Origin of the sequence: Acinetobacter sp. YH12142 (genome assembly GCF_013418435.1) — a bacterium.
In the GTDB taxonomy this organism is placed as follows: domain Bacteria; phylum Pseudomonadota; class Gammaproteobacteria; order Pseudomonadales; family Moraxellaceae; genus Acinetobacter; species Acinetobacter amyesii.
Map to the genome: position 1 here is coordinate 115,343 of NZ_VPCB01000002.1, position 57,671 is coordinate 173,013.

Consider the following 57,671-nt stretch of genomic DNA (forward strand, 5'->3'; position numbering starts at 1 on the left):
AACGATTAATGGACAAGAAATTAAAGGAAAATGTGCTTTAGGGTTCACTCCTCCTCGTCCTAAATAAACAGTTGTCGATAAAAATATCGACCAATTAACAGATCAAAAATAAAGCGGGTAAAACATCAGTTTTTACTCGCTTTTATTTATTGCTTATTTATTAAACTGAGATAAACTCAAAAACACTATAAGGATAAAAATATCAGGAAATTCCATGGATTCGGGATTATTTGCATTTTTTCTACCCATCGCTTTAGCCATTATGATGATGGGTTTGGGGCTTGAACTTTCAGTCAAAGACTTTTTACGCGTTGGACGCTATCCAAAAGTTATTTTCATCGCTTTATTTACTCAGCTTATTCTACTGACCAGTATTGCTTTTTTCCTGTGTAAGTTGCTTGAGTTACCCCCTTTACTCGCGGTCGGGCTCATGTTGCTTGCGGCTTCACCCGGCGGCCCCACTGCTAACCTTTTTAGCTACCTATATAAAGGTGACGTTGCATTAAACATTAGCTTAACGGCCATTAACTCAGTTGTATCGTGCTTTACATTGCCTTTTATCGTCAATCTATCCATTTTGCATTTTGTTGGTGAAAGTACCAGTATTGGTATGCCTATCGATAAGATCACCCATGTATTTCTGATTATTTTGATACCGGTATGTTTCGGTATGTTTATTCGAAACTCCTTTCCAACCATTGCATATCACATCAACAAGCCGATGCGAATGTTGTCTATTTTCTTATTAATTCTTATCTTTACACTCGCAGTTTTGCGTGAACAATCCAACATAATGACGTATTTTGCCAGCGTCGGCATTGCGACCTGTTTACTCTGTTTCAGTGGCTTATTTTTGGGTTACCTAATTCCGTTCCTCGCAGGTGTACCGGAAAAGCAGGCACGTGCGTGTACCTTTGAGATCGGCATTCATAACACTAGTATCGCCCTAACCATCGCACTGAGTGTGCTTGAAAACACCACAGTGGCGATACCTGCCGGTGTTTATTCTATTTTTATGTATTTATTGGCGACCTTATTTGGTTTTATTTTGACGCGCCGTGGCAGTCACCTGATTCAACAAGTGAAAACCTAAACTATTTTTTTCTAACGCAATCACCATAAGGAATTTGGTGAAAAACCATTAAATATGCTCAAGGAGAATAAATACGATGGATTCTGGAATTATTACGGTTCTTTTGCCATTAGCACTGGCCTTTATTATGATCGGGCTTGGGCTAGAACTTACCCCCAAAGATTTCGCACGTGTCACCAAGCACCCTAAAGCCGTGTTGATTGCATTATTTTGCCAGCTCGTGTTGCTTGTCGGTATCGCCTTTCTACTATGTAAACTGTTAGCATTACCACCACTGCTTGCTGTCGGCTTGATGCTACTCGCAGCCTCACCCGGTGGTAGCACAGCTAACTTATTTAGCTATCTATTTAAAGGTGACTTGGCTTTAAATATTACCCTGACCGCCATCAACTCTGTCATTGCAGCATTAACCCTTCCATTGATCGTTAATTTTTCGATCATGCACTTCATGCAAGAAGGTCAACAAATCAGTCTGCAGTTTGGAAAAATCCTCCAAGTTTTCGGCATCATTATCATCCCTGTCGGTATAGGCATGCTGCTTCGTCACTATGCACCTAAACTGACTGAGAAACTGCATAAACCACTCCGTATCTTTGCTGTGGTCTTTCTCATCTTAATTATTATCGGTGCTATTTACTCTGAACGACAAAATATTGCGGCTTATCTAACTCAAGTTGGCTTAGCAACGGTTCTATTCTGCATCTTTAGCTTATGTATCGGTTATTTTGTTCCGCGACTTTTCGGCATCAATAGTGCTCAGGCACGTGCATGTGCATTTGAAATCGGGATTCATAACAGTACGTTGGCCATGACCATCGCCTTAACGGTGATGGCCAGCTCTGCAGTTGCAATGCCTGCGGCAGTATATTCAATCTTTATGTACATCTTTGCCGCTGTATTTGGCTTCCTAATTACACGTTTTGCACCAATCTCGACAACGACAACCGAAACAATTAAAAGTTAAGGCACTGAAAAGTTAAAAGGATGCTACGTGCATCCTTTTATTTTTTGTCAATTTTGATAATCGCTAGCTGCAAGTTGCCGAGTTCCGTTACAATAGCTTTTTATAAAACTCATTTAGGTTATGTCCGTGAAGTGGTTACAAATTCATATTACTGTTGAAAAAGCTCAAGTTGATTACACTGAAACGCTGCTCAGTTCTTTAGGTGCAGTCAGTGTCACGCTAGATGATGCAGAAAATCAGGATTTACTTGAACCACTTCCAGGTGAAACACCACTTTGGAATAAAGTGATCGTAACTGGTATATATGCACAAGAAGATAATGAAGAAATTGATGTTGCAGCATTAGAAACATTTATTAAAGCTCTACTTCCTGAAGCACCAATGCGTAGCGAATTCATTGAAGACCAAGAATGGGAACGCACATGGATGGATGCTTATGAGCCTATTCAAATTGGTGAGAAATATTGGATTGTCCCAGAATGGATGGAAGCGCCAGAAGCAGATGCCGTTAACATCAAACTAGACCCAGGTCTTGCTTTTGGTACTGGTAACCATGCATCTACATTCCTATGCCTACAATGGTTAGGTAAAGTTGATCTTAAGGATAAAATCGTCATCGACTACGGTTGTGGTTCTGGTATTTTAGGTGTTGCCGCTTTACTTTTGGGTGCAAAAAAAGTTTATGCCACTGATATTGACCCACAAGCCGTTTTAGCAACACAACAAAATGCCGAATTAAATGGTGTACTGGAAAATTTGTATGTAGGCCTACCTGAAGAGTTCAACCAAGAACTCGCTGGACAAAAAGCCGATGTGTTTGTTGCTAATATTCTTGCAGGCCCTCTAATGGCCTTGGCTGCAGAATTCTCAACTTTAATTAAATCTGAGGGCGAGTTCGCACTTGCAGGTGTAATTGAAGAGCAAGTTTCTGATGTTTCTAGTGTTTATTCTGAATTTTTTGATATATTAGACGTAGAAAAACGTGACGAAACATGGTGCCGAATTTCGGGTAAACGCCAACAGTATTAAAATTTAAAATGTGTACTTATGAGCGACAAATTAACTAACTGCCCAACTTGTTTTACAACATATAAAGTAACTGTTCCGCAGCTTACTGTCGCTCAGGGCATGGTTTGTTGCCCAAAGTGCTCTACATCTTTTAATGCACTGTCTCATTTGGTGGTAGATAAAGCGTTGTCTTTTTCTACCCCTGAGCAAGAAAATGCACCGCAAAAAAACTCCAATACTATTATTAATGTCAGCGAATTTAATAATACGCTTACACCAGTGACTGTTGAAGAAACACCAACCCACCATTTATTAAAACTATTTGATCAAAAAGTCGAAAACTCTAATATCGATCTAAAAACTTATTTAAATAACTTAAATTATTTCAGCACCGAACCGATCGGCAACCTGCCTGCTGTAAATTGGGCAGAACAGGCTGAAAAGGATAAAAAACGTACACCACTGAATTATTTTATGTGGTTCTGTATTAATGCTTTCTTATTTGGTGCACTTATATTCCAGTTTTTCTGGTTCAATCCTCAATATTTAAAAAATAGTCCAGTGATGGGTGCTGCATTTACTGCGGTCTGTGATGTATTCAATTGTTCACGTCTAGAGGAACATTACAGTTTAATTAGTACCAAAAAAGTCAAAATTCGTAGCATTGGAAATAATGAAACACGTTTTACAGGTGAAATGATCAATTTTCATGACCGTAGCCTTGCCTTACCCAATATGAAAATTTCACTAAAAGAAAATGGTGCTGAAATAGCAAACTATACGCTTTTACCTGAAGAGTATTTGGATAAAAGTCTGCATGGTATCCAACGGATCCCAAAAAGTAGTCCTTTTAAATTCCAATTTAGCCTACCAATTGCACGCAAAAGCTTCGATAATTATTCAATTGAGTTGATTCGCCCCTAATATTGAAAAAAACTATTAAAAAAGTAAAAAAAACATAAAAAAAATGCAGTTTTCTTGCTCACTTTTTCCTAGACAATGGTATGATACGCGCCACGAAAGCTTTGTGCTGCAAACTCCTCGCTAATTTTTCACAACAAATACAATCCCAACCGTGCGCTTTATTACTTATTGCGTATTGAGTAGATTTTTTGTTTGTTTTTTAGGCTGTAACAATTATTAATCTATTGTTACGCTTATTTTTCGAACAATTTTGCGAGTTGTGTCAAGCTACAAGTAATGTACAAGTTTTAGAACTCCGCATTAGGAACTAAAACGGAGTTCATTCAAGTTTATAGACCACTTTTAACAAATCACTTTACCCAAGTGATATTTGATTTTTCGGATTAATTCGCATGAATAGCAAATCTCCTATTTTTACTGCACAATCTGATGTCGCTCTTCGTATTCACGTAGATCGCGCAGTTCGCCATTACTTTGCACAATTGCAAGGCGAGCAACCATCTCAGGTATACGATATGGTGCTGGCGGAAATGGAGAAGCCTCTTCTATCTGTAGTTCTTGAATATACACGTGGTAATCAAACCCGTGCTGCTGAGATTCTCGGCTTAAACCGTGGTACTTTACGTAAAAAGTTGAAAGCTCACGGTTTAATGAGTGAATAAATGATAAAATGCTTGCGGCTTCCGCAGGCATTTTTTTTAACCTGCATTTTGCTAATTTTGTTTTAATCTGTTCCTTGAAAACTGTGACGAAGATCATGACTATTAAACGCGCTTTAATCTCTGTGTCTGACAAGACTGGAATTGTTGAATTTGCACAAGAACTTGCTGCTCTAGGGGTAGAAATTTTATCTACTGGCGGAACATACAAATTGTTGAAAGACAATAATGTTGCCGTAGTTGAAGTTTCAGAGCACACAGGTTTCCCAGAGATGATGGACGGCCGTGTAAAAACGCTACATCCGAAAATTCATGGTGGTATCTTAGCTCGTCGCGGTCTAGACGAAGCTGTGATGGCTGAACACAACATCGATGCAATCGATCTTGTAGTTGTTAACCTTTATCCGTTTGCTGCAACTGTTGCAAAACCAAACTGTTCACTTGCTGATGCGATTGAAAACATCGATATCGGTGGTCCGACTATGGTTCGTGCTGCTGCGAAAAACCATGCTTCTGTTGGTATCGTGGTAAATGCTGCTGACTATGCAACTGTCGTTGCTGAGCTTAAAGCTGAAGGTTCACTTTCACATGCAACTCGTTTTGACCTTGCGGTTAAAGCATTTGAACATACTGCTCAATACGACGGTATGATCGCTTCTTACTTAGGCGCTCGCGTAGGTAAGGAAGAAGGTCAAGCAGATAAATTTGCGCGTACTTTCAATACTCAATTGAACAAAGTTCAAGACTTACGTTACGGTGAAAACCCGCATCAATCTGCTGCTTTCTATGTAGAAGACACAGCGACTGAAGCTTCAGTTTCAACTGCGAAACAGCTTCAAGGTAAAGAACTATCTTATAACAACATCGCAGACACTGACGCAGCACTTGAATGTGTTAAATCATTCGCTAAACCTGCTTGTGTAATCGTTAAACACGCAAACCCATGTGGCGTAGCAGTATCTTTAGACGGCATCCAAGCGGCTTATGACCTTGCTTATGCAACTGACCCTGAATCTGCATTCGGCGGCATCATTGCATTTAACCGCGAATTAGATGTTGCAACTGCGCAAGCCATTGTTGACCGTCAATTTGTTGAAGTGATCATTGCTCCAAGCGTTGCTGAAGGCGTGCTTGAAGTTACTGGCGCGAAGAAAAACGTACGTGTACTCGTATGCGGCGAGCTTCCTGCAATTACTGAACGTAAAGCTCAGTTAGATTACAAACGTGTGAATGGCGGTTTGTTGGTTCAAGACCAAGACTTAGGCATGATCACGAAAGATGACCTTAAAGTTGTGACTAAACGTGCACCAACTGAAGCAGAAATTGATGACTTAATCTTTGCTTGGAAAGTTGCGAAATACGTTAAATCTAACGCGATTGTTTATGCGAAAGGCCGTCAAACGATTGGTGTTGGCGCAGGTCAAATGAGCCGCGTTAACTCTGCTCGTATTGCTGCAATCAAAGCTGAACATGCTGGTTTAGTGGTTGAAGGTGCGGTAATGGCATCTGACGCATTCTTCCCATTCCGTGATGGCATTGATAACGCTGCAAAAGCGGGCATCAAATGCATTATCCAACCGGGTGGTTCTATGCGTGATGAAGAAACGATTGCTGCAGCTGATGAAGCTGGTATTGCAATGGTCTTCACTGGCATGCGTCATTTCCGTCACTAAGTTGGCAACTTGATCATGACAATTAAGCACAGTCTTTTGCTTAATACACTAGATTTCTAATCTTGCATAAAGTCCTCTCCTGCTTTCAGGTTGAGGACTTTATGTCATTTTCGATTCATGGAGTATGAACCGATGAATATTTTAGTTTTGGGTAATGGCGGTCGTGAACATGCATTGGCATGGAAAATCGCACAAGATGACAAAGTTGCAAAAGTATTTGTAGCACCGGGCAATGCGGGTTCTGCAACTGAAAATAAATGCGAAAATGTTGCCTTAAATATTTTAGACAACGCTGCGATCATCGACTTTGCTAAAAACAATGCGGTGGATTTAATCGTGGTTGGCCCTGAAGCACCGCTTGTAAATGGTGTTGTGGATGCTTGCCGTGAAGCGGGTGTAAAAATTTGGGGCCCAACTCAATTTGCTGCACAGCTTGAAGGCTCTAAAGCATTTGCGAAGCACTTCTTAAAACGCCATAACATCCCAACTGCTTTCTATGATGTATTTACAGAAGTAGATGCTGCAAAAGCATTTGTTGAAAAAAATGGTGCGCCGATTGTAATCAAGGCTGACGGTCTTGCTGCGGGTAAAGGCGTAATTGTTGCCATGACCAATCAAGAAGCATTCGATGCAATTGATGACATGCTGGCTGGCAACAAATTTGGCGATGCCGGCTCACGTGTGGTGATCGAAGAATTCCTTGCGGGTGAAGAAGCGTCTTTCATTTGTATGATTGATGGCGACAACATCTTGCCGATGGCGACTTCACAAGATCACAAACGTATCTTTGAAGGTGACCAAGGTCCAAACACTGGCGGTATGGGTGCTTACTCTCCTGCGCCTGTTGTGACTGCTGACGTATTTGAAAAAACCATGAATGAAGTGATGCGTCCTACGGTTGAAGGTATGAAAAAAGACGGTCATGTTTATACGGGTTTCTTATACGCAGGCTTAATGATTGATGAACAAGGTCAACCAAAAGTGATCGAGTTCAACTGTCGTTTTGGCGACCCTGAAACTCAACCAATTATGATGCGTTTAAAATCATCTTTAGTTGATTTGGTTGAAGCTGGTATCGCTGGTAACTTACCTGCGGAAGCTGAATGGGATGAGCGCAAGACTGTAGGTATCGTACTTGCATCTAAAGGCTACCCAGAAACTTCTAGCAATGGTGATGTGATTTCTGGTTTAGACACAGAAATGGCTGATGCAAAAGTATTCCATGCAGGTACAAAAGCGCTTGAGAATGGTGACATTGTGACTGCTGGTGGTCGTGTACTTTGTGTGACTGCGCTAGGCAACACCATTGGCGAAGCGCAAGCGAAAGCTTTAGAGCTGTGCCAAAAAGTAACGTTTGACGGCGTTCAATACCGTAAAGATATTGGTTACCGCGCAATTGCACGTGAAAATGCCTAATCATTCATTTGATTAAGAAAAACCCCGCTAAATGCGGGTTTTTTTTAATTGTCACATTTCTATGCACTAGGTTTGTGTTGAGGGCTTCCTTTCCATTTAAAAGAATTTAAAACTTCTGTCAAAATTGACTGCAAGTGATTCATTGATTCTGGTGAAACATCTACTTCACCATAATGACCATCTGCCATAGTTGATCCATACTTAGAGCCATTTAAACAATTTAATATTAATGCACCTTGTTGAGCATTAATAAAACTATTCTCAACAGGCTTTAAATCCAAAGGCTTATTATATGCCCCCAATCCCCTTGATCTATCTTCGAGATGCTGGGCGGTATTCCTAACACCACGTAAATCAGGAAAATATTCTGACATTTTCAAATACGTAGTTTTCAGCTCCGTTGGAACATCTTTATTATTTGATAAAACTTTAAGAAATTTATCAAAAGTATCCAAAGCATATAAAAATGCTCGTGCATATATAAATGCTAAATTATGATTAAACTCCCTAGGTATACGACCTTGACTCCATTTTTCTCTTTTAAAAATAATTTCCGTTTTTAAATTAATCTCTTCCATATAATCCCAATGATTCTTACCCTCTTGTAAAATCTCAACTTCAATCTCCTTCCTTATTTCACTTCTTCTATTATTTTCTCGAAGCCAATCATCTTTAGAAGTTGATTCTTGGTGAACCATTGAATGAAACAGATTTAAAGCTAAATTTGCCTCAAAAAATTGCGCTTCTAACGAACGAAGCTGACTTTCAATCGCCCAACTCCATTCACGATCTTCATAATCAAGCCAAGTCCCAGGTATAATTATTTCAAAAATATACATCACATCTACTCACGGTCTTTTTATAATAAGAATAAGGAAATTATAGTATTACATATATGATACAACTCCCAACCCCTCGCCTGATCCTACGCCAATGGCAAGACTCCGATACTGCTCCATTCATCCACATGTGTGCAGATGATGACGTCATGCGCTATTTCCCTAACAAACTTGATGCTTCCGAAGCCACTGCATTTATGCAACGCCTACACGATGCAATAGAAATACGCGGTTGGGGTTTATATGCTGTCGAGCTTAAAGCTACAGGAGAATTTATTGGCTTTATCGGCTTACACGCACATCCACCCGAGTTCGAAATAGCTGATGCCCCTGAAATTGGTTGACAACTACTGCCACAATATTGGCATCAAGGTTATGCCACCGAAGGTGCAAAAGCTGTACTTAAACATGCTTTTCGAAACTTAAGATTAGATAAAGTTATTTCCTTTACAGCAAGTTTGAACACTCCATCAGAACATGTCATGCAACGCATTGGTATGCAAAAAGTCCGTGAATTTAATCATCCGCATGTACCAGCGGATCATCCATTAAACCGTCATGTACTCTATGAAATTCAGCGCAGTGATTATTTGCACATCCCCTTTTGCTAATTCAATAATTATTCACGGCAAAACTAAAGTACATTAACTCTGCCAAACAGTGGTTATAGGTGATGTTAAATACTTTAATTTTAGTTACCGCAGGATTTCGTATAAGACAGCAAAATCATTCATGTAATCATATAAAAAACCCCGCTAAGTGCGGGGTTAAGAAAAAATATCAATATCGATCACTAGCAATTAAAACATCTTGATGTGTAAGCTGAAGCAACTCCAACCTGTTTAAGCATGCTTAATCAAAATGTCATACATAATCAACGACATCAGTACATTGCACTTTAAAAAATTGAATCTTGAGGAACAATAAACCTTTCGCCAGAAGTATATTGAACAAACTCGACCTGCTCCCCAATTTGCACAACACACTACCCCGATGTGATTTCAACACGTTCTTTCACATGCACCTCAAACGTCATAGGTTGTTCTGATATCAAAAATACACCAATGGTTTTTTGGCTACCATCTTCAATTTTTAAAACATGGCTCACCCATCTACCGCCATAATGTACCGTAGGCTTTTTTACAATTGAGACGAAATCAAACTGATTTAACATAGCGTGCCGCACATAGCAATTTATTATGATCAATTATTAAGCAGTTTATATTAAACAATATAGTGGATTCAATCTTCATCAGATTTAGATCTAAAATTTTGAAAAACCATGAATCAAAGTTGAACTTCAAATATATCAATAAAGATTTCAACTCAGCTTAGATTGAAGCACTTCGTTATTTTCACATATGAATGTTACAAATTTTGTGTATGACAGGACTTATTTCATTTTTATCATTTTTTCAGCAATACTTTTTAAAATTTGTTATATAGACCTAAACTTATACAAATGACGTACTTAAATAGTTTAATTATAAATAATATATTGTTTTTACTTATTAAATTATTTAATTAAACATATTCCATATACATTTTTGGTGCTAAGCATAACTTTTTAAATCACTATATTGAATAATAAAAAATTGATATGATGCCTAGCGAAATATAGAGATTTGCTTTATTAAATCTTTTGTTTACAGCAGCTTGCAATGGCTATCTTTTCCCATTTGGAAATAGACTCAGATCTAATTGTATAAGTCTGTGTAGCATTTTAAATTATTAAGCATCTATCAGCCTGTCTGATAAAAGACTTAAGTAAATCTCTCCATAATATGATTTGTGAATTTATTAATTTTATAAATTTACTCGGGTGAATATATGAAAAAGCTCCTAGGATTAGTTCTCGGTTTATCTGTGGGCCTTTCAGGCTGTGGTAAACAAGAAGCTCCTGCAACTGACGCCGCACAACAAAAAGACACTGCAGAAGTGCAAACTGTTACCATGGCTTCGACTGGTTCAGATGCTGATATTTGGCGCTATATTGCTACGCTTCCTGAAACTAAAGAAGCTGGCATTAAACTTGAAGTGAAAAACTTTACTGACTATGTGTCTATGAACACTGCTGTAGCGAACAAAGAAATTGATGTTAATGCATTCCAGTCATATGCCTATATGGTTGCGTTTAACGACAACAATAAAGATAAAATTGCACCGCTTTCGACAACTTATTTAGAACCAATGGGTATCTATTCAAGCAAAGTTAAAAAACTTGAAGAGTTTAAAACAGGTGCAACCATTGCGATTCCAAATGATGGCGCAAACGAATCACGTGCATTGTTACTACTTCAATCTGCTGGCTTAATCAAACTTAAAGCTGATTTTGACGATGTAAAAGGTACACCTGCTGACGTCACTGAAAATGCGAAGAAAATCGTAATCAAGCCAATCCAAATGGCGACTGCGGTTCGTGTTAAAGACGAAGTTGATGCGATTGTTTTGGGTAATACCCTTGCAATGGAAGGTGGTTTAAACGTACTGAAAGATGCGGTTTACTATGAGCCAATCGATCAAAGTACAAAAATGAACGTGAATATTCTTGCTGTTGCTGCTGACCGTCAAAATGACCCAGTTCTACAAAAAGTGGGCGCGCTTTACCACACTCCAGCAGTTAAAGCTTACATCGATGAACATTTTGGTGGTACTAAAATTGATGTAAACAAACCAACTAGCTACCTCACTGAAGCAAAATAGTAATATAATTTCTTCAAATAAACAGGCAAAGTTTACTTTGCCTGTTTTTTCATTTTTGAACCCTTTTTTGACGCTATGATCCAATTTAAAAATATCTCCAAGCATTTTGAGCTAAAAGGCCAAACCGTTACAGCACTGGATCAGATTAATCTGGACATTCCAGATGGCTGTATTTTCGGTTTAATTGGCTACAGTGGTGCAGGCAAAAGTACCTTAATCCGTTTAATTAATTTGCTAGAACGTCCGAGTGAAGGGCAAATTATTATTCATGATAAAGACTTTACTGCTTTAAATTCGGCAGAGCTGCGTCAAGAAAGAACCAATATTGGCATGATCTTCCAGCACTTCAATTTACTGCAAACCAAAACAGTTGCAGAAAATATTGAAATGCCGCTTAAACTTTTAGGTGTGTCTAAAGCTGAACGCCAAAAACGTTTAGAAGAGTTGCTCGAATTTATTGACTTAAAACATAAGAAATATGCCTATCCGGATGAGCTCTCTGGTGGTCAAAAACAACGTGTCGGGATTGCCCGTGCGCTTGCCAATCATCCTAAAATTTTACTGTGTGATGAAGCAACATCTGCTCTCGATCCGCAAACCACCAAGTCGGTATTGGCATTATTAAAGAAAATCAATCAAGAACAAGGCATTACTATTGTCATGGTCACCCATGAAATGGATGTGATTGAATCTGTTTGTGATTATGTTGCGGTGATGGAACAAGGGAAAATCATCGAACACGGCTCAACCTTAGAGATTTTTAGTCAGCCAAAACACAATACAACCAAAAACTTTATTCAAACTGTATTGCAGCAACAGCTGCCTGTTACTATTTTAAATAATCTAGAAAATCAAAACCATAACAGTATTTATTGTTTAAAATTTCTGGGCAGTTCGGCACAGGAAACCGTCATTCAAGCGGTAATTAAACAGTTTGATATTAGCCTGAATATTTTGTTTGCCAATATGACTGAAATTAATGGTGCGGTGATTGGACAAATGTTCGTTCAGCTATTAGGTGATGCAGCATTGATTCAACAAGCGGTGGCGTTCTTAGAACAACATGGCGTTGAAGTCACTCAAGCAGGAGTTCAGCAATGAGAGATTTAATTGTTCAATGGCTGACTCAAATTACAGCACCCTTTTGGAAAAGTTCTTTGTCCATGGATCAGTTCGTTACTGCCCTACAAGAAACTTTTCACATGGTGTTCTTTGCCATGCTCTTTGGCTGTATTTGGGGTTTTATCCAGGCCGTGATTTTATATGTCTCACGTCCACAAGGCATTTTGCCTAACCGTGTCATCTACCATGGTTTGAACCCGATTGTGAATGCGCTGCGTTCATTGCCATTTATTATCCTCCTGATTGCGGTCATCCCTTTGACCAAAGTCATTGTGGGTACTTCAATTGGTACTTGGGCTGCAATTGTTCCTCTCACAATCTATGTTGGTCCTTACATTGGTCGTTTGATTGAAACTTCGTTGCTTGAAGTGAATGACGGCATCATTGAGTCTGCCCAAGCGATGGGTGCATCTCCGCTGCAAATCATTACTAAATTTGTCCTACCAGAGTCTCGTAGCTCTTTGATTTTAAATTTAACGACTGCAACCATTAGCTTAATTGGTGCAACAGCCATGGCGGGTGCAGTAGGTGCAGGCGGTATCGGTGATCTTGCCATTTCTTATGGTTATCAACGTTTTGATAGTAGCGTGGTCATCATGACCGTCATTGTATTGTTGATTTTGGTACAAATTGTTCAAAGTCTGGGGGACTGGTTATCGAAACTGCGCTAAGCCTGCATAATTCATATATTTAAGCTCTCCTCGGAGGGCTTTTTAGTTTCTTAGATTCTAAAATTTAGTTTTTAATGCCGCAATTAAACCAAAATTTTTTTTAGTTTTAAATTATTTTGACGGCAAATTAGCAACACCATAAAATTTAAAATATAACCTTTAATATTACGTTTACAAAAACTTGAATGAGTACAAAATATCAAAAGAATAGAATTTTATATTCCCCATGCAAACTACACTGACAGCACAAATTTTCCGCTTAAATTTTTTTCACAACGGGGATATTGATCACTTCAGCTGCATCTGCATCCATTGCTGATTATGACTATGTCACTAGTATTAAGGTAAATGATGTTGACTTAGCCTTACCCTTGCCTGCATCAAAAGCAAATGCATTAATCAGCAAAAATCCAGTAAAGCTTAAATATGAATATTCAGAATGTACCGGCAATACTGAATTTCATGTCACATCAAAAGGTAAATTTCTAAAATTTGAAATTTATGCAGAGGACAATCCTCAAGTTAAAAATGATTCATTCTATAAAAATAAAAGCAGCTTCGCCCAACTTGGACAAACCAAAGGGGATGTTTGGATGGAATGGGATAAATCCACTCAAATACGCGATAAAATTCAAATTGGGTCAAAACATCTGATAAGCCAATATGACTATCAACAATTTGTAAAAGACTTTACCAAAAGTGCAAAATTAGCCAATCCAAATGAAGTTGCTTATGTGATTTTACTCTCACCTGCTCATGCCAAATCCGTGCTGAAAGAGCCGCAAAACTATGATTTACCCTATATTGGTAACCTAGCCTTCAACTTTAAAAATGGCAAATTAACTGCCTTTTCAGTGAATCAAGGTATTGCTTGCTAAATGGTGCTTGTGATACAGCGTTTATTGATTAAACAGTGAATTTATAAATCTGCATAAAGCCATGCAATAAACGCAAGTTTGAACTCAGAGCATGCTAAAATCAGCAGCTGTTTTCGCAGGGACTCATCTATGCACTTTGTACATCTTGGTATTTTTACAGAATTTTCCATTACTGAATCTATTGTACGTATACCTGATCTTGTAAAAGCTGCAGCTGCAGATGAAATGCCCGCTCTGGCCATTACTGACCTTTCAAATCTACATGCTGCTGTAAAATTCTATAAAAAGTGCTTAGATAAAGGCATTAAACCCATATTTGGTTCAACCATTCGTTTGAATGATGCTGAACACAAAGCTACTCTTCTAGCGATGACCAATAAAGGTTGGCGCAGTCTAACAGAGTTGGTTTCTGAAGGTTATATTTCAGGTCAACAGCTTGATATTCCTTGCGTAAAAAAAGATTGGATTTTAAATCAACACCAAGACTTGATTGTTTTACTGGGTATGCAAAGTGATGTTGGCAAAATGCTTTGCTCTTCTAACCCGCAAAAAGCTGAACCACTGTTAGCTGAATGGGTCGAAAAATTTGGCAATCGTGTTTATTTAGCGATTACACGAACTGAGCGCTCGGGTGAAGAAGACTTTATTCACGAAGCAGTAAAACTTGCGAAGAAATTTAACATTGGTGTGGTTGCTCATAACGATGTGCATTTTATACGTAAAGAAGATTTCGAGGCACATGAAGCACGCGTTTGTATTGCCGATGGCTATGTCCTCGGTGACAATCGTCGCCCTAAAAATTATAGCCCTGAACAGTATTTTAAAACTGCCGAGGAAATGACGGAGCTGTTTGCAGACATTCCAACGGCTATAGAAAATACCTATCACATTGCGCGACGTTGTAATGTGTCATTACGCTTAGGCTTCCATGATCTTCCTGATTATCCAATCCCTGAAGGTCATACCATTGACACCTATTTTGAACATTTATCAAAAGAAGGTTTAGAAGAACGCTTAGCACATTTATATCCTGTCGAACAGCGTGGTGACGACTGGCCAGAAATTCGTAAGCCTTATGATGAACGTTTAGCTTATGAAGTCGGAATCATCCTGACCATGCAATTCCCAGGTTACTTCCTGATTGTCATGGACTTCATTCAGTGGTCTAAAGGTAATGGTGTCCCTGTTGGTCCAGGCCGTGGTTCGGGTGCAGGTTCATTGGTTGCCTATAGTTTAAAAATTACCGACCTTGATCCACTGCGTTATGACCTACTTTTCGAACGTTTCTTAAACCCAGAACGTGTATCAATGCCCGACTTTGACGTCGATTTCTGTATTGCAGGTCGTGACCGTGTTATTGACTATGTTGCACGCACTTATGGTCGAGATGCGGTCTCTCAGATTGCAACTTTCGGTACCATGGCGGCAAAAGGTGCAATTCGTGACGTAGCCCGTGTCTTGGGTAAATCTTATGGTTTGGCTGACCGTATTTCTAAAATGATTCCAACCAAGCCTTTAGGTTTAAGTTTGGAAGAATCGATTGAGGCCGAACCACAGCTCAAAGATATTGTCACCAACCCATCGAATCCTGATAACGACGATGCTGCCGAAATTTGGGAAATGGCACTCAAACTTGAAGGCATTACCCGTAATACAGGTAAGCACGCCGGTGGTGTGGTCATTGCACCAACCAAGTTAACCGACTATTCAGCAGTACTGTGTGATGCAGATGGGACTAACCGTGTAGCCCAATTCGATAAAGACGATGTGGAAGCTGCCGGCCTAGTCAAATTCGACTTCTTGGGCTTACGTAACTTAACGGTAATTGAAGATGCCATTAAGCACATCAATGCCCGTCCAGATATCACTACACCTGTCGATATTTCCTTGATTCCTTTGGATGATAAACCTGCCTATGCCGTGTTCGCAGATGCGAATACCACAGCGGTCTTCCAGTTTGAATCCGTCGGCATGAAAAAAATGCTGAAAGAGGCACGTCCAAGTAAGTTTGAAGAAATTATTGCCTTCGTATCGTTATACCGTCCGGGCCCGATGGATCTAATTCCTGACTTTATTTTCCGTATGCATGGTGGCGAGTTTGAATACTTACATCCATTACTGGAAAGTGTCCTTGAACCGACGTACGGCATTATGGTGTATCAGGAACAGGTAATGCAGGCAGCGCAATTCTGTGCTGGCTATAGCTTGGGTGGTGCGGATTTACTTCGTCGTGCTATGGGTAAAAAGAAAGTCGAAGAAATGATTAAGCACCGTCAGATCTTTACTGAGGGTGCTGCAACCAAAGGTATTGATGCAGATACGGCCAACCATATCTTCGACTATATGGAAAAATTCGCAGGCTATGGTTTTAACAAATCCCATGCCGCTGCCTATGCCCTTGTTGCATATCAAACTGCTTGGTTAAAAGCACATTTCCCTGCTGAATTTATGTCAGCGGTAATGACTTCGGAAATGCAGAACACTGACAACGTAGTGTTCTTGATCGATGACTGTCGAATTAACGGTCTTGAAGTTTTACCTCCATCGGTCAATATGTCTTTGTACAACTTCCATGCCAGTGATCCAGAAACGATCGTATACGGTTTAGGTGCGATCAAAGGTGTCGGTGAAGCTGCCATGCAGTCTGTGATTGACTCACGTATCCAAGATGGTCCCTATAAAGACCTGTTCGACTTCTGTCATCGTATTGACCTGAAAAAAATCAATAAACGTACCCTTGAAGCATTGATTCGTGGTGGCGCACTGGATTGTTTAGGTTTAGAACGTGCTGACTTGATGGCACAGCTCCCTGAAGCCGTTCAAGCGGCGGATCAAGCACGCACTAACCGCGAAACAGGGATGATGGATTTATTTGGTGAAGTTGAAGAAGTTCAGCGTAAACCTTCTAAACCTGTTAAACCGTGGTCAGATGAAGTTCGTCTTAAAGGTGAAAAAGATACTCTTGGGCTTTATCTAACAGGTCATCCGATCGATGTGTATCGATCAGAGCTAAAAGCCTTTATTTCACAGCGCATTAATGAGCTTACGCCTACACGACGTGGTGTCACTACAGTATTTGCAGGCCTAGTAGTCGATGTTGCCAACTTCCCGAACCGCATGATGGTAACGCTCGATGATGGTACAGCACGTATTGAAGTGTCTGCGAATCACGAACGTTTTAACCGCTTCAAAGACGTGATTCAAAACGAAAAAGTGGTGGTGATTGAAGGTGAAATTTATGAGCGTGAAGGTTTTGACCGCCCAATGGGTCGTCTAACCAAAGCCTTCAGTCTGAATGAAATCCGTCAAAAACGTGCCAATGCGATTCAAATCAAATTAACGCCTGAACATTTTAGTAAAACGCTCTCACGTGATATCCAAAATATTCTGCTGCCTTTTTGCAATGTTGATATGTGTACGCATATTCCTGTGCAGTTATATATTGACTACCCATATGCGACGGCTGACATTCATTTGGGCTTAAACTGGAAAGTTGCCCCGCTAGATGAGCTACTGTCTAAGCTGCGTGACTACTTTGGTAAAGAATCTTTGCATGTTGAATATCATGTCAAATCCAAAGCAGCCAAAGCGGTGAGTTATGAACAAGCCTCTATTCCTGCGCAAGTTCCTCCACCGCCAGATGGGATGAGCATGGATGATGCCATGGATTTATACCAAGCTGAAGCCAATCAATTTTCTTAAAGTTTAAACGCTGTTTGAACTGCTTTTTTAAATAAACATATTGGAAATATCATGAATCAAACTGACAATGCTGCGGTTTCAGCACATCTCTCCCATGTGCGTATTGTCATGGTGAATACAACATTACCCGCAAATATTGGTAGTGCATTACGTGCCATGAAAACCATGGGACTTTCAAAGCTGGTCTTAGTTGCACCTAAGACTTACCCGCATCCAGACATTAATGCCTTGGCTGCCGGAGCTGTCGATTTAATAGATCAAATTGAAATTGTTGAATCATTAGAAGATGCTATTAAAGATTGTCATATTGTCTTTGGGACCAGTGCACGTAGTCGCACCATTCCATGGCCTTTACTTGACGCTCGCCCTGCTGCAGAAATGTCTCTCAAAGCGGTCTGCGAACAACAACAAGAAATTGCCGTAGTATTTGGCCGTGAAGACCGTGGTTTGACCAATGAAGAATTGGCAATGGCTAACTACCATGTCACCATCCCTGTGAATACTGAATATGGCGTTTTAAACGTTGCCCAAGCGATTCAGGTGATTTGCTATGAAATGCGCATGGCTGCCCTTGCACATACTGAGTTAACTTCAAATCCTGATGCCAATATGCATGTTACCGATGACATCGATATGGAATGGGATGAACCTTTGGTGACCCATGAAATGATGGAACAGTTCTACCCGCATATTGAAAAAATGCTGGCAGAGATTGAATTTATGGATCCAAAAAATCCAAGATTATTACCTTTACGCTTGCGTCGCCTATTTGGACGTATACAATTAGATCGTATGGAATACCACTTATTACGTGGCATCTTTAGCCGAGTACAGGCTTTAAATAACGGAACATGGAAAAAATCTACAGACAATGAGGATCAATCTAATGCTTAAGCAGCTTAAAGAAGATATACAGGCTGTATTCGCGCGCGATCCTGCTGCACGAAATACGCTCGAAGTCTTAACGACTTATCCAGGAATTCATGCCTTGATCATGCATCGTATGGCACATGAACTTTGGAAAAAAGAGTGTAAAGGCTCAGCTCGCTTATTGTCTTCTTTTAGCCGCTTTGCCACAGGCATTGAGATTCATCCGGGTGCGAAAATCGGTCGTCGTTTCTTCATTGACCACGGTATGGGTGTGGTGATTGGTGAAACAGCTGAAATTGGTGATGATGTCACCCTTTACCATGGTGTGACCTTAGGGGGCACAACTTGGAATAAAGGCAAACGTCACCCCACCTTGGAAGATGGCGTAGTGGTTGGCGCTGGTGCAAAGATCTTAGGCCCATTTACGGTAGGTAAAAATGCCAAAGTCGGCTCAAATGCCGTGGTGACCAAAGAAGTTCCTGCGGATACTACCGCTGTAGGTAATCCAGCACGCTTTATCACGAAAGATAAGCCAAAAGATGAAGCGGAAACACGTCGTCGCGATTATGCAGAAAGTATTGGTTTCCAACCGTATGCTGCAACACAAGACCAAACTGACCCAATGTTAGAAGGTATGCGTGTGTTGTTAGATCGTATTCAGCACAATGAAAAACGTATGAATAATTTGTGTCAGCGTTTGTCTCTCCTTGACCCAACGTTCAAAAAGCAACAGCTCAATGAACAACCTTTTAGTCAGGAAGAACTTAAAATCATTGAAGATGTGCGCCGCGAATGCGAAGCTCAAAGTAATCAATCTAAAGCTTAACCAAAAGCAATCAGAATAAGTTGCCTTTAACTTGCATGTTGTTCAGAGTTTTTTTAGACTGACCAACATGCTTTTTTGTATAAAATAAATTAATGGATGAATCATATGACGCTTAAGCCCTTGGCAGTTGCTTGTATTGCTTTAACCCTTGCCGCTTGTGGAAGCGCCCCAACTAAAAATAATGCTCCTAAAGATGCCATGATTTTTGTAGAGCCTGAACTGACTCCACCGTTCTACGCACTCAACCCATTTAACTACGATGCACCACCTCCTTTTGAATTAAATTTACAAAAAGCTGCAGCACAGCCTGTGACTAAGATGGTGGTAACTAGCCCGACCGACCCATCTAAACAACTGACACTTGAAGAAAACCGTCTGATTATTCCAATTGTAGACAGCAAAGTACGTTCAATGAAATTTGCTGCTTTAGCGGGTGACAATGAAATCGACATTACTGAAATTGATGATTTCTTACAGCTCGTTGAAGGTAAAGCACGTCACTATCCACCACGTTTTGTTCAACGCCAAGAACGTAAAGGGTTTGAACTTAAACTTAAAGAAGTGACGCAAAAACTAGATACCCTTGCATCTAAAGACAACGCATCTTTTGATGTTTTAGTTCGTGCTTTTAAAGCCAGTGTGATGGCACGTAACCTCGACTTAGGTTCTGTATACACCACTAAATCATTAACTTACGCACAGCGTATTTTAAAAATCAACCAAGATGATGCTGAAGCAAACTTCTGGTTCGGTTTTGGTTTATCTGAAGGTGGTGGTCAACGTGAAGCGATCCCATACTTAGACAAAGCGATGAAAGCGGGTGTTCAAGAAGCCTATCTTTCTGCAGCAAATAACTATATTGCGATGGAACAAAAAAAGAACGCAATTCAGGTCTTAAAGAACTATAAAGTCAAATACCCACAAGAAGGCGAAGTCGCTGACCGCTTAATTCAAGAAATTGAAAAGCAAGGTCGCTGGAATGTTTGGCAAGTTTTAAATCCACCTAAAGCTGCGTCTTAAATCTGACGATTTAGAAAATTCTTTTGAAAAAAGACCGTTTTAACGGTCTTTTTTCATTTAAGGTGAATTGAAAATCCTGACAATTATCGTATGATTTGAAAATATTTAACCCAATGTGCGACCCCTTTATGCAGCTAAATACTAAAACAATACTGCTCCTTGGAATCATAAGTACAAGCGTACTGAGTGGATGTCAGGTCGTCAGTGTCAAAAATCAAAAACTCAATGTTTCGATTGCCAATGAACGTGAAAGTATTATTTCTCGAAACAAACTTAGCGAAGCCAGTTTAAATGTCTTGTCGATGACAGGTCGGGAAGCCAAAGCCTGCACAGAAGACCCGAAAGCCTGTGTTGATGAGTTACAACAAATTCCTCAGATTCAAGATGAACAATTATTGTCTACGGCAAGTGAATTATATTTAGCAAAAGCCATTGAATATGAGTCTTCTTCTGCCTGTAAATTAGGTTTACTGAGTAGCCACAAATCAGAAGAAAAACAAAAAATTGAACAAGACACTTATAACAAATGTTTAGATCAACAGCTGACGCTACTGGATAAAAGTATTCGCTATAGCTATGCCTATATGTTTAAAACCAAACGTGCGCCTGCTGATCGTATTTTTGATAACCGTCAAGTTCAAATCCGTGATTTCTATAATCAAGGGATTGCCAAATTGGTTAGCAGCTATGCACTACGTTATAAGCCGCAAGAAGTCACCCAACAGATTAAAGTCGGACAAACCACCTATCACATAGACTTCAGCCACTACCCAGAACTCAAAAATCGTAAAATTGAACAATTGATGTCAACCTATAATCTTAACTTCTCAGGTTTACGTTCAATTACCCGTCGAGATGGTTTTGGCTCCGAATTTCTTGTGGTTTTACCCGAAGAACATACGATTGAAACAGGCAAAGCCAAATATATTATCAATCCGATTGATTTTAAATATCCGTCTGGTTCAAATCCTAATATCCATCAAGCGCGCTATTTAGCTGCAACCTTAACGGCTGAACCACTAAGCGCTGCAACTACAGTTGATCAAATTTTGAATCAACATGAGTTTCAAATTAAAGCTTACGACCCGTATAAGTATGAACAGGTCAATATTGCCAATAAAAACTATGCGCTTGCTGCCAATTTTTCTGCTCCATATGGTCTTTGGTTAGCACAAAATAACTTGGGTAAGGCAGCTTATTTATCACTGATTGACCGAGATGAAAAACTGACGATGCCTCATCTCTACATGCTTGAACCATATAATCCTGACAAGAAAGTTATCGTCTTGGTACATGGTCTTGCTAGCAGCCCTGAAGCATGGATTCGTCTGACTAACGATATTATGGGCGATTCAGTGCTACGTGAACATTATCAAGTGTGGCAAGTCTTCTATTCAACTAATATGCCGATTATTGAAAGCCGCTTCCAAATTTATTCCATATTGACCCAGACCTTTAGCAAAGTAGACGCCAATGCCGCAGCTAAAAAAGATGCTGTTCTAGTCGGTCATAGTATGGGCGGCATTATTGCACGACTACTGGTCAGCCAAGTCGATACCACGCAAGCAGCTTTGAAAATGATGAATTCACGTCAATTAAATCAGTACCGAAATATTCCAGTAGTAAAGCAACGTATGGTGATTGACGATATTCCAAATTTCAGCCGTGCAATTTTTTTGGCTGCACCTCATCGTGGTACAGAATATGCAGATCGCTGGTTTACCAAAGCCGCTCGAAAAATTATTAAACTCCCAGGAGCTTTTTTATCGGCCATGGGTGATGTGTTAACTCAAGAAGAAGACCTGAAAGATTTATTTCGTGAAATTGACCATGGCTTGATCCAAAATGGACCAAGTGACTTAAGTCATCAGTCAAAATTTATCGCGCTCACTGAAGATATTCAGCCGCGTAAGGGTTTGAAGTTTCATTCAATTATGGGTAATAACACCAACAGCCAAGATAAAAATATTATGACGGATGATATCGTACCATACACTAGTGCTCATCTAGAGGGTGCTGTTTCAGAAAAGATCATTAAAGGTGGTCATTCAATTCAAGAAACCCCAGAAGCTGTACTCGAACTGCGCCGTATACTACGACTGCATTTGATTGAACTTGGCCTCTATAAACCATAATGCAATACAACATTTAATTCGATCTACATATTTTAAAACCGATCTCAGGATCGGTTTTTTTCATTTCTGCATTTACTTGAATAGGCCAATATTCACATAATTATTATATAAGCCTTTATTTTTTAATCATTTTAAAACTCAAAATCACTTGTTAAATTTTATACAAATCTTATATTAGAGATAAATACGGGTTAAATATAGACAAAAAAGTTGTGCACATATCCTAAATTTTTTATGAGCATATCGAATTATGAAATTAAAAGGCTCAAACTTACTTCATCGGGATGAAATTGAGGGTTTAATCAAAACTCGATTAAATAAAGTTTATTTTACGCCAAATTTAGAATCCATTTATCAGCCGCTCTACCGTGATGAAGCGGCGAAAGAATTTCGTTTTCGCGGGATCATTATTTTTTTCCTGTATGCCCTGTTATGTTCAGGGATTTATCAAGTGATTCCATAACGCAGTTTTGTAGATTCCTCTGTATATTTGGGTAGTGTTTATCACTCTGATCGCATGGGATTTTTCTTTTTTTCCGCATTAACCCCTTATTTTAATGTTTATACTTGTCTAGGCTCGATGTGCGCTGTTGCGATCATATTTACTGTGATTTGTAATGATCACAATGATGCGCTATTACATGCAGCCATGAAGTATGCCTTGGTCATCATCTATGCCTTTGTTGGTATGCGTTTTTATATTGCCATGGTTGCGGGTTGGTAGAACATGACCCACTGACTGGGCTAGCAAACCGTCGTCCGTTATAAGGAGCTTTAGAACAGCTATGGCATTATGCCCTACGCCATCAACAGCCTTTAAGCATCATGGTGATCGATATCGATTTTTTGAAAATTAAAATGATCATTTAGGTCATCAGGCGGGTGACATCTGCCTCACATAAATTACTGAGGTTTTGTCTCAAATCACTAATCGAAATGGTGAGTTAGCTGCACACTATGGCAGCGAAGAGTTTTTACTCCTCTTTAGGGTGTTAACTGAAGCTAAAAATTGAACCTTTGGCAGCCGATTTATTATGCAGAATTTAATCACTCGAACTTCCACATCCAGCCAACCATATGTCTAAATTTGTGAAGATTAGCATCGGTACGGAAACGATCATTCCATCTACATCTGATCAAATTCAGAAATTTATATTGGCTGCCGATCAAGCGCTTTACCTTGCAAAAGGCAGCGGTCGCAACCAATATCGATTAGCTCAGGCTGAAGCGCAGCTTGATGTTTGAGTCAGTCTATCGCTTTGTAAATGTATCCATTGTTGAATTTACACACAGACTTTTTAGCGTTTATAAATAATATTTTGACTGCTTTTTTTACATGCAGACAAACCTTTTCTGGCATTTTCCTGTCACTTTTTTTGCTAGAATCAGCAACACGATTTGTTAACGTACACCTGTGGTTTTGAACGAAGAGACAATATAAATATAAGGACTTTTTCTAAATCCAATTTTCATCAAAACAGTGTTTTTCGTTTAGCAGCGCACAAATTTTTATTTTAAGGTATTTCGTTTCATGCAAGCTGATAATTCCAAAGTTGACCTTTCAACCCTGACCCCGATGATGCAACAGTACATGTCAGTCAAAATGCAAAATCCGCATTCACTGATGTTTTATCGGATGGGTGATTTTTACGAGCTCTTTTTTGAAGATGCACATAAGGCAGCAAAACTTTTAGGAATTACACTAACACATCGTGGTAAAGCCAATGGTGAACCTATTCCTATGGCTGGTGTCCCATACCATGCTGCTGAAGGCTATTTAGCCCGCCTTGTAAAAAAAGGGGAAACGGTGGTGATCTGCGAGCAAATTGGTGAAGTGACAGGCAAAGGGCCGGTTGAGCGCGGAATTGTCCGTATCATTACCCCGGGGACATTAACGGACGATGCACTGATTGCCTCCCATCAAAGTTCAAATTTAGTCGCGATCTGCTTACAACAAAATCAAATCGGGATTGCTTTACTAGACCTCAGTGCAGGTATTTTCAAAGTTCAGCAAATGGACTATCAACTGGAACAATTGGCAATCGAACTTTCTCGTTTAATGCCGAGCGAAATTTTGATTGATGAAGATCTTATTGATCCGAATATTGTCGAGCAAATTAAACGTCAATTAGACTGCCCTGTCACTAAACGTCCAAACGTCGACTTCAATTTAAATAACGCACAAAAAACGCTGTGTGACCAATTTGCAGTTGCCACACTTTCAGGTTTTGGTATTGACCATTTACCTTTGGCGAAAGCTGCCGCAGCGGCTTTGATTCACTATGCAAAAGTGACTCAAAAAACTGCTTTACCACATATCCGCAGCATTCAACTCGAACAAAGTAGTGATTTTGTGGCGCTCGACCCCGTCACTCGTCGTAACTTAGAACTGATTGATCCCCTATTTGAACATGGCACTTCCCTGTTCCAACTTATCAATGATTGCCAAACTGCGATGGGTGGCCGTCTATTAAGTCGTACCTTAATGCAGCCTTTACGAGATACCGCTTTATTGGATGCACGTTTAGATGCATCACAAGCGATGCTGCAAGGCTATCATGAGTCTCCGATCCGCTTAGTTCTCAAAGAAATTGGTGATATTGAACGTGTGCTATCTCGTGTAGCTCTCGGCAGTGCTCGTCCACGAGACCTAGTTCAGTTACGTCAAACTTGTGCACAAATTCCCTATCTTCGACATGCACTTGAACCGATCATTCAGTCACACCAATCTAAGCTGATCGCTCAGTTAAATGATGAAATGGGTGATTTTCATGGCTTACATGAGCGTCTCATGTCTGCCATCGTAGAAAACCCGCCAGTGCTTTTACGTGATGGAAATGTGATTGCCGAGGGTTTCGACACTGAACTCGATGAACTGCGTAAAATTCGTGACCATGCAGGACAATTCCTCATTGATCTTGAAATTAAAGAACGTGAACAAACCGGAATTTCAACCTTAAAAATTGGCTATAACCGTGTCAGTGGCTACTATATTGAACTGACTCGAGCGCAGGCTGAGCAAGCACCTGATCATTATATTCGCCGCCAAACCCTAAAAAATGCGGAACGCTACATTACCCCTGAGTTGAAATCTTTTGAAGATAAGGTACTTTCGAGTGAGTCACGTGCATTAGCGCGCGAAAAAATGCTTTTTGAACTATTACTCGATGAATTACGTGCAGATATTGGCAACTTACAAATGATGAGCGCCGCTATAGCGCAAATTGATTTACTGGCTAATTTTGCCCATCAAGCGCGATTACGCAATTGGTCACGTCCTGAATATAGCCCTGAAGTTGGGATCAAAATCAAAGCCGGACGTCACCCAGTTGTGGAATCTCTGAGCAAATCAGCATTTACTCCAAATGATACTAGTTTGGACTTTAATCACCGCATGGCGATTATCACAGGGCCAAATATGGGCGGTAAATCGACCTTTATGCGCCAAACTGCCTTAATCAGCTTATTAGCCTACTGTGGTAGCTTTGTCCCTGCCCAATCTGCCGTATTAGGGCCGATCGATCGGATATTTACCCGTATAGGATCTGCCGACGACTTGTCTACAGGCAAATCAACCTTCATGGTGGAAATGACTGAAACCTCACAGATTCTACATCATGCGACCAATCAATCATTGGTACTGATGGATGAAGTCGGACGTGGTACGAGTACCTATGATGGCTTATCTTTGGCGTGGGCATGTGTGCTCGATCTCACGCGTCGCATTAAATGTTTATGCCTATTTGCAACGCATTATTTTGAGCTCACCGAGTTAGGCAAAGACGCCAATATAGATAACTATCATGTGACTGCTCGTGAGCTAAATGGCAACCTGATCTTACTGCATAAAGTTCAACAAGGCCCGGCGAGTCAAAGTCATGGTCTACAGGTGGCAAAGCTTGCAGGTATTCCTGCAGCTGTGATCAAAGAAGCGCAAAATCGCCTTCATATATTAGAAACTCAGCAAAAACAGCAACTCAATACGGCTGTACAAACCGATCTATTCTCGGCACTCGCAGAGCCTGAAGTCATCGAACGCGTAGTTGAAGTTGAAAAAACATCGCCCGTACTTGATGCTTTAGCAGATATAGATATCGATAACTTAAGTCCACGTGAAGCACTACAACAGCTTTACGCCTTAAAGGATTTACTTAAGATCTAATTGAGCAATAACGATAGATGAGATATGCAAAGAGCACCTATGAAGGTGTTCTTTGCATTGACTCCATTCAAACGCGTAAATTAGTGAATGTTTGCTATCTACTACTGCGGCTATTCAGCAATAAATTGATAAAAAATTAATGTTGTTAAATGTTTCATGCTTAAAATACACATTAAAAATATTGTTCGATAAACAGATGTAATTTAATCAGTTTTTTGAGTATGATTCTCATTCATTGTGAAATTTACATAAATTGTTCAGTTTTTAGTGATTTTAACAGCACTGCATATAATAATTATCAATAAAAGGAATTGTTAGTTACCCTATTTTTTGCCTAAAATACACCATTAGTTTATTAGAACCATATTTTTTAGGTAGCTGTCGCCATGACCTTTGTTGTCACTGAAAACTGTATTAAATGTAAATATCAAGACTGCGTAGAAGTTTGCCCTGTTGACTGTTTCTATGAAGGTCCAAACTTCCTTGTTATTAATCCAGATGAATGTATCGACTGTGCGCTATGTGAACCTGAGTGTCCAGCTAACGCGATTTTCTCTGAAGATGAGTTACCTGAAGGTCAAGAAGTATTTATCGAACTTAATACTGAACTTTCTCAAAAATGGCCGAACATCACTCAAATTGGTGATCAACCTGCCGACCGTGAAGAGTGGAACGGTAAAGCTGATAAATTACAATATCTTGAAAAGTAATTTTACGCTTTCATGAAAAGATCAGCACATGCTGATCTTTTTTTATACTTAAAGCACACATTTCATTGCAAATTATTCAAATTTTCTCAATCAAATTGGATTAAAATAGAACGAGTTTATAAATAATTGATTTCTATAATGAAGCATTTACTCAAGGGATTATTGTCCGTTGCAATATTCCCTCTTGTTTTCATTGGTTGTACAACTACACCACAAAAACAAGGTCACACTATTACAACTCCCGACGGTAAACGTATTTACATACCTCAAGAAAAAGTGACGACCATCAGACAAGCCCCGCCTAAAGTGGTGCCTTATGCATACAACTCATGGGTCGCGTCTGTTGATAATTTACGTCGCGTTCGAGACTATGAAGTCTTTTTAGAGAAAAATGGTGTAGGCAATATCATCCCTTCATTTGAGCTGATGCGTACTGCACGTGATTGGCAAAAATGTGGTCGCTCAGAATATATGGTGCCTAACCGTGAATTATGGCAAAACCAAATTGCAACCTTACGTGTCTTTAAATATTTAGTTGCGGCCAATATCTTAACGGACTTTGAAGTGACTTCGGTTTATCGTGATTTGCCTTTGAACCAATGTGCCGGTGGTGCAAGTTCATCTCGTCACCTATATAACTCGGCGATTGATTTCCGTATTGGACCTGCGTACCCGCAGCCCGAAGACTACAGTTATATTGAAAATACCAAGTTCCGTTTATGCCAATTTTGGTCACAACACGGGCAGAGTCTCAATATGGGATTAGGTTTATATGCCAGCGGACAAATTCATATTGATACTCAAGGCTACCGTACTTGGGGACCTGATCACTCAAGTCGCTCTTCAATGTGTAATTACTAAAACATTACATCGTCATATCAAGACCTCTTCGGAGGTCTTTTTTGTACATAAAATATTCAAATATAGAACAATAAATTGCGATGTTGGTGGAAAGGTTTAAAATGCTTGCATCAATCACGAGGTGCGACAACATGCAACAAATGTGGACAGACATTGATGCTTACATCGATTCACATTTAATTCCTGAAGATCCAATATTGACCCAAACACTTCAACATACGGATGAACGTGGCTTTCCTGATCATCTTGCTGTAGCGGCTAATCAAGGCATGCTGCTTCAAATGTTAATCCAAATGAACAAGTGTAAACGCGTTTTAGAACTTGGAACTTTTGCAGCCTATAGCACCATGTGGTTAGCACGTGCATTACCTGAAGATGGTTACATTCTGACCATTGAAGGTCGTGATACACATGCTGCCCTCGGTCAAGAAAATATTGATAATGCAAAGCTTGCACAAACGATAGAACTGAAATGTGGTCGTGCGGCAGATATTTTACGTGCCCTTCCTGAAGATACCGAACCTTTTGACTTTATTTTTATCGATGCAGACAAACAGAGCTACCCTGAATATTTAGAATTAAGCTTAAATTTATCTCATTCAGGTACAGTGATTGTTTTAGACAATGTAATTCGTGCAGGTGAGATTCTAAATGCTGAAAACCACAAACCAAGCATTGAAGGTATCCGTGATATGTTCAAAGCCATGCAAAATCATCCGAAAATTTTATCCTGCACGGCACTTCAAACTGTAGGTTGTAAAGGTCATGATGGTTTTGCGATTGCAATCGTTAAATAATCTAAATCGAGGTGTTTTTTAGCCACCTCGAATAAAGGTATAAAAAATAATCAATACAATATTTTATTTTTAAAACAACTACTTACAAACACTACACACAGAGTTATCCACAATTTATGAGGATAACTCTGATTATTTTTAACACAACAACTTATTATTTATTTACTCGCATTTGTCCGTCTATTAAATCACCTATTTGTTGTTTCATCTTATTTTACAACCAACAGTGGAACACTCGAATTTCTGAAAATACTGGTGGTAATACTGCCCAAGAAGAACTGATGGATTTTACTGTGACTAAATGCCCCCAGTACGATTAACTGGATACCATGCTCTTGTTGATAGTCCAGAATATTTTCCGAAACATCGCCATAGCGGTATTCCGTCACCACATCGAGACCGGCATTGGTTAAATAATTTTTTGGATCATCCAAGATTTGTGGGTGATCTCCAACATAGACCAAATGACATTGCAAAAGTTTAAGTAGGTCACTTTGTGCCACACGCTTCATTAGCTCAACGCATTTAGGCGAATATTCATAGGCAAAAATAAAACGTGTCGGTGGTTTAAACGTTGGCCCTACGGTCATAACGGTACAACTTGCACCACGTATAAAGTTTTCAACATTACTACCAAGCGGCTTATTGCGCTCTGCTGAACGTTCACCCACCCGACCAATTAAAACAATATCGTCATCTTGCAGTACATTAAAACTTTGCTCTAAAAAGTCGCCCTTTTCCTGAATATGGGTGGTTTGAATACCATGCTTGTCTTGGATCATTTCAGAAATGTGTTTGAGCAAGTTATTACTATAATCTAACGCTAAATCACTTTGTTTTTGTTCTAACTCCGCAAGTTCTTTCAAGAGCATGGCATTACTTTCAAACCCAATCACGCCACTGATTTCACCTAAGTGATAACTTGCCGGATAGTAATCTAGTATTTGTAGTAAAACCAACTCACGGTGCGTTTGTTTAGCAACCCAAGCAGCAGCATCAGCTAGTGCATTAATGCATGGAGAAGAGTCGATACAGGCGATAACTCGTTTCATGATTAGCCCTCGTTTTATTATTGCTTGGCTATAAAATGTTGTTTGTTATTTTTAACTTATCACAACTCTGTTTCACTGTGCATGCATTTGTGTAAGCATAAAAATGATTTATGACCTATTTGGTGATTATTTATTCACGATATCGAATGAATTTTGCAGGATTACCCACAATAATGGCACGTGCTTCAACATTTTTCGTCACCATACTGTTCATACCGACCACAGCCTGCTCAGCAATGTGAATGCCATCCTTGATTCCAACATGCGCCCCTAACCAAACATCACGCTCTATCTCAATCCCTTGTGATCGTACAGCCTGCTGATAAATGGGTTGATTAACATCCATTCCATGATCAAAAGCGTATAAATGGCAATATGCCGCCATACGAACCTGATCGTGAATTTTGATGCCCACTCGCCCACCATCTAAAATACAGTGATGATTGATCGCCACTTCATTGCCTATTTCTATTGGGCCATGCAAAGTGCAATCCGCCGCAATAAAGCTGTTATCTCCAATAACAATCTTACGTCCCGGTTCGGCAAAAATATGAGCCAATGGCGATATAAAACAGTTTTCACCAATTTCAACGGTTTCCATCGATTTGAGATAGTCTTGATATTCCTGTTGCCAAGCTTCGGCCCAACCACGATTTTTCGGTTTAAGTGACCAATACAACCAAGGCATATAATTCAGACGATGCTTATGTTGCTCTCGATATTTCAATAATGGATCTTGTTCATTCATCTTCATCAGCCTCGATGATATGCAATTGTTCACGTCCGCGAGTTACATCTTGAATCTTTAACTGTAGCGGTTGGATTTGATGAATTTGCAATGCTGCAAGTACATTTACGCCCTGCGCTGTATAGTCTTCCTGAAATTCAATTTGCTGCTGATTGAGTTCATATTGGAAAATTGCCCATTCATTAAACTGACAACTAAATTGCACTTTTTTCTTCTCAATAAGTTCAATTTTTTCAGCTTGTAAAAGGCATTGACCTGCACAGCCACCATAGGCACGTACCAATCCCCCTGTCCCGAGCTTAATTCCGCCATACCAACGATTAACCAAGACCAACACGTTGGTTAGGTCATTCCCTTCTATGGTTGCTAGAATGGGCCGACCTGCTGTGCCTGAAGGCTCACCATCATCATTAAAACGTACGGTATGTCCAATTTTCCATGCCCAACACTGATGTGTTGTTGAGATATCTTTATGGGCTTCGAGAAATTCTTTAACGGCTTGTTCATTTTCCACAGGAACTGCGATGGCTTGAAAACGACTTTTTTTAATGTCTTCTTCATATTCAAACTGTGCGGCGAGTGTAAATGGCATAACGTCTTTAGATCCTATATCAAAGGATATTATAGCGTTTTTTGAAAGACTTACATCCACAAAAAAGCCCCCAATGCTGGAGGCTTGATTGGCACTGCGCTATTAACGTTCGCGAAGTGCTTCTTTTGCTTTATTGAATGGCTTGATTAAGTACTCAAGTACAGTTTTCGAGCCGGTACGGATATCAACTGTCGCCACCATACCCGGAGTGATACTAAAACTTTTACCTTCTTTATTGCTTAATTTATCACTATCTGTACGAATATAAACACGATAATAGAACTGATCTTGTTTCACTTCATCACGTAAAGTATCTGGTGAAATGACGGTCACTTTACCTTTTAGACCACCATAGATCGAATAGTCATATGCCGTAATTTTCACTAAGGCTTCTTGACCCGGACGAATAAAAGCAATATCTCGCGGTGAAATACGTGCTTCTACCAAAAGCTGTTCATCCAAAGGTACAATAGTCATCAATTTACCATTTTGCGGAATCACACCGCCCAATGTCATCACATCAATCTCTTTGACCACACCACGAACTGGAGATTTAAAAACGGTACGGCTCAGCGTATCCGATTTGCCTTTCACCACTTGTTGCTGCGATTCAATATCAGTATTGGCTTTCGACAATTCTTCCCGTGATTTCACCAAATATTGGTTACGGACATCATTTAACTGATTTTGTAAGTCATTCGCTGAACGCTTTAAACGAAGTACTTCAACTTCACTTGCTGCCCCTTTAGCAACGAGCGGCTCAGTCATGGCCAATTCTTGTTGAACTAACACCAATGCCTGTTTTAAGCCGGCAACAGATTCTTCCAAGTTTGCACGACGTGAATGATATAAAGCTGTTTCTTCCTTCACTAAAGCTGGAATCTTTTGAACATCTTCAGGAAAGGTTAATGGTGTACCATTCACTTCTGCACGTAAACGTGCTGCTGTCGCACGTGATGCCACAAGTAAAGACTCGGTTTCACCAACATTTGATGCGAAGCGTGTTGGATCGAGTTGCGCAAGGACTTGACCTTGTTCAACAATTTGACCTTCCTTCACATTCAACTTGGTTAAAATACCTCCCTCAAGCGACTGAACAATTTGTTCTTTCGAAGATGGAATCACTTTACCTGTCCCTGTAGAGACTTCTTCTAATTTAAACAACCAAGCCCAAACTAAAAGGATTGCCAGACCAATCGTAATAATCCAAATGATTAAACTCGATTTCGGTAATGGTGGCTCTTTAAAGCTGACTTTGGTCGAGCGTTGTATTTCTTGTTTATTTTCACTCATGATTTAAGCCCCAGCTACTTTTTTCTGAGCATTCTGATTCAGAATTTGATCACGAGGCCCATCCATGACAATTTTACCTTCATTCACCACAATAATGCGGTCAACCAACTCAAGTACCGCACGGCGATGTGTTGCTACCACCATAGTTCGGTTTTGTAAATAACCTTTTAAATGATCGATCAACTGCTTCTCAGATACGTCATCAATGGCTGCTGTAGGTTCATCAAGCAATAAAATATTGGGTTGACGAATCAATAAGCGTGCAAGCAACAAAGCTTGGCGTTGACCGCCAGAGAAGCCTACACCACCTTCTAAAATGATATGGTCTAGCCCTTCTTTTTTCTCTTGAACAAAGTGAATTGCACCCGTAATTTTCAGTACTTCAATCAATTGTTCATCCGTAGCCAGCGGAGCACCCAAGGTCAAGTTTTCACGAATCGTACCATAAAATAACTGTGAATTTTGGTTCAATAGCCCCATATCACGGCGTACATCTGCGGGGTCAATTAAAGACAGCTCAATCCCATCTAATTTAACTTTGCCTTGTACTGGCGTTTGCATACCCGATAACAATTGGAGTAGCGTCGACTTACCAGCACCGTTACGGCCCAAAATTGCGATTTTTTCTCCAGCCTTAATTTCCAGTTTTGGAATTAAAAGACTTGGACGTGGGTCATCTTCACCATACTTAAATGACACACCATTGAGTTCATAATGACCATTAATTGATGGTCGATGAATAAGATGAGAATAATCCGGTTGATCGACAGGTTTCTTCATGAGCTCATCCAGACCGGCTTTTGCCACTTTAGCCTGTTGTAAACGACCTAATACCCCTGCCAGTGCAGAAATCGGTGCCAACATTCGTGAAGACAAAATCGAACAAGCCACCAAAGCACCTGTGGTCATTTCACCTTTCATCACAGCAAAACAGCCGACAAGTACAACAATTGCAAACGTTAGACCCTGAATTTTTTGCGTCCATGCCGACATTAAGCCTACAATTTTACGTTGACGCATGCTGACATCAGCAGACACTTCATTCATGTGGTTCCATTGGTTTTGGAAACGTGATTCAGCACGAAGTAATTTGATATCCTCCATACCTTGCACAGATTCAACCAATAAGGCATTACGAATCGAAGACTCGCGCATACCCATTTGTGCAAGTTTAGCCAATGGTTTTTGCGCCAAAATCCCTGGAATAATCATCAAAGGAACCACCAACAGCATAACCCAAAATAGATTGCCGCCAATTAACCAGAAGATGAACAGGAACAAGAAGAAAAACGGTAAGTCGGCAATCGCAGTAACAGTCGTCGAGGTGACCATTTCGCGTACCCCTTCTAATTCACGAATCTGTGAAATAAAAGTACCTGTAGATTTTGAGCGTTCGCTATTTTTAATTCTTAATGCATGACCAAATACACGATCTGAAATTTTCAAATCGGCACGTTTACCAATAATATCCGACAAATAAATTCGTGAAACACGTAATGCAAACTCAAATATCGCTGCAATTAACACCCCACCCGCAAGTACCCATAAAGTCGGCACAGATTGAGATGGAATGACACGGTCGTACACATTCATTGAGAATAAAATGGTGGCTAGGGCCAAGATATTTGCCATTAATGAAGCAAACATAATGTCGATGTAGCGTTTCCAGTCTTTTAAAACGATCGACCAGAACCAATTTTTTTCAAACGGCTTGATGTATTCATCAACACGTGCATCGGGTACAGATGACTCTGGACGCAGAATATATATATTGCGAACGCCATGGCTCAATCGTTCAATAGAGAAGACTTGAGATAAACCTTCATCTCCGCTCAATTGGACACTGGCATTACCGTCTACGTCGATGCGTTCTACCACACCCACTTCACCACTGATAAACTCAACCAATACAGGTAAGCGCCATGGATTGAGCAGATTTATGTCGTATTTGTTTTTACGAACACTTAATCCAATTTGGCGTGCCATAACTGCGACCAGTTCATCGGCATTTTTGTGTTGATCCCAATCCAACTGCAACCGTATACGTTCTTCAGAGGGTTCAATTCGATAATGCTTTGCAATATTCAGAACCGCTTGTAGCCACGGTTGATAATTTATTGTATTACTCATGGCTGAACTTCAAACCCCTGAATAGATATATTATTAAGTTCATAGATATTTCGTGAACGCCCTGTCACTTGGATGTACTGTGCAAGTGCTGAGTAGATATCATATTGCGATGTCACAATTTCTTGTGCGGCACTATGTATGGCTTGCTCTGCATTCAGTAGATCGACAACCGTTCGAGTGCCTAATTTATATTGTTCTTGATACAGCTCTTTGGTTCTTACCGTTGTTTCACGGCGCTGCACCAATATCGACATTTGACGCTTTTTATTTTCGATTTGTTCACGAATCATTCGGACTTGATCAATCACATCCAAATACACTGTATTTACTTGTGCTTTTGCTGCTTCTTCTGCATAGCTTGCGGCACGTGTTTGCGCTGCAATTGCACCACCTTGGTAAAAATTACTGGTGGCTTCCAACATGATTGAATTATATAAACCATCATCTTCATCATTATTTGGATTACGGCCATTCACCGCCTGACTCAGACTGCCTTTGACATTGAGGGTTGGATAAGCACTTAATTTTGACTGTTGCTTTTGCAGTTTGGCAACTTGAACTCCAGCCTGTGCTTTCATCATGCTCGGAATCATCTTGAAGTCCGGATCCTCATATAAAGCCGCTGCAGTTAAGATCCGATCGGGTATCACCCAATTGATCTGACTTACATCAAAACCTAACAAGGTACGAAGTCGCTGTTGGTACTGTCGAAGTTGAGTTTCTTGCACAATTAAATTTGATTCCGCAGCTTCTAAATTTGACTTGGCTTGAATAGGGTCTGCTTGACTACTGATCCCTGCGGTTGCACGTAAATTAGCAATCTCAGCAATCCGACTCACACCGGCAATTTGCTGCTGCGCAATTTTAGCAACTTCTTGATATCGTTTAATGTTGATAATGGCATTTGCAACATCAAAAGAAACTTCATCTAAATTTACAAGTACATTAGCCTGCTCTTGTAACATTTTTGCTTCTTCGATACCGACAGCACTTTTGGTTTTACCAAAGTCATATAACATCTGCGTCGCATTTAAAGATACCAACTGACGTCCACGCTCGCCTTTAGTCAGATCTGCAGTGCTCAATCCACCTGAAATTTGGGGATAATATGCAGCATTCGCTAGGTCAATATTAGCGTTTTGCGATGCGACTGTAGCAATACTTTGTGTGATTTCTGGACGTCTTTGGACGGCGATATGTATCGCATCAATAAAACTTAGATTCTTCGCTACTGTGTTTGGATTATAGCTGCCTTGTTGTGTTCGACCATAAGCAACGGCTGGCATTTCTTGGACACGTGAGGTATCTAAATTATATTTACTGAGTTCGGTGATGTTAATTTTTTCGGCAGAAGGTTTAGGCTTATTAGGTAAAAAAATCTTATCTAATGTCTTTTGAATGGTACTTTGTGCAGTGCTAGTATCTGCTGCATACACTGAACCAATGGAAAAGGGTAATAATAATATACAAAAGAAATTACACTTATTTTTACGCGGACGCCCAACTTCTGGACCATTCATCTTTCGTAATCGCATGATTTTTGCAGGTCGTATTTTTAGTTTAAAGTATACTGAATTCTTGTTAATTTTTTAGATTAATCGCTCAGTTTTTGTCATTTCAGACAATAACATAAACCCGCTGAACCAAACTAGCGCCATTCAACGGGAAATTTCTTATATTATTCAATTAAACGATAAAATCATCACCAAGATAAACTTTACGTACCGTTTCATCTGCAAGGACTTCTTCTGGAGTACCTTCTGCAATCACTGAACCTTCGCTCACGATATAAGCATGCTCACAAATCGCAAGGGTTTCACGCACATTATGATCTGTAATTAATACGCCAATACCACGATCTTTCAATGTTCGGATAATGTCTTTGATATCACCCACTGAAATAGGATCGACCCCTGCAAAAGGTTCATCTAGCAACATAAATTTAGGGTCTGCCGCTAACGCACGCGCGATTTCCGCACGACGACGCTCACCACCCGACACACTCATACCAAGAGAATCTTTGATGTGTGTGATTTTAAAGTCGGCAAGCAATTCCGTTAAACGTTGCTGACGTTGTTGCTTATTCAGATCTTTACGGGTTTCTAAAATCGACATGATATTTTCAGAAATGGTTAATTTTCTAAAAATAGATGCTTCTTGAGGTAGATAACCAATACCTTTACGTGCGCGCTCATGCATTGCCAAGTCAGACAAATCAAGATCATCTAAATGAATCTCACCTTTATCCATACGCACCAGGCCAACAACCATATAGAAACTTGTGGTTTTACCTGCACCATTTGGACCAAGTAAACCCACAATTTGACCACTTTGCATGCTAAAGGATACATCCTTTACCACCCAACGCTTACTGTAGTTTTTGGCTAAATGTTTAATACATAAAGTTTGAACTTGCGAGGTTTGCTCCATTAATCACGTGCTCCTGGGAAGGACTTAGTGCTTGATGGTGGGATCACGATTTGTACACGACCTGAAGAAGATCCAGATTTATTTGGTGTACCTTCAGCAACGATATCGCCTTTATTCATACTGTATTTCAGGCTATTACCCCGAATACTTGCACCATCTTGTTGCAACAAAGCACCACCCGTCATGGTGATAATACCTGTTTCAGCATTGTAGATAATCTTCTGTGCTTGGCCTTTTGCATAGCCTTTGGCAGGGTCAGTTTTTTGTTGGAAATGTGCTGGCCCACCCGTTGCTGTAATCGTACTAATCTCTTTTTTGCTGTTTAAATTCGCAACGATTGAGTTTGCCTGAAGCTTCATCGAACCCTGTTCAATGATGACATTACCGGTATACGTCGTAATCCCAGTTTTTTCATTAAATGTTGCACGATCGGCAACCAATGAAATCGGTTGATTACGATCTGAAGGCAAAGCAAAAGCTGCAACCGAACATATCGCCAGTGAACCGAGTAGCACTGTCCGTTTTAGGAAAGTTTTTGCAGTTTTTCGATTAAAATTATGGTTCATACTTTCCTCGAATATTAAAAAATTCGTATTGACCGTCGTTTAAATTTGCTTTTAAACCTTGGCTGACAAATTCGGCTTGTGGTGAAATCACCGTTACAGTCTTGTCCGTTTCTATTTCACGCTTTTTTGGAAAAGCAGTTAGTTCCTCAGTACGAAACTCCATTTGCCCTTCACGCATCAATTTCGTTGCAACCACATTGTCACTCAGTACGACTTTTTGGTTATCATCCATACCATTGGCTTGTTTGGCAAAAAACGTGGCATCGACAGCACCATCTTGATAGGTCGATGCTTTCAGATTGACCAAATGAGACGTTTGCTTTTGCAAATCCTGCTCAAGTCGATCGACTTGCGCACGAATATGCAATTTTCCCTGCTCATCGGTCTGCGTCAGGTTAATGTTTTCAGCTGAGTAAGTCATACTTTTCGAAGAGTCCGCCTGAAGCTTATTACCCTTTCCACCGAAATAGTAAAAACCACCGCTTACTGCAGCAATGACCACAGCTGTCACGTATAAAACTTTAGTATCCATAAGCGGAGATTCAATCCAATGACTGCATCAATTTATTAATAAGGTGCACTTGCATATTTTTCAAGTAGTTCCTGGTATACACCTTTAGAAACTAAAAGCATATCGCAGATTTCACGAACAGCACCACGTCCACCCATCGCCTGAGTAACAAGATCTGCACGGCGACGTACTTCTAAATGTCCATTCGGTACGGTCACTTTCATCCCCGCAATAGCAAAGGCTGAAAGATCGGGCCAATCATCACCCATATATAGGCAATCTGAAGGATCAATACCAAACTGTGCACAGGCTTCAGTCAAGGCAACACCTTTGTCTTCACGTCCTTGAAAGACCAAATCGACACCTAAGTCAGACATGCGTTTTTCAACAATATTACTTTTACGGCCAGTAATAATGATGACTTTGATACCCGCTTTTTGCACCAACTTCATGCCTAAGCCATCTCGAATATCAAAAGATTTGATTTCATCGCCGCTATTGGTCAACGTTACAAATCCATCACTTAAAATTCCATCTACATCCAGTACTAGTGCTTCTATGTGACGCGCTTGTTCTAGCAATACATACGATGCCATTTTCTTAATTTACCCCAGCCTGAATCAGATCATGCATGCTGATAATCCCAATCACTTTATTGGTATCATCAACGACTACAAATTGTGTAATTTTCTTTTCGTTCATACGTTCTAAAGCATGTACCGCGCGTTCTTCTTGTGAAATCGTCAAAGGATTTTTAATCATCACTTCTGAGACTTTCATATTCACGTCAAAGCCTTGCTGTTTATCAATCAAACGACGTAAGTCACCGTCGGTAAATATACCCAATAAGGTATCGTTTTCATCGACAATCGTGGTAAGACCCAAACGTTTATTTGAAATTTCATACAGAACTTTATTCATTGGTGTCTCTGGCGACACTTTTGGTAAGTCTTCACCTGTATGCATAAGATGCTTTACATGCAATAACAAACGTTTACCCAACGCTCCAGCAGGATGAGAACGTGCGAAATCATCTGAAGTAAAGCCACGTGCATCCAATAATGCAACTGCAAGGGCATCACCTAAGGCTAATGTTGCAGTGGTACTAGAGGTCGGTGCTAGCCCCAAAGGGCAAGCTTCTTGAATATTGCCCAAGGTCAATGCGACATCGGCATTTTGTGGCATGGGACCTTTATTGTCGCCACTCATGGTAATTAAAGGAATGCCCAAATGTTTAATCAACGGCATGAGCATCATAATTTCATCACTCTTACCTGAGTTTGAAATTGCAATGAGCACATCACCTTTTACCAACATGCCCAAATCACCATGTCCAGCTTCACCCGGATGCATGAAGAAAGATGGTGTACCTGTCGAGGCAAACGTAGCGGCCATTTTACGACCGATATGACCCGATTTACCCATACCAGTAATCACTAAACGCCCTTTGCACTGTAAAATGATTTCGCAGGCTTGGCTAAAACGATCATCTATTTGCGTCGCTAATACTTGTAAAGCATGCTCTTCAATACGCAAAGTTTCTAATGCGACTTTCTGAAAATCGACTTGATTCGGCATATTTGGTGGATTCAAAGTTGTTATACCTTAAGCCGTGAGAGGTGCGCTCTCACTTTCAAAATAAAAAATTTTCACAATTTTATCATATCTATGCAAATAGCACGTTTCCAAATGTATAAGAATTCATGAATTATGCAGAAAAGATGCATTTCTTCATTTTTATCTTCCGGACAGATAAATTGAATTCAGCACTCGAATGAGATTCAGACCGAATCCAATTAACCTTCTACGCTATTTTTAGCAACGCAAAGACATCAAGTATTAAAAAATATCTGCTTTTTTGGGTTTTAACTTTATGAATAAAAATGCTTAGGTTAAGATGAGCGATCTTTTGGTAGAAACAATTTGAAGACCTATGCAACCTTTTGTTCTATATAACTCAGAGCAACGTAAAAAAGTAGAATTCGTACCTCGTAAAGAAGGACATATCGACATGTATGTCTGTGGAATGACCGTGTATGACTACTGTCATATTGGTCATGCTCGAGTTATGGTTGCATTCGACTACATTATCCGTTTCCTGCGCAGTCAGGGCTGGAACGTTAAATACGTTCGCAACATTACCGATATTGACGACAAAATCATTGCCCGTGCCAATGAAAATGGCGAAAGCATTACTGCTTTAACCGATCGCTTTATCAAGGCCATGAACGAAGATGCTGCCAATTTAGGTTGTGCAGCACCTGATGAAGCACCACGTGCAACAGACTATATCGATCAAATGCAGAATATGATTGGTAACTTAGTCAACAAAGGTACAGCATATCCATCTGCAAATGGCGATGTTTATTTTGAAGTTGAAAAGTTTGCCAAATATGGTCGTCTTTCGGGTCGTAAACTTGACGATATGCAGGCTGGTGCTTCTGAACGCGTTGATGTAGAAGTAGAAAAGAAACATCCTTTTGACTTCGTGCTTTGGAAACATGCCAAAGAAAATGAACCTTCTTGGGCTTCGCCTTGGGGCAATGGCCGTCCGGGCTGGCATATTGAATGTTCAGCGATGTCGACCTGCTGCTTAGGCAACCATTTTGATATTCATGGTGGCGGTTCAGACTTAACTTTCCCGCATCATGAAAATGAAATTGCGCAATCTGAGGCATCTACTGGCGAACAGTATGTTAATTACTGGATGCACGTCGGCTTTATTAATGTCGATGGCGAAAAAATGTCGAAGTCTTTAGGTAACTTCTTCACTATTCGTGATGTGATGGATAAATTCCACCCTGAAGTGATTCGCTTCTTTATTGTGTCATCACATTACCGTAGCCCAGTAAACTTCTCTGACACTGCTTTAAAAGAAGCGAAAAATACCCTTTCCCGTTTCTATCATTCATTTAAAGCTTATCAGCAAGTCTATGGTGAAAAAACCGTAGAAACTTTGGATGATGCTTTAGTTGAGCGCTTTAATGCCGCTATGCGTGATGATTTCAACACCGCAGAAGCAATTGCGGTATTGTTTGAAGTCAACAAAGAATTGAACCGTGCCGTAAAAGATGAAAATGCTGAACAAGCGGCTGTGTATTATTCGACATTGCGTCACTTAACCAATATTTTAGGTTTGGTTCAGCATAATGTTGATGAATTCTTAAAATCAGATATTGGTCAGGAAGCTCTAGGTCTCTCTGAAGAGCAAATTGAAGATTTAATTCAACAACGTAAAGATGCGAAAAAGGCCAAAGAATTTGCCAAAGCAGATGAAATTCGTCAATCTTTGTTAGATCAAGGTGTTGTCCTTGAAGATACTCGTCAAGGTACTATTTGGCGCCGTGCTGATTAATTGAGCAAACAGAAGCATAGAGAGTTGACAGTTGTGTGAAATTCTCTATAATTCACCTCATTGCGGGAATAGCTCAGTTGGTAGAGCATAACCTTGCCAAGGTTGGGGTCGGGAGTTCGAGTCTCCTTTCCCGCTCCAGAATACGAAAAACCCTCATCGAAAGATGAGGGTTTTTTTATGTCTAAATTTTTCTTCAACGGCTTATTTTTAGATTTATTTACTCATGTTATGCACATAAAAGTAATTTCGCATTTAGGGATTGAATAAAGAGATTAGCCTTCGGCTGGAGGTACTCTTACGAAACGTTGTTTTTCATTCGGCAAAATGAGATGCGAAGCTTCGCAAGGAAACCATCTTGCGGTGCAATGCACCTCACCAACAAAACTCGTTCACTACCGTCAAATTATTCAACGTATCGCAAAAACATTTTTGATTAGAAGTCGTCCTGTCTCAAACAATTGCGCATGACATTACCGCGTATCTTTATTATTTGAAGCAAAGTACGCTTCTGATGTTACTGCGTCACATCAGTGATTTATTATATTGTAGCGACGTTAATAGGCCTTAATTTCTTCCCAACGATTAAGGCTTTCCTTATTGCAGTATGACCTTTCGCCTACCTGTTAAAAAATAATCTGATGAAATGCTCATCTCGGCTATTTTCCTCAATTTTTCTCCATAATTTTCCGTTATTCTTTGCCAAAATTACATTTGGACAACCAAATAATGCATGGCGCGCACACCACACTCAAACTGACCAGCTTAAGTTACGCATTGCTTACAATCTCAACATCAATTTGGGCCGCAGATACTGTTCAAAATCCCCAAGAAACTGCAGCAGTTCAGCAAATGGAAGCTTTAACATTTGAAGTTCCAACAGCAAGCACTAAGCCCAAAGACCCAGATATCAGTGCTGTCGCAAAAACTATTATAAGCCGTGATGAAATGTTGAAATTTGGCGATCAGTCCATCAATGATGCGCTGCGCCGTGCTGCAGGGTTTCAACTGCCTGGTGCTGGCGGTGGTCCACGTGGTGGTGCAGGTGCTGGCGGCATGCGCTTTCGTGGTGGTGGCGCACCCGTGTTCTTAATCAATGGTGAACCTGTACAAGGTGGTCCTCGTGGTGGCATGTCAGTTGTTGATAGCATTACACCGGAAATGATCGAACGCCTTGAAATCACCAAACAACCAAGTGTCGCTCAAGGCTCGGTTGCTTCTTCCGCAGTCATCAATATTATTTTAAAAGAACCATTGAATGGCACGCGTTTGAGCGGATCTGTACGTGCTGGTTATGGCCTAACCAAATCAAATACACGTGAAGAAGAACGCACCAATTTAAACTTTCAAATGGATGGTCGATCAGACCCTTGGATCTATAGTTTATCTGGGAGCCAAATGTGGAATGATTCAGATACACTCACCCGTACACAAGATGCAACAGGAACGAAAACTCAAAAACGCATCACCAATCGCACATCGCAAATGCTCACCCCACGTGTTGAATATCAACTTGATGATCAACAAAAATTGGTCGCTGAAATGTTTTATCGCAACAATGAAAGCGAAGGCACAAGTGGCTCCCAAGTCCAAAAAGATAAAAATGACAGCATACGACTCAACACACGATATGAGCGTAAAGACCAAGGCAATTCAGACAAAATTCGCTTATCAATCGAGCAGCAAAATGAAACGGAATTAACAGAGTATAGAAATTCTCAATCATATATTGATGAACAAATTAATGAATATGGCTTAGGCTACGACGGTGTCCGCAAGTTCGACTCAAAACGCCAAATAAAATTTGGTACTGATCTACGTAGCAATGAACTTGAAAGCAATATTGCAGAGACCTTGGATGAACAATTGTATGCTTCCTATGTTGAAGGAAGTTGGAAATATACGCCGCGCCAAACCTTAATTCTAGGTGTACGCCAAGAGTGGATTGATCGTTCAGGTTTAGTGGATTATCAAGATCAGCATTTGAGTCCAGTATTAGCGCACCGTTTTGACTTTAATGACCAATGGTCACTCCAAACCAATTTGAGTCAGGCTTTTAAAAACCCACGTAGTAATCAATTGATGCCGACTGTTTCAGTTTCTACAGATAGTGATGCAGGGACACTAAACAACCCTGACCGTGGTGGTAATCCTGACCTAAGACCAGAAACTATTAATGCTTACGAAACAACCTTAGGCTATAACACCCCTGCTGGCGGCGTAAATATCACTGCTTATTATCGAGAAATTAACGACTATATCGAAAAATCAATTCAGTCAGAAAATGCTACAGGCGGTCGTTGCGAAACAGGAAATACCGATTGCCGTTTTGTCGAACGCCCATATAACCAAGACAGTGCAACTACTTATGGTGTGGAAATTGCTGGACGCTATGCACTGAAGCAAACGGAGAATGGTCATTCATTTATGTTGAATGCTCAGCTTTCAACTGTACGTGCAAAAATTGAAGAAACTGACGGCCCTGATCGTTTGGCAAGCGATGTTGCACCTTATACCGCAAGTGCTGGCTTATCTTATAACTATCAACCGTGGCGTATTGCAACAAGTGTGAACCTCAATTACACCCCTAAATATACACGTGCGCTGAGTAACGAACCGTACAATCGCACCAGCAATGAACGTGTTAACATGGATGTGAGTTTTACTAAACGCTTTGATCAAAATTGGTCTGCATCGGTCAATGCACGTAATATTCTCAGCTCAGATTATAAAGAAGTGTTAAAAGAACAAAGTTCTGGCGCGCTATACCAATCTCGTATTAATGAAGCAATTCCAAGCTTTATGTTTACCTTAGAAAAGAAATTCTAAACCGTTTCTAATAGACTTCTAAGAGATTTAGACTAATAAAACCGATATGAACAACGTATCGGTTTTTTTATGCGTACACGACCGCAAACTAGCGCTCAATTGCCTTCAGCATTTTCGCAATTTTTAGGGTATGTTCCTTCTGCCCTTTTTTCTCTAAGACTTTTTGCTCAACCCACCATAAATATTCAAAAATTTCTGATTCACTTGAATCCTCTTGAATTAATTTAAAAATGTTGGGCAAATAATCATCATATTCATCACGTAAAGCAGGAATACGGCGAATCCCTAACGGGTCCCATTCCTTTAATAAAATTTTATGTATCGCATGCAAGAGACTGGCATCTCGATTATGTTTTGACTGCATACAAGTTCCCTGGCTTATATTTTTTTACTTTTAAAATCAGTTATCTAATTATGTGATGATATTAAAAGAAAAATGAACTGTTGTTTGTCGAAGATTTCATCATACGCATCTCTAAACGCTTTTCCATTGGTTTTTCATCTTTTTTTTATATTAAACCAAAGCTTTATCTAAATTTCATGCACTTTTTCTCATAAATTTTGCCAATAAAGCCTTGCGGGATCCCTTAATTCACAGCACCAAAGTTTTAAATGCTAAGTTCTATCGTCGAACATAATCACTCAAAGAAAAAACAATCCGCTTCAACCAACTTCTATATTTATTTCTTTTCGAAATTGTGAAAAATTTACAGTTTTCCTTTTTATTCTCCGAAAATTCAAGCTACATTCTATTTTGAAATCTTAATCCTGAAAAATTCCTATGAGTACTGCATTAAACGAAACCATCTACGTCATTCAACACCTTGCATTTGAAGATTTGGGTTCATTGGAAGATGTATTTTACCAACTGGGTTATCGGGTGAGATACTTCGAAGCTGGAGTCGATGACCTGAGTAAAGCTATGCAACATACAGGGCTTACCATCATTTTGGGTGGCCCGATCGGAGTCTATGAAACTGATGACTACCCATTCCTACAAAAAGAAATAGACTTACTTAAAGTACGTTTAGAGAGTAACTTACCGACTTTAGGCATTTGCTTAGGTGCTCAGCTTATTGCGTATGCATTGGGCGCTAAAGTTTATGCAGGTCATAGCAAAGAAATCGGTTGGAGTTCCCTAGCGCTTGAAGCCATTACTCACAATATTTTAGCGCCATTAGATCAAGTACCGGTACTGCATTGGCATGGCGATACCTTTGATTTACCTGCAAATGCACAGCTACTCGCCAGCTCGGCAATTTATCCAAATCAAGCGTTTAGCTATGGGCCCAATATTTTAGCCCTACAGTTTCATATTGAAGCAGAAACACAGGCCATGGAAAAATGGCTAATTGGGCATACATGTGAACTACATAAAGCACAAATTAACATCCCAAATTTACGCATGGAAAGCCAACAACAAGCACCTCATTTAGAACGTGTTGCTCCCCTTATTTTGCAACAATTTTTACAACAGCTTGAGCTTTAAAATAGCTATTAATTTAATGCTAAATGGCTTATAACGATTGCACTTTAAAACGTATAAGCCATTAGAATGACTCCCTTACTCAGCATTGCACTCATCCACTTTTTTGCTCTCATCAGCCCAGGCCCTGACTTCTTTTTTGTCACTCAAAGTGCTATTCGACAATCTAGATCACATGCATTATTTGCCGCATTAGGCATATCGCTTAGTATTTTAGTTTGGTCAATTTGTGCAATAAGTGGCTTACATTTTCTATTTCAAAAAATGGCTTGGTTACAACAATGCCTCATGATTTTGGGCGGCCTGTATCTTTTATATTTAGGCTCTCAGTTATTAAAGTCTGCATGGAGTAAAGACCTCGGCACAATAACGAAACCAACCGAGCAAGCTGTACAGAAAAAATCGCCTTTTACGCTGTTATTCCAAGGTTTCTTGACCAATATGGCCAATCCTAAAGCATTGGTTTATTTCAGTAGTGTATTTTCCATTGGAATCAGTGCAAAGGTCAGTATTTTTGATCAAAGCTCTTTATTGGCTTTAGTCTTTATTGAAAGTTTGATTTGGTTTGCATTGGTTGCGGTCTTATTCTCAGCACCTAAAATGACCCATTACTATCAAAAATTTAGTAAAAAAATTGACGCCATTACCGGTGGAATTTTCATCAGTTTTGGCTGCCTATTGCTGCTCAATCGCGATTGACCACTCATCAAATACTCATCTACGAGACATAAAAAAGCACCCAAATGGGTGCTTTCCTAACTTAGCTGAGGAAGCTAAATCTTATTTCGCTGCTGCCTTTGCTGTAGACACAGCCGCTTCAGTCGTAATATTTACCGTAATTTTGTCGCCTACATTTGGTACATATGCACCGACACCAAATGCTGAACGATCAAAAGAAGTCGTTGCATTAAAACCAATCGTTTCCGCCTTAGTCATTGGGTGAACGGCTTGCTTGTTCAATACAGCATCCAATACCACTGGTTTAGTCACATTTTTAACTGTTAAATCACCCGTGATTTTGTATTTAGTTTTGCTGATCGCTTGAACTTTTGTACTTTTAAACGTGATATTTGGATATTTTTCAGCATCAAAGAAATCAGCTGTTTTTAAATGATCATCTAATGCTTTGACATTGGTATTTAAGCTCGATAATGGAATCGTCACATTCACAGACGAATTTGCAGGTTTTGCATTATCGACATTGATTGTCCCTTGAATGTCACTAAAGTTTGCAGAAGGCGTTGAGAAACCAAAATGATTCCAAGTAAATACTGTTGCGGTATGAGTAGGATCAATTTGATAGGCAACAGGTTTTGCCATAGAAATTGTTGTAACTGATGCTACCGCCAAACCGATTGTTAATGCTTTAAAGTTCATGTTTTTATCTCACTTTCGAATACCATTAAGTCTATAGATTTTTAGCCGTATTACAGCTTTAAAGATAAAACGTTTTGTTGCATGTTTAGAACGATAGTTTTGTAAAATCTGTAGCAGCATCTACAACCACTCTCAATTATTAAATTTTCCATATATTTCAAATAATTATTCTTTTCAAGCTACTCCCCGACGATTTATCCTAAATTTAGGAAACATCAACCTATCTGAGTCGTAGGTTTTCTAAACAAATCCACTTAAGATTTTTAGACATCATAAAAATCTGAGTACCCAAAAATGACAGAACAATCGCTGGCTATTGAAAAAGCCTTAAACACTAAAACTCCCAAAGATGTCGTTTTGGCATTTCTTATGAATACTTCAAAAGAACTCGTCGAAAATGCAACTCAGCTGCTGGTTGCAGAAGACGCGGCGTATGTTTCCTTAAACTTCAGCAACCCAGAACTTAAACAAATTGAGCCGTGGGCTGGGTCTGGAACAGGTAGAGACATTTATATATATACCTTTGCCAATGTCGGCACTTACTGGAATATCGATGAATTTCAAATCACGGATATGATCGCTGAAGATGAAACTGTAGCTGTATTTGGTCAATTCACCTACACCTCAGTCTATGCAAAAAATACTTTCACCTCGCCTTTTTCAATTAAAGCCAAAGTTCAAAACGGTTTAATCAGCTTTTTCCAATTTATGGAAGATACCTATGCCTCAGCCTCATCGTTCCGCGTAGGTGGAGAATGGATCATTCAGCAAGATGCTGACCCGGCTAAAAACTTTAAAGTTTCAGCTTAATACTGAGATGCGCAAAAGCTGTTGTTGATTTGGAATGGCCTTTTACATTGAGTTAATGACAGCGGTATTGGATAAATCCGGTTTTTTTCGCGATTTGATCATACAGCTTTTGCGCAGTTTCATTGTCCTGATGCGTCAGCCAATACACACGGTCACACTGCCGCTGATCACAATATTCTTTCACTTTGGCGATCAGCGCCTTGCCAATGCCCTGCCCGCGATAATCCTCAAGGGTATATAAGTCCTGCAAATAGGCATAAGGCTGCAATGTCCAGCAGCTCTCATGTTCAATGACATGCACGATCCCAACCACTTGATGATCAATCACAGCTGCAAAGCCATACATATGTTCGCAGTCAGCAGCATGTAACCTGTGCCATGTACGCTCAGTCACTGCATCCGCCACCTGACTTTTATAAAATTCTAAATACAGCTCCCAGAGCGGCTGCCATTGGTTTTTTGATATTTCTGTTAAATTTTTAATTTGTATTTGCACGTTCAATGTCTTTTTTAAATGATCACTGGATTTTTATAACTGAAATAAAGCTTTTTGTGTTGAAAACACTGTATTTTATGCGCTCTTTTTAAACATGATGAGTCTTGAAAGAACGTTTTCTTATCTGTTTTATAAATACGATAGGCAAATAAAAAGCCCGAACAATCGGACTTTTTAACCATTCAGCTTATAGCTTTTCAACCAAGATCCGATCTACCTGCTTTAAACCTGTATGCTTTTCATGGTTCTTACGGCGAATCTTAATCACTTTGTCTTCTTGCAAATCTTGCAGCATCAATTCTACTGCAACCATGGCTTCAAGCTCTAAGTCTGTGCCAATCCATTTCTGTTCACCAGCATCCATCAGTACAATTTCATCATTTATCTGATCATAAAGGCTCATCGTTTCCTCACTTGGGGCAACATTGCACCCGTGGCTGAATACTGCATGAATGAATTAATTTTAAACCAATGCTTTAATTCATTCGTTACAAATCGTTATTTCACAATTTAAAATAAATTTAATCTCTGCAATAAAAAACGCCCCTTCTCTGGGGCGTCTTTATTACGGTTAATCTTTACAGATTAAGCGGTAATTTCTTTCACTGCAGCAACAACAGCATCAGCAGTAATACCAAAGTGTTGATACAAGTCTTTTGCTGGAGCAGATTCACCGTAAGTCGTCATACCGATTACACGACCATCAAGACCAACAAATTTCCACCAGTAGTCCACATGCGCAGCTTCAACAGCAACACGCGCACGGATCGCAGCAGGAAGAACCGCTTCACGGTAAGCAGCGTCTTGTTTTACGAATTCTTCAGCACATGGCATAGAAACAACACGTACGCCTTCAAGCTGTGCGTAAGCATCCATTGCCAATGAAACTTCTGAACCAGTCGCAATGATGATTGCTTTCAATTCGCCTTTTTCTTTTGCAAGTACATAACCGCCTTTCGCAACGTCAGCAATTTGATCTGCTGTACGAGTTTGGAATGGCAAGTTTTGACGAGAGAAGATTAACGCTGTAGGGCCTTCGCTACGTAACAATGCAGATTTCCAAGAAATAGACGCTTCTACAGTGTCACATGGACGCCAAGTGTTTAGGTTTGGTGTTCCGCGTAAAGATGCAATTTGCTCTACAGGTTGGTGTGTAGGACCATCTTCACCTAGACCAATTGAGTCATGGGTATACACATGAATTACACGCTGTTTCATCAATGCAGACATACGTACTGCATTACGCGCATATTCCATGAACATCAGGAATGTTGCTACATAAGGAACGAAACCGCCATGCAGCGCTACACCGTTCGCAATTGCAGTCATACCGAATTCACGTACACCGTAATGAACGTAGTTACCCGCTGGGTTAGATTCAACGCCTTCTGCGCCTTTCCATAAAGTCAGGTTAGAACCTGCAAGGTCAGCAGAACCACCTAGAATTTCTGGAAGCTGTGGTGCAAATGCTTGAATGGCATTTTGGCTCGCTTTACGAGTAGCGATTGTTTCAGCTTTTGCATTTACTTCTGCAATATAAGCATCCGCTTTTACAGCGAAGTCAGCAGGTAATTCACCAGAAAGACGACGTTTGAGTTCAGCCGCTTCTGTTGGATATTTAGCAGCATAAGCCGCAAATGTGTCGTTCCAAGCAGATTCAGAAGTAGTACCTTTCGCTTTTGCATCCCAAGCTGCATATACATCAGCAGGAATTTCGAATGGACCTTCTGTCCAGCCCAAAGCTTCACGAGTTAAAGCGATTTCATCATTACCAAGCGGCGCACCGTGGCAATCTTCTTTACCTTGTTTGTTTGGCGAACCTAAACCAATAATGGTTTTACAGATAATTAAAGTTGGTTTGGTAGTTTCAGCTTTTGCTTCAACAGTTGCTGCGCGGATTGCGTCTGCATCATGACCATCAACTTTAAGCACTTGCCAACCGTATGCCAAGAAACGCTGTTCTGTGTCGTCAGAGAACCAACCTTCCACTTCACCGTCAATTGAGATGCCGTTGTCATCGTAGTAAACAACCAATTTACCTAGACCCAAAGTACCAGCCAATGAACATGCTTCGTGAGAAACACCTTCCATTAAACAGCCGTCGCCCAAGAAACAGTATGTGTTGTGGTCTACAACTGTGATGTCTTCTTTATTGAATTGAGCCGCTAAAGTTTTTTCAGCAAGTGCAAAACCTACAGCGTTTGCAATACCTTGACCCAATGGACCCGTGGTTGTTTCGATACCCGGTGCATAGCCCAATTCTGGGTGACCTGGAGTTTTAGAATGCAATTGACGGAAAGATTTTAAATCTTCAATAGACAGGTCATAACCTGTTAAGTGCAATAACGCATATTGCAACATAGAGCCATGGCCGTTTGACAATACGAAACGGTCACGGTTTGCCCATTGTGGGTTTGCAGGGTTGTGGTTGAGGAATTCACGCCATACCACATCAGCAATATCTGCCATCCCCATTGGAGCACCTGGATGTCCTGAATTTGCTTTTTGCACAGCATCCATTGCCAATACACGAATTGCGTTTGCAATACGACGTTCGTTAAGCGGGGTTGTCATAGGTCAGAGTCCAAACAAATGGTTTAAAAGAGTAAGATGAATAAGAATTCAAAGATGTGCATATTGTCTTAAAAAAAGCGGAATGGGTAAAGCCTCAGGGGCAAATTTTCGCTAATTATTCCTGCACCACCTGTATTTTGGGCGCTTATTGCTCAATTTCAAGCCTATGCATGTCGTTTATTTTGTATACAGTGACGCTTTTATATGGCGAATCAATGACAACGCAATGCATATTTAGAGTTTGGTGGTGAAAGCAAACGCTCTGTAATTGATAAAAGTCCGATACATCGAAAGGCAATTGCAAATAAAAGTGGTAGTCAAAGCTTGTCTAAATAAATGACCATTTGAAATATGAAATACTTTCAATAATTAAACCCACTATGGTTTGGGTAACTCAAACGTCGTACTCATCCCTATGAAATCAGCACTTATCCAATATACTCACGGTTTCACATTCAATACTTTAGATCCCACGACATGTAGCAGGTAAATTTCGCTGCGAAATATCATCCGATTGACAATTCCAAGCACCATTTAAACCATCTGGAATACTAAAATAGATCTGCTTTGAGCGAAGAGCAAAATTGACATCTGTTGATTTAAACGTAAAAACCACTGAACACGTTCCTGCCACATCAGTAATTTCACTACTCGCAATATACTTGGTACTGATACTTTCATTCAGCGCTGTATTCAAATCTACACAGTTTTGTTCCTCTGAATAATTTTCAATCAGTTTTAATTTATAGGGTGAAATCATTGTTAATACTTCAGCCACTTGCGCCCGAGCGACATAGCCATTGTAAGATACAGTAGCAATTGCAGCCAAAATACCGATGATTGCCACCACGATCATAATTTCAATGAGTGTAAAACCAGACTGTTTCATTACGTTTCCCCATTCAACGTAATGACAAATAGGCAATTTGCATACCAAGTCTCAAAAGCCCGCATTTATTGTGTTTTATTTTTCAAATTAAACGATTAATTGTCATGAACAGTCATATTCTGACAGTTCATGACATTCATCATTGATAAATCACAGGATACTGATTTGATTTTTTCTTATAATTGATTCACTTAAAAAGCCAATTTAGGCATTTTAACGCCTAATCACATTGTTGCTTGTACCAAAGCCCAATATCTCTGTTTTATCTCATCATAAAAAATTAAAATGAGAAATCCATAGCTCATATCAATTTTTTAGATGCCTATATCAATTAAAAAGTCATTGAAATGAATTAATTTCATCCAATTTGGTCATGTTAAGCTAGTCCTAAACGCTTTCTCGATGTAACATATTGCGTCTTTAAATTTAACTGTGATAGGACTTATGCGCGAGTACGCTGTATTTACCTCGGAATCTGTAAGCGAAGGCCATCCGGATAAAATGGCTGACCAAATCAGTGATGCTATTTTGGATGCAATCTTAAAAGAAGACCCATATGCACGGGTTGCTTGTGAAACGCTTGTAAAAACGGGTGCGGTTGTACTTGCCGGTGAAATCACAACAACTGCAAATGTTGACTTTGAAGCGATTGTTCGTAATACCGTAAATGGTATCGGATACCATCATTCAGATCTTGGCTTTGATGGTTCAACTTGTGCCGTGATCAACATGATCGGTAAACAATCACCTGAAATTGCTCAGGGTGTTGACCGTCAAAAACCAGAAGATCAAGGTGCGGGCGACCAAGGCTTAATGTTTGGTTATGCAAGCCGTGAAACTGATGTGCTTATGCCAGCACCGATTTCATATGCGCATCGCTTAATGGAAAAACAAGCTGAACTACGTAAACAAGGCAAACTTGCTTGGTTACGTCCCGATGCAAAAAGCCAAGTAACATTTGCTTATGAAAACGGCATGCCAGTTCGCTTAGACGCAGTTGTACTTTCGACTCAGCACGATCCCAAAATTACTCAAGCTCAATTGAAAGAAGCGGTAATTGAAGAAATCGTGAAAAAAGTGATTCCTGCTGAAATGTTCCATGCAGACACTAAATTCCACATCAACCCAACAGGTATGTTCGTCATTGGCGGCCCTGTAGGCGACTGTGGTTTAACAGGCCGTAAAATCATTGTAGATACTTACGGTGGTATGGCTCGTCACGGTGGTGGTGCGTTCTCTGGTAAAGATCCATCAAAAGTGGACCGTTCTGCTGCTTATGCAGGCCGTTATGTTGCTAAAAACATTGTGGCTGCCGGCCTAGCTGACAAATGTGAAATTCAAGTGTCATATGCGATTGGTGTTGCAGAACCAACATCTATCTCGATCAACACATTCAATACTGCAAAAGTATCTGAAGATTTGATTATTGCACTTGTACGTGAACACTTTGACTTACGTCCATACGGTATTACTCGTATGTTGAACTTAATCCAACCGATGTACCAACAAACTGCTGCGTATGGTCACTTTGGTCGTGAAGGTTCTGATACCGCATTTACATGGGAAAAAACTGACAAAGTGGAAGCGCTTAAAGCATCTGCTGGTCTTTAATCTTAATAGATTAATTTCTCAAAAAAGCCTGCATTGATTGCAGGCTTTTTTATGCCCCATATGTCCATAACTAAAACATCTAGGATAAAAATAACGAGTGTAAAAAATATTGACTAAAATTTACGCCTAGCCTATTCATATAACACCAAAATAATTTAAGAACAACATCATGCCCTTTCCATTAGACTTAAAATTTATTACTGCAACTGAAGAACAATTAGGATTTAAGTTTCCAGAAAAATATAAAGCCAAAATGCAAATTGAAAATGGTGGCGAATTCGGCATTAGCTTTTCTAGTGCGGATGAATTTAAAGATGGTGATGACATCGAAGCTTGGTGGCTTTTTCCCTTCCAAGACACCAGCGATGTGAAAAGAATAAAACGTACAACGAATCATCTAGCCGCAGAACATCAATCCATAAGTAAAATTGAAGACTTCCCTGAAAACAGTATTGCAATTGCACATAACGGCGATGGCGATTATTTATTGATGCGTACGGTAGACGATACACAATTGGGGGAAGAAATATATTTATGGCGCCATGAAGACAGTGAATTTATCTATCTACTTGTGACTTCAATTGAAGAATTATTTAGTCAAAACCCTTAACGCCATAAGCAGATATAAAGCCTTTTAAACTACAAAATATGCTGGATAAAATTACACTAAATCAACAATTTTTGATCGATTTTTGAATATTTTTTCAGCTAATATAAATTCAGCCCATGCTACGGGCATAACAAAAAAAGGAAAGATCAAAATGAATAAATTACTTGTTGCTTTAGGTTTGGCTGCAACTGTTGCACTTGTTGGCTGTAATAAAGACAAAGCGCCAGAAACAGGTGCAACAACTGGTGAACACCTAGAAAACGCTGCTGACCAAGCAGGCCATGACATTGCTGATGCAACTTCAGAAGCGGCAACTGCGACAGCTACTGCTGTAGATAATGCTGCAACTGCAACTGCGACAGCAGCTGACAATGCTGCAGAAAATGCTGAAGCTGCTGCACACAATGCAAAAGAAGCAGCTAAAGACGCGACTGCTGCAACTGCAGGTGCTGTTGAGCAAGGTGCAGCAAACGTGAAAGAAAAAGCTCAACAATAAGCATTCTTAAAAAAAAGCACCTTCGGGTGCTTTTTTTATATCTGTATTTTATTCAACTTACTGTTTCAATCTATTTTTAACTTGAAATTTAACTGATGTCAGGTCAATCTTATGAGGTCATATAAATAACAAATTTAGAGAAAAGAATGTCTTATTCACATCATACCGAAAAACATTTTATGGAACGTACAGGTTGGCTACGTGCATCTGTACTCGGTGCAAATGATGGCATTATTTCCGTCACCAGTTTAATTATGGGCATGGCCGCAAGTGGTGCTTCTAGCCATACCTTACTCATTACCTGTATTGCAGGACTCATCTCTGGTGCAACCTCTATGGCTGCGGGCGAATATATCTCTGTGAAATCTCAAGAAGACGTCGAAAAAGCAGATCTTCACATGGAGCATAAAGAATTACAACGTAACCCAGAAATGGAGCTTAAAGAGCTGACTCAAATTTATGTAAATCGTGGGTTAGAGCCAACCCTAGCCCATGAAGTTGCAGTCCAATTAACTGCACATGATGCACTAGAAGCCCATGCGCGAGATGAAATTGGAATCCATGACAATACCGCAGCAAAACCCGTTCAAGCAGCACTCTCATCGGCTTTAGCATTTTCAATTGGTGCACTATTTCCGATGGTTGCGATTTTGATCAGTGCTAACATGCATATTGAAAAAACCGTTATGGCCGTTGGCGTGATTTCCCTAGCACTCCTCGGTGCCTTAGCCAGTTATGCAGCAGGCACTTCTATGTTGAAAGGCAGTCTACGTGTTGCGCTTTGGGGCATTGCAGCCATGCTTTTTTCTAGTTGGATTGGTTCTTTATTTAATGTAAATCCAGTTTAACGCTCGCTTTATCAGTTTTTCATATATGTTAAATCATTTATACGCAGCAATGATTGTGTGATTTTTCAACAATATTCATTTTTACAATATATAAAAACCGTAAAATAGAGCTACATTTTTTAAGCTTTTTTCTCCATGTCTGTAATTGCTGCGCCAGCCAATCGATCCAATGTATCGATTTGGGTGGCTTTTGTTTTATTAATTTTAGGCACCCTTGGTGCTTATCTGGTTGTGGGCGTTAACCAAGCATTGCTATTTTTAATTGGCGGTGCTTTGGGTATGACCCTTTATCACGCATCTTTTGGTTTTACCTCAAGTTGGCGTGTCTTTATTAAAGAGCGTCGTGGTCGTGGCTTGCGTGCACAAATGATCATGTTGGCTTTGGCTGTACTGCTCTTCTTCCCTGCTTTAGGTGCAGGTGAATTATTTGGCAACCCAGTCAAAGGTAACGTTAATCCTGTTTCAATGTCCGTGATGATCGGTGCCTTTATTTTTGGTATTGGTATGCAACTTGGCGGCGGCTGTGCATCAGGGACCCTGTACACTGTGGGCGCAGGTAGCGCACGTATGATTGTAACGTTGATCTTTTTCTGTACAGGTTCACTGATTGCAACTTCGCATATTCAATGGTGGTTTGACCTTCCCCACTTTGAGCCGATTTCTTTAGTCAAAAGCTTTGGTGTAGTCCCTGCACTGGCATTAAACTTTGTGCTCTTTATATTGATTGCCGCAGCAACAGTTTACTTTGAAAAGAAACGCCATGGTCAGCTTGAGGTTGAGCCGCAAGCAATGCAACACAGCTGGAAACGTTTTCTACGTGGACCATGGCCATTGGTTTGGGGCGGAATTATCCTAACTTTACTGAACTTTGCCACACTCGCACTTGCAGGCCGCCCTTGGGGCGTGACCTCTGCCTTAGCCGTTTGGGCCGCAAAATCAGCAAGTGTTATGGGGATCGATGTTGCATCTTGGGCATATTGGCAGCAACCTGCAAATGCCAAAGCACTGACCGAATCATTATGGCTTGATATCACGTCGATGATGAATTTCGGCATCATGCTCGGTGCCTTACTCGCAGCAAGCCTAGCTGGTAAATTTGCACCGAACTTTAATATCCCAAAACGTTCACTGTTAGCGGCTGTGATCGGTGGTTTGATGTTGGGTTATGGCGCACGTTTAGCATACGGCTGTAACATTGGTGCGTATTTCAGCGGTATTGCTTCAGGTAGTTTACACGGTTGGTTATGGTTAGTATTTGCCTTCATTGGGAACGGTATCGGCGTCAAACTACGTCCAATCTTCTTCCCTGGCGAACGTCCACAACCTGAAAAATTAACAGGCTGCTAATATCTGTGAAATAAAAAGCCCCTCAAGTGAGGGTTTTTTTTTAATCTGTCAGTGCGCCTTTTAGATTACAACCATATTGCATGGTTTCTTGTGCCTGTTTGTATGTGGTATAGCGGTTGATAATAAAATCATAAAATTGGTCTGCATTCGCAAATACCTGACTCAAATCTTCGTTTGCAGCTTTTGGCAGTTTAACGTCTTTCACCAAGGCCAAGTTCACATGTCCGAGATGATACATTTCGGCAAAATAATGATTCATTACTTCGCAATAGGCAATTTTTGAGCTTTTTAAAGCGGTGTTGGCAACAAAATGCTGATTTAAAGTTTTTAAGTTCTGAACATCTAAAGCGGATTGATCTGAAAAAGCCATACTTTCTACTTTTTTTAGTTGGCTAAAATCAGCTGCTAGAGTTTGATTTAATTGTTCAAAGCGTTGTTGTAATCCCGCTGTATCGGCAACTTGATAACTTTGTGGATTGAATGTTTTCTTTTCTTGCTTATTTGCAGAACACGCCGTTAATGCCATTGTCGTCAGAACGGTCGTAACAAGAAATAATTTCATCAAGGTCTCCCTTAAACAATCAAAAGCGC

54 protein-coding genes, 1 tRNA gene and 2 pseudogenes (1 of these 57 cut by a window edge) are annotated in these 57,671 nt (G+C 40.0%); 36 read left to right on the top strand and 21 right to left on the bottom strand.

Features of this window, described 5'->3' with window-relative positions; translation table 11 throughout:
- The 8 genes from FTU77_RS02300 to purD form a co-directional block, all read left to right on the top strand.
- A protein-coding gene (locus FTU77_RS02300; protein WP_078188731.1) for a hypothetical protein crosses the window boundary here: on the top strand, positions 1 to 67 show its final stretch. 284 nt of this gene lie to the left of the window's left edge; only the last 67 of its 351 coding nucleotides appear in the window; the start codon falls outside the window, past its left edge; the stop codon is at positions 65 to 67.
- Positions 68 to 214: 147 nt separating this feature from the next.
- Positions 215 to 1,093, top strand: coding sequence for a bile acid:sodium symporter family protein (locus FTU77_RS02305; RefSeq protein WP_180054440.1), 879 nt, complete (start codon positions 215 to 217; stop codon positions 1,091 to 1,093).
- A gap of 76 nt (positions 1,094 to 1,169) precedes the next feature.
- The gene (locus FTU77_RS02310) at positions 1,170 to 2,057 is read left to right on the top strand and encodes a bile acid:sodium symporter family protein (protein WP_180054442.1); all 888 of its coding nucleotides are present in this window, start codon (positions 1,170 to 1,172) and stop codon (positions 2,055 to 2,057) included.
- A gap of 126 nt (positions 2,058 to 2,183) precedes the next feature.
- On the top strand, positions 2,184 to 3,086 hold the full coding sequence (prmA, locus tag FTU77_RS02315; protein ID WP_180054444.1) for a 50S ribosomal protein L11 methyltransferase: 903 nt from the start codon (positions 2,184 to 2,186) through the stop codon (positions 3,084 to 3,086).
- Positions 3,087 to 3,104: 18 nt separating this feature from the next.
- Positions 3,105 to 3,989: a DUF3426 domain-containing protein gene (locus tag FTU77_RS02320; protein ID WP_180054446.1), complete on the top strand. Its 885-nt coding sequence runs from the start codon at positions 3,105 to 3,107 to the stop codon at positions 3,987 to 3,989.
- A gap of 392 nt (positions 3,990 to 4,381) precedes the next feature.
- On the top strand, positions 4,382 to 4,651 hold the full coding sequence (fis, locus tag FTU77_RS02325; protein WP_001086304.1) for a DNA-binding transcriptional regulator Fis: 270 nt from the start codon (positions 4,382 to 4,384) through the stop codon (positions 4,649 to 4,651).
- A gap of 95 nt (positions 4,652 to 4,746) precedes the next feature.
- Positions 4,747 to 6,321, top strand: a complete 1,575-nt coding sequence (gene purH, locus FTU77_RS02330) for a bifunctional phosphoribosylaminoimidazolecarboxamide formyltransferase/IMP cyclohydrolase (protein ID WP_180003874.1) — start codon at positions 4,747 to 4,749, stop codon at positions 6,319 to 6,321.
- 132 nt (positions 6,322 to 6,453) lie between these two features.
- Positions 6,454 to 7,737: a phosphoribosylamine--glycine ligase gene (gene purD, locus FTU77_RS02335; RefSeq protein ID WP_120365368.1), complete on the top strand. Its 1,284-nt coding sequence runs from the start codon at positions 6,454 to 6,456 to the stop codon at positions 7,735 to 7,737.
- 59 nt (positions 7,738 to 7,796) lie between these two features.
- On the opposite strand, the gene FTU77_RS02340 is transcribed toward purD, so the two are convergent.
- On the bottom strand, positions 7,797 to 8,576 hold the full coding sequence (locus FTU77_RS02340; RefSeq protein ID WP_180054448.1) for a hypothetical protein: 780 nt from the start codon (positions 8,574 to 8,576) through the stop codon (positions 7,797 to 7,799).
- 56 nt (positions 8,577 to 8,632) lie between these two features.
- Here FTU77_RS02340 and FTU77_RS02345 point away from each other — a divergent pair.
- Positions 8,633 to 9,187 (top strand): annotated as a pseudogene (locus FTU77_RS02345) (GNAT family N-acetyltransferase).
- Positions 9,188 to 9,561: 374 nt separating this feature from the next.
- Here the strand turns inward: FTU77_RS02345 and FTU77_RS16130 are convergent.
- Positions 9,562 to 9,750 (bottom strand): pyrimidine/purine nucleoside phosphorylase, encoded by a 189-nt coding sequence (locus FTU77_RS16130; RefSeq protein WP_373683445.1) that lies wholly within the window; start codon positions 9,748 to 9,750, stop codon positions 9,562 to 9,564.
- 656 nt (positions 9,751 to 10,406) lie between these two features.
- Here FTU77_RS16130 and FTU77_RS02355 point away from each other — a divergent pair.
- The 16 genes from FTU77_RS02355 (at position 10,407) to FTU77_RS02420 (ending at position 29,033) form a co-directional block, all read left to right on the top strand.
- Complete coding sequence (locus FTU77_RS02355) at positions 10,407 to 11,279, top strand: MetQ/NlpA family ABC transporter substrate-binding protein (RefSeq protein WP_180007758.1); 873 nt, start codon at positions 10,407 to 10,409, stop codon at positions 11,277 to 11,279.
- 75 nt (positions 11,280 to 11,354) lie between these two features.
- On the top strand, positions 11,355 to 12,380 hold the full coding sequence (locus FTU77_RS02360) for a methionine ABC transporter ATP-binding protein (RefSeq protein ID WP_180054450.1): 1,026 nt from the start codon (positions 11,355 to 11,357) through the stop codon (positions 12,378 to 12,380).
- Complete coding sequence (locus tag FTU77_RS02365) at positions 12,377 to 13,072, top strand: methionine ABC transporter permease (protein WP_078188742.1); 696 nt, start codon at positions 12,377 to 12,379, stop codon at positions 13,070 to 13,072. The genes FTU77_RS02360 and FTU77_RS02365 overlap by 4 nt, the downstream gene beginning before the upstream one ends.
- A gap of 284 nt (positions 13,073 to 13,356) precedes the next feature.
- Positions 13,357 to 13,950 carry a hypothetical protein gene (locus FTU77_RS02370; protein ID WP_218947237.1) on the top strand — a complete coding sequence of 198 codons (594 nt, stop codon included), beginning with the start codon at positions 13,357 to 13,359 and terminating at the stop codon, positions 13,948 to 13,950.
- 129 nt (positions 13,951 to 14,079) lie between these two features.
- Entirely contained in the window at positions 14,080 to 17,652 is a 3,573-nt protein-coding gene (dnaE, locus tag FTU77_RS02375) for a DNA polymerase III subunit alpha (protein ID WP_180054452.1), read from the top strand.
- A gap of 51 nt (positions 17,653 to 17,703) precedes the next feature.
- Entirely contained in the window at positions 17,704 to 18,546 is an 843-nt protein-coding gene (locus FTU77_RS02380; protein ID WP_180022698.1) for an RNA methyltransferase, read from the top strand.
- Positions 18,539 to 19,348 carry a serine O-acetyltransferase gene (gene cysE, locus FTU77_RS02385; protein ID WP_078188746.1) on the top strand — a complete coding sequence of 270 codons (810 nt, stop codon included), beginning with the start codon at positions 18,539 to 18,541 and terminating at the stop codon, positions 19,346 to 19,348. Before FTU77_RS02380 ends, cysE begins: the two co-directional genes overlap by 8 nt.
- Before the next feature lie 105 nt (positions 19,349 to 19,453).
- Entirely contained in the window at positions 19,454 to 20,368 is a 915-nt protein-coding gene (locus tag FTU77_RS02390) for an ABUW_2363 family tetratricopeptide repeat lipoprotein (protein WP_180054454.1), read from the top strand.
- A 128-nt stretch (positions 20,369 to 20,496) separates the two neighbouring features.
- Positions 20,497 to 22,503, top strand: a complete 2,007-nt coding sequence (locus FTU77_RS02395; RefSeq protein ID WP_180054456.1) for a triacylglycerol lipase — start codon at positions 20,497 to 20,499, stop codon at positions 22,501 to 22,503.
- A 250-nt stretch (positions 22,504 to 22,753) separates the two neighbouring features.
- Positions 22,754 to 22,966 (top strand): hypothetical protein, encoded by a 213-nt coding sequence (locus FTU77_RS15910; protein WP_257222165.1) that lies wholly within the window; start codon positions 22,754 to 22,756, stop codon positions 22,964 to 22,966.
- A gap of 54 nt (positions 22,967 to 23,020) precedes the next feature.
- Complete coding sequence (locus FTU77_RS15915) at positions 23,021 to 23,227, top strand: hypothetical protein (RefSeq protein WP_257222164.1); 207 nt, start codon at positions 23,021 to 23,023, stop codon at positions 23,225 to 23,227.
- 365 nt (positions 23,228 to 23,592) lie between these two features.
- A complete protein-coding gene (locus tag FTU77_RS15920) occupies positions 23,593 to 23,748 on the top strand; it encodes a hypothetical protein (RefSeq protein ID WP_373685804.1) in 156 nt (51 codons plus the stop codon).
- Positions 23,749 to 24,034: 286 nt separating this feature from the next.
- Positions 24,035 to 26,665 (top strand): DNA mismatch repair protein MutS, encoded by a 2,631-nt coding sequence (mutS, locus tag FTU77_RS02405; protein WP_180010141.1) that lies wholly within the window; start codon positions 24,035 to 24,037, stop codon positions 26,663 to 26,665.
- A gap of 386 nt (positions 26,666 to 27,051) precedes the next feature.
- Positions 27,052 to 27,375: a ferredoxin FdxA gene (fdxA, locus tag FTU77_RS02410; RefSeq protein ID WP_004651686.1), complete on the top strand. Its 324-nt coding sequence runs from the start codon at positions 27,052 to 27,054 to the stop codon at positions 27,373 to 27,375.
- A 138-nt stretch (positions 27,376 to 27,513) separates the two neighbouring features.
- Positions 27,514 to 28,236 (top strand): D-Ala-D-Ala carboxypeptidase family metallohydrolase, encoded by a 723-nt coding sequence (locus FTU77_RS02415; protein WP_078188751.1) that lies wholly within the window; start codon positions 27,514 to 27,516, stop codon positions 28,234 to 28,236.
- A gap of 131 nt (positions 28,237 to 28,367) precedes the next feature.
- Positions 28,368 to 29,033 (top strand): O-methyltransferase, encoded by a 666-nt coding sequence (locus FTU77_RS02420; RefSeq protein WP_180054458.1) that lies wholly within the window; start codon positions 28,368 to 28,370, stop codon positions 29,031 to 29,033.
- A gap of 209 nt (positions 29,034 to 29,242) precedes the next feature.
- Here FTU77_RS02420 and FTU77_RS02425 read toward each other — a convergent pair whose 3' ends face one another.
- The 11 genes from FTU77_RS02425 to FTU77_RS02475 all read right to left on the bottom strand — a co-directional run bounded on the left by FTU77_RS02425 (position 29,243) and on the right by FTU77_RS02475 (position 39,933).
- The gene (locus FTU77_RS02425) at positions 29,243 to 30,085 is read right to left on the bottom strand and encodes a universal stress protein (RefSeq protein ID WP_078188753.1); all 843 of its coding nucleotides are present in this window, start codon (positions 30,083 to 30,085) and stop codon (positions 29,243 to 29,245) included.
- 130 nt (positions 30,086 to 30,215) lie between these two features.
- Positions 30,216 to 30,833, bottom strand: a complete 618-nt coding sequence (locus FTU77_RS02430; protein ID WP_180054460.1) for a DapH/DapD/GlmU-related protein — start codon at positions 30,831 to 30,833, stop codon at positions 30,216 to 30,218.
- A complete protein-coding gene (locus FTU77_RS02435; protein WP_180054462.1) occupies positions 30,826 to 31,425 on the bottom strand; it encodes a YigZ family protein in 600 nt (199 codons plus the stop codon). The genes FTU77_RS02430 and FTU77_RS02435 overlap by 8 nt, the downstream gene beginning before the upstream one ends.
- A gap of 102 nt (positions 31,426 to 31,527) precedes the next feature.
- On the bottom strand, positions 31,528 to 32,718 hold the full coding sequence (locus FTU77_RS02440; RefSeq protein ID WP_078193562.1) for an HlyD family type I secretion periplasmic adaptor subunit: 1,191 nt from the start codon (positions 32,716 to 32,718) through the stop codon (positions 31,528 to 31,530).
- Positions 32,719 to 32,721: 3 nt separating this feature from the next.
- Complete coding sequence (locus FTU77_RS02445) at positions 32,722 to 34,848, bottom strand: type I secretion system permease/ATPase (protein WP_180054464.1); 2,127 nt, start codon at positions 34,846 to 34,848, stop codon at positions 32,722 to 32,724.
- Positions 34,845 to 36,368 carry a TolC family protein gene (locus FTU77_RS02450; RefSeq protein ID WP_180040100.1) on the bottom strand — a complete coding sequence of 508 codons (1,524 nt, stop codon included), beginning with the start codon at positions 36,366 to 36,368 and terminating at the stop codon, positions 34,845 to 34,847. Before FTU77_RS02450 ends, FTU77_RS02445 begins: the two co-directional genes overlap by 4 nt.
- A 166-nt stretch (positions 36,369 to 36,534) precedes the next feature.
- Positions 36,535 to 37,278 carry an LPS export ABC transporter ATP-binding protein gene (gene lptB, locus FTU77_RS02455; protein WP_180040050.1) on the bottom strand — a complete coding sequence of 248 codons (744 nt, stop codon included), beginning with the start codon at positions 37,276 to 37,278 and terminating at the stop codon, positions 36,535 to 36,537.
- Complete coding sequence (gene lptA / locus FTU77_RS02460; RefSeq protein WP_180054466.1) at positions 37,278 to 37,844, bottom strand: lipopolysaccharide transport periplasmic protein LptA; 567 nt, start codon at positions 37,842 to 37,844, stop codon at positions 37,278 to 37,280. Before lptA ends, lptB begins: the two co-directional genes overlap by 1 nt.
- On the bottom strand, positions 37,834 to 38,376 hold the full coding sequence (gene lptC / locus FTU77_RS02465) for an LPS export ABC transporter periplasmic protein LptC (RefSeq protein ID WP_180027055.1): 543 nt from the start codon (positions 38,374 to 38,376) through the stop codon (positions 37,834 to 37,836). The genes lptA and lptC overlap by 11 nt, the downstream gene beginning before the upstream one ends.
- A gap of 35 nt (positions 38,377 to 38,411) precedes the next feature.
- Entirely contained in the window at positions 38,412 to 38,951 is a 540-nt protein-coding gene (locus FTU77_RS02470) for an HAD family hydrolase (RefSeq protein WP_078188762.1), read from the bottom strand.
- Positions 38,952 to 38,955: 4 nt separating this feature from the next.
- Entirely contained in the window at positions 38,956 to 39,933 is a 978-nt protein-coding gene (locus tag FTU77_RS02475; RefSeq protein WP_078188763.1) for an SIS domain-containing protein, read from the bottom strand.
- Positions 39,934 to 40,288: 355 nt separating this feature from the next.
- On the opposite strand from FTU77_RS02475, the gene cysS reads away from it, so the two are divergent.
- From cysS to FTU77_RS02490, 3 genes are all read left to right on the top strand, one after another.
- Positions 40,289 to 41,710, top strand: coding sequence for a cysteine--tRNA ligase (gene cysS / locus FTU77_RS02480; RefSeq protein ID WP_180054468.1), 1,422 nt, complete (start codon positions 40,289 to 40,291; stop codon positions 41,708 to 41,710).
- Positions 41,711 to 41,772: 62 nt separating this feature from the next.
- Positions 41,773 to 41,848, top strand: a tRNA-Gly gene (locus FTU77_RS02485).
- Between the two features lie 588 nt (positions 41,849 to 42,436).
- Complete coding sequence (locus tag FTU77_RS02490) at positions 42,437 to 44,536, top strand: TonB-dependent siderophore receptor (protein WP_180054470.1); 2,100 nt, start codon at positions 42,437 to 42,439, stop codon at positions 44,534 to 44,536.
- Between the two features lie 88 nt (positions 44,537 to 44,624).
- Here FTU77_RS02490 and FTU77_RS02495 read toward each other — a convergent pair whose 3' ends face one another.
- Positions 44,625 to 44,900 carry a hypothetical protein gene (locus FTU77_RS02495; protein ID WP_078193570.1) on the bottom strand — a complete coding sequence of 92 codons (276 nt, stop codon included), beginning with the start codon at positions 44,898 to 44,900 and terminating at the stop codon, positions 44,625 to 44,627.
- A gap of 417 nt (positions 44,901 to 45,317) precedes the next feature.
- On the opposite strand from FTU77_RS02495, the gene FTU77_RS02500 reads away from it, so the two are divergent.
- The gene (locus tag FTU77_RS02500; protein ID WP_180054473.1) at positions 45,318 to 46,025 is read left to right on the top strand and encodes a glutamine amidotransferase; all 708 of its coding nucleotides are present in this window, start codon (positions 45,318 to 45,320) and stop codon (positions 46,023 to 46,025) included.
- A 66-nt stretch (positions 46,026 to 46,091) separates the two neighbouring features.
- The gene (locus FTU77_RS02505) at positions 46,092 to 46,721 is read left to right on the top strand and encodes a LysE family transporter (protein ID WP_180054476.1); all 630 of its coding nucleotides are present in this window, start codon (positions 46,092 to 46,094) and stop codon (positions 46,719 to 46,721) included.
- An 81-nt stretch (positions 46,722 to 46,802) separates the two neighbouring features.
- Here the strand turns inward: FTU77_RS02505 and FTU77_RS02510 are convergent, their stop codons facing one another.
- Positions 46,803 to 47,399 carry a YceI family protein gene (locus FTU77_RS02510; protein ID WP_078188771.1) on the bottom strand — a complete coding sequence of 199 codons (597 nt, stop codon included), beginning with the start codon at positions 47,397 to 47,399 and terminating at the stop codon, positions 46,803 to 46,805.
- A gap of 294 nt (positions 47,400 to 47,693) precedes the next feature.
- Between FTU77_RS02510 and FTU77_RS15925 the strand changes: the two genes are divergently transcribed.
- Positions 47,694 to 48,209 carry a nuclear transport factor 2 family protein gene (locus FTU77_RS15925; RefSeq protein ID WP_257223563.1) on the top strand — a complete coding sequence of 172 codons (516 nt, stop codon included), beginning with the start codon at positions 47,694 to 47,696 and terminating at the stop codon, positions 48,207 to 48,209.
- A gap of 52 nt (positions 48,210 to 48,261) precedes the next feature.
- On the opposite strand, the gene FTU77_RS02520 is transcribed toward FTU77_RS15925, so the two are convergent.
- From FTU77_RS02520 to FTU77_RS16135, 5 genes and pseudogenes are all read right to left on the bottom strand, one after another.
- Positions 48,262 to 48,711 carry an N-acetyltransferase gene (locus FTU77_RS02520; RefSeq protein WP_180054478.1) on the bottom strand — a complete coding sequence of 150 codons (450 nt, stop codon included), beginning with the start codon at positions 48,709 to 48,711 and terminating at the stop codon, positions 48,262 to 48,264.
- Positions 48,712 to 48,892: 181 nt separating this feature from the next.
- On the bottom strand, positions 48,893 to 49,108 hold the full coding sequence (locus tag FTU77_RS02525; protein WP_078188774.1) for a hypothetical protein: 216 nt from the start codon (positions 49,106 to 49,108) through the stop codon (positions 48,893 to 48,895).
- 182 nt (positions 49,109 to 49,290) lie between these two features.
- Positions 49,291 to 51,279, bottom strand: coding sequence for a transketolase (gene tkt, locus FTU77_RS02530; protein ID WP_180027051.1), 1,989 nt, complete (start codon positions 51,277 to 51,279; stop codon positions 49,291 to 49,293).
- Positions 51,280 to 51,742: 463 nt separating this feature from the next.
- On the bottom strand, positions 51,743 to 52,057 hold the full coding sequence (locus tag FTU77_RS02535) for a pilin (RefSeq protein WP_373683988.1): 315 nt from the start codon (positions 52,055 to 52,057) through the stop codon (positions 51,743 to 51,745).
- A 14-nt stretch (positions 52,058 to 52,071) separates the two neighbouring features.
- Positions 52,072 to 52,168 (bottom strand): annotated as a pseudogene (locus FTU77_RS16135) (prepilin-type N-terminal cleavage/methylation domain-containing protein); the annotation flags it as partial.
- A gap of 444 nt (positions 52,169 to 52,612) precedes the next feature.
- Between FTU77_RS16135 and metK the strand changes: the two are divergent.
- The 5 genes from metK to FTU77_RS02560 all read left to right on the top strand — a co-directional run bounded on the left by metK (position 52,613) and on the right by FTU77_RS02560 (position 57,080).
- The gene (gene metK / locus FTU77_RS02540; protein ID WP_078188779.1) at positions 52,613 to 53,779 is read left to right on the top strand and encodes a methionine adenosyltransferase; all 1,167 of its coding nucleotides are present in this window, start codon (positions 52,613 to 52,615) and stop codon (positions 53,777 to 53,779) included.
- Positions 53,780 to 53,948: 169 nt separating this feature from the next.
- Complete coding sequence (locus tag FTU77_RS02545; RefSeq protein ID WP_180054480.1) at positions 53,949 to 54,389, top strand: SMI1/KNR4 family protein; 441 nt, start codon at positions 53,949 to 53,951, stop codon at positions 54,387 to 54,389.
- Positions 54,390 to 54,540: 151 nt separating this feature from the next.
- Positions 54,541 to 54,885: a hypothetical protein gene (locus FTU77_RS02550; protein WP_078188782.1), complete on the top strand. Its 345-nt coding sequence runs from the start codon at positions 54,541 to 54,543 to the stop codon at positions 54,883 to 54,885.
- A 146-nt stretch (positions 54,886 to 55,031) separates the two neighbouring features.
- Positions 55,032 to 55,733: a VIT family protein gene (locus FTU77_RS02555; protein ID WP_168377647.1), complete on the top strand. Its 702-nt coding sequence runs from the start codon at positions 55,032 to 55,034 to the stop codon at positions 55,731 to 55,733.
- Between the two features lie 135 nt (positions 55,734 to 55,868).
- Positions 55,869 to 57,080 (top strand): YeeE/YedE family protein, encoded by a 1,212-nt coding sequence (locus FTU77_RS02560; RefSeq protein ID WP_180054482.1) that lies wholly within the window; start codon positions 55,869 to 55,871, stop codon positions 57,078 to 57,080.
- Positions 57,081 to 57,120: 40 nt separating this feature from the next.
- On the opposite strand, the gene FTU77_RS02565 is transcribed toward FTU77_RS02560, so the two are convergent.
- Positions 57,121 to 57,642, bottom strand: coding sequence for a hypothetical protein (locus FTU77_RS02565; RefSeq protein WP_180054484.1), 522 nt, complete (start codon positions 57,640 to 57,642; stop codon positions 57,121 to 57,123).
- Positions 57,643 to 57,671: the final 29 nt, after the last annotated feature.

Excerpts from the sequence above, each read along its gene's own strand:
- FTU77_RS02305 (WP_180054440.1), top strand. The coding sequence starts at position 215 with ATGGATTCGGGATTATTTGCATTTTTTCTACCCATCGCTTTAGCCATT.
- FTU77_RS02310 (WP_180054442.1), top strand. The coding sequence starts at position 1,170 with ATGGATTCTGGAATTATTACGGTTCTTTTGCCATTAGCACTGGCCTTT.
- FTU77_RS02320 (WP_180054446.1), top strand. The coding sequence starts at position 3,105 with ATGAGCGACAAATTAACTAACTGCCCAACTTGTTTTACAACATATAAA.
- fis (WP_001086304.1), top strand. The coding sequence starts at position 4,382 with ATGAATAGCAAATCTCCTATTTTTACTGCACAATCTGATGTCGCTCTT.
- purH (WP_180003874.1), top strand. The coding sequence starts at position 4,747 with ATGACTATTAAACGCGCTTTAATCTCTGTGTCTGACAAGACTGGAATT.
- purD (WP_120365368.1), top strand. The coding sequence starts at position 6,454 with ATGAATATTTTAGTTTTGGGTAATGGCGGTCGTGAACATGCATTGGCA.
- FTU77_RS02340 (WP_180054448.1), bottom strand. The coding sequence starts at position 8,576 with ATGTATATTTTTGAAATAATTATACCTGGGACTTGGCTTGATTATGAA.
- FTU77_RS16130 (WP_373683445.1), bottom strand. The coding sequence starts at position 9,750 with ATGTTAAATCAGTTTGATTTCGTCTCAATTGTAAAAAAGCCTACGGTA.
- FTU77_RS02355 (WP_180007758.1), top strand. The coding sequence starts at position 10,407 with ATGAAAAAGCTCCTAGGATTAGTTCTCGGTTTATCTGTGGGCCTTTCA.
- FTU77_RS02360 (WP_180054450.1), top strand. The coding sequence starts at position 11,355 with ATGATCCAATTTAAAAATATCTCCAAGCATTTTGAGCTAAAAGGCCAA.
- FTU77_RS02365 (WP_078188742.1), top strand. The coding sequence starts at position 12,377 with ATGAGAGATTTAATTGTTCAATGGCTGACTCAAATTACAGCACCCTTT.
- dnaE (WP_180054452.1), top strand. The coding sequence starts at position 14,080 with ATGCACTTTGTACATCTTGGTATTTTTACAGAATTTTCCATTACTGAA.
- FTU77_RS02380 (WP_180022698.1), top strand. The coding sequence starts at position 17,704 with ATGAATCAAACTGACAATGCTGCGGTTTCAGCACATCTCTCCCATGTG.
- cysE (WP_078188746.1), top strand. The coding sequence starts at position 18,539 with ATGCTTAAGCAGCTTAAAGAAGATATACAGGCTGTATTCGCGCGCGAT.
- FTU77_RS02390 (WP_180054454.1), top strand. The coding sequence starts at position 19,454 with ATGACGCTTAAGCCCTTGGCAGTTGCTTGTATTGCTTTAACCCTTGCC.
- FTU77_RS02395 (WP_180054456.1), top strand. The coding sequence starts at position 20,497 with ATGCAGCTAAATACTAAAACAATACTGCTCCTTGGAATCATAAGTACA.
- FTU77_RS15910 (WP_257222165.1), top strand. The coding sequence starts at position 22,754 with ATGAAATTAAAAGGCTCAAACTTACTTCATCGGGATGAAATTGAGGGT.
- FTU77_RS15915 (WP_257222164.1), top strand. The coding sequence starts at position 23,021 with ATGGGATTTTTCTTTTTTTCCGCATTAACCCCTTATTTTAATGTTTAT.
- mutS (WP_180010141.1), top strand. The coding sequence starts at position 24,035 with ATGCAAGCTGATAATTCCAAAGTTGACCTTTCAACCCTGACCCCGATG.
- fdxA (WP_004651686.1), top strand. The coding sequence starts at position 27,052 with ATGACCTTTGTTGTCACTGAAAACTGTATTAAATGTAAATATCAAGAC.
- FTU77_RS02415 (WP_078188751.1), top strand. The coding sequence starts at position 27,514 with ATGAAGCATTTACTCAAGGGATTATTGTCCGTTGCAATATTCCCTCTT.
- FTU77_RS02420 (WP_180054458.1), top strand. The coding sequence starts at position 28,368 with ATGCAACAAATGTGGACAGACATTGATGCTTACATCGATTCACATTTA.
- FTU77_RS02425 (WP_078188753.1), bottom strand. The coding sequence starts at position 30,085 with ATGAAACGAGTTATCGCCTGTATCGACTCTTCTCCATGCATTAATGCA.
- FTU77_RS02430 (WP_180054460.1), bottom strand. The coding sequence starts at position 30,833 with ATGAATGAACAAGATCCATTATTGAAATATCGAGAGCAACATAAGCAT.
- FTU77_RS02435 (WP_180054462.1), bottom strand. The coding sequence starts at position 31,425 with ATGCCATTTACACTCGCCGCACAGTTTGAATATGAAGAAGACATTAAA.
- FTU77_RS02440 (WP_078193562.1), bottom strand. The coding sequence starts at position 32,718 with ATGAGTGAAAATAAACAAGAAATACAACGCTCGACCAAAGTCAGCTTT.
- FTU77_RS02445 (WP_180054464.1), bottom strand. The coding sequence starts at position 34,848 with ATGAGTAATACAATAAATTATCAACCGTGGCTACAAGCGGTTCTGAAT.
- FTU77_RS02450 (WP_180040100.1), bottom strand. The coding sequence starts at position 36,368 with ATGAATGGTCCAGAAGTTGGGCGTCCGCGTAAAAATAAGTGTAATTTC.
- lptB (WP_180040050.1), bottom strand. The coding sequence starts at position 37,278 with ATGGAGCAAACCTCGCAAGTTCAAACTTTATGTATTAAACATTTAGCC.
- lptA (WP_180054466.1), bottom strand. The coding sequence starts at position 37,844 with ATGAACCATAATTTTAATCGAAAAACTGCAAAAACTTTCCTAAAACGG.
- lptC (WP_180027055.1), bottom strand. The coding sequence starts at position 38,376 with ATGGATACTAAAGTTTTATACGTGACAGCTGTGGTCATTGCTGCAGTA.
- FTU77_RS02470 (WP_078188762.1), bottom strand. The coding sequence starts at position 38,951 with ATGGCATCGTATGTATTGCTAGAACAAGCGCGTCACATAGAAGCACTA.
- FTU77_RS02475 (WP_078188763.1), bottom strand. The coding sequence starts at position 39,933 with ATGCCGAATCAAGTCGATTTTCAGAAAGTCGCATTAGAAACTTTGCGT.
- cysS (WP_180054468.1), top strand. The coding sequence starts at position 40,289 with ATGCAACCTTTTGTTCTATATAACTCAGAGCAACGTAAAAAAGTAGAA.
- FTU77_RS02490 (WP_180054470.1), top strand. The coding sequence starts at position 42,437 with ATGCATGGCGCGCACACCACACTCAAACTGACCAGCTTAAGTTACGCA.
- FTU77_RS02495 (WP_078193570.1), bottom strand. The coding sequence starts at position 44,900 with ATGCAGTCAAAACATAATCGAGATGCCAGTCTCTTGCATGCGATACAT.
- FTU77_RS02500 (WP_180054473.1), top strand. The coding sequence starts at position 45,318 with ATGAGTACTGCATTAAACGAAACCATCTACGTCATTCAACACCTTGCA.
- FTU77_RS02505 (WP_180054476.1), top strand. The coding sequence starts at position 46,092 with ATGACTCCCTTACTCAGCATTGCACTCATCCACTTTTTTGCTCTCATC.
- FTU77_RS02510 (WP_078188771.1), bottom strand. The coding sequence starts at position 47,399 with ATGAACTTTAAAGCATTAACAATCGGTTTGGCGGTAGCATCAGTTACA.
- FTU77_RS15925 (WP_257223563.1), top strand. The coding sequence starts at position 47,694 with ATGACAGAACAATCGCTGGCTATTGAAAAAGCCTTAAACACTAAAACT.
- FTU77_RS02525 (WP_078188774.1), bottom strand. The coding sequence starts at position 49,108 with ATGAGCCTTTATGATCAGATAAATGATGAAATTGTACTGATGGATGCT.
- tkt (WP_180027051.1), bottom strand. The coding sequence starts at position 51,279 with ATGACAACCCCGCTTAACGAACGTCGTATTGCAAACGCAATTCGTGTA.
- metK (WP_078188779.1), top strand. The coding sequence starts at position 52,613 with ATGCGCGAGTACGCTGTATTTACCTCGGAATCTGTAAGCGAAGGCCAT.
- FTU77_RS02545 (WP_180054480.1), top strand. The coding sequence starts at position 53,949 with ATGCCCTTTCCATTAGACTTAAAATTTATTACTGCAACTGAAGAACAA.
- FTU77_RS02550 (WP_078188782.1), top strand. The coding sequence starts at position 54,541 with ATGAATAAATTACTTGTTGCTTTAGGTTTGGCTGCAACTGTTGCACTT.
- FTU77_RS02555 (WP_168377647.1), top strand. The coding sequence starts at position 55,032 with ATGTCTTATTCACATCATACCGAAAAACATTTTATGGAACGTACAGGT.
- FTU77_RS02560 (WP_180054482.1), top strand. The coding sequence starts at position 55,869 with ATGTCTGTAATTGCTGCGCCAGCCAATCGATCCAATGTATCGATTTGG.
- FTU77_RS02565 (WP_180054484.1), bottom strand. The coding sequence starts at position 57,642 with ATGAAATTATTTCTTGTTACGACCGTTCTGACGACAATGGCATTAACG.